The sequence below is a fragment of the Paraburkholderia polaris genome (assembly GCF_012927345.1).
Lineage (GTDB): Bacteria > Pseudomonadota > Gammaproteobacteria > Burkholderiales > Burkholderiaceae > Paraburkholderia > Paraburkholderia polaris.
This window is the reverse complement of record NZ_JABBGJ010000016.1, coordinates 1-57,428: the sequence shown is the minus strand read 5'-3', so window position 1 is coordinate 57,428 and position 57,428 is coordinate 1. Positions and strand designations below refer to the sequence as shown.

General features: G+C 62.9%; 51 protein-coding genes and 1 other RNA gene (1 of these 52 running past the window's edge). 34 read left to right on the top strand and 18 right to left on the bottom strand.

What is annotated here, in order from left to right:
• The 5 genes from HHL24_RS16335 to HHL24_RS16315 all read right to left on the bottom strand — a co-directional run.
• A protein-coding gene (locus HHL24_RS16335; RefSeq protein WP_169486488.1) for a glycosyltransferase crosses the window boundary here: on the bottom strand, window positions 1–694 show its 5' portion. Its footprint begins 350 nt before the window's first position; 694 of the gene's 1,044 nt are visible here — the first part of the coding sequence; the start codon lies at window positions 692–694; its stop codon lies off the left edge, out of view.
• Window positions 695–700: 6 nt separating this feature from the next.
• Window positions 701–1,852 carry a DegT/DnrJ/EryC1/StrS family aminotransferase gene (locus tag HHL24_RS16330; protein WP_169486487.1) on the bottom strand — a complete coding sequence of 384 codons (1,152 nt, stop codon included), beginning with the start codon at window positions 1,850–1,852 and terminating at the stop codon, window positions 701–703.
• A gap of 259 nt (window positions 1,853–2,111) precedes the next feature.
• Window positions 2,112–2,483 (bottom strand): DMT family transporter, encoded by a 372-nt coding sequence (locus tag HHL24_RS16325; RefSeq protein WP_120291601.1) that lies wholly within the window; start codon window positions 2,481–2,483, stop codon window positions 2,112–2,114.
• 25 nt (window positions 2,484–2,508) lie between these two features.
• Window positions 2,509–4,272, bottom strand: a complete 1,764-nt coding sequence (locus HHL24_RS16320) for a glycosyltransferase family 39 protein (protein ID WP_169486486.1) — start codon at window positions 4,270–4,272, stop codon at window positions 2,509–2,511.
• A gap of 222 nt (window positions 4,273–4,494) precedes the next feature.
• A complete protein-coding gene (locus tag HHL24_RS16315) occupies window positions 4,495–4,869 on the bottom strand; it encodes an Mth938-like domain-containing protein (RefSeq protein WP_169486485.1) in 375 nt (124 codons plus the stop codon).
• Window positions 4,870–5,409: 540 nt separating this feature from the next.
• On the opposite strand from HHL24_RS16315, the gene HHL24_RS16310 reads away from it, so the two are divergent.
• The 6 genes from HHL24_RS16310 (at window position 5,410) to moaE (ending at window position 11,831) form a co-directional block, all read left to right on the top strand.
• Window positions 5,410–6,657 (top strand): pyridoxal phosphate-dependent aminotransferase, encoded by a 1,248-nt coding sequence (locus tag HHL24_RS16310; protein ID WP_054034685.1) that lies wholly within the window; start codon window positions 5,410–5,412, stop codon window positions 6,655–6,657.
• Window positions 6,658–6,733: 76 nt separating this feature from the next.
• Window positions 6,734–8,065: a homoserine dehydrogenase gene (locus HHL24_RS16305; protein ID WP_169486484.1), complete on the top strand. Its 1,332-nt coding sequence runs from the start codon at window positions 6,734–6,736 to the stop codon at window positions 8,063–8,065.
• Between the two features lie 8 nt (window positions 8,066–8,073).
• Window positions 8,074–9,525, top strand: a complete 1,452-nt coding sequence (thrC, locus tag HHL24_RS16300) for a threonine synthase (protein WP_169486483.1) — start codon at window positions 8,074–8,076, stop codon at window positions 9,523–9,525.
• Between the two features lie 233 nt (window positions 9,526–9,758).
• Window positions 9,759–10,991, top strand: a complete 1,233-nt coding sequence (locus tag HHL24_RS16295) for a molybdopterin molybdotransferase MoeA (protein WP_169486589.1) — start codon at window positions 9,759–9,761, stop codon at window positions 10,989–10,991.
• A 26-nt stretch (window positions 10,992–11,017) separates the two neighbouring features.
• Window positions 11,018–11,275 carry a molybdopterin converting factor subunit 1 gene (gene moaD, locus HHL24_RS16290; protein WP_169486482.1) on the top strand — a complete coding sequence of 86 codons (258 nt, stop codon included), beginning with the start codon at window positions 11,018–11,020 and terminating at the stop codon, window positions 11,273–11,275.
• A 79-nt stretch (window positions 11,276–11,354) separates the two neighbouring features.
• Window positions 11,355–11,831 (top strand): molybdopterin synthase catalytic subunit MoaE, encoded by a 477-nt coding sequence (moaE, locus tag HHL24_RS16285; RefSeq protein WP_169486481.1) that lies wholly within the window; start codon window positions 11,355–11,357, stop codon window positions 11,829–11,831.
• A 25-nt stretch (window positions 11,832–11,856) separates the two neighbouring features.
• Here the strand turns inward: moaE and HHL24_RS16280 are convergent, their stop codons facing one another.
• Window positions 11,857–12,405 carry a group III truncated hemoglobin gene (locus HHL24_RS16280; protein ID WP_169486480.1) on the bottom strand — a complete coding sequence of 183 codons (549 nt, stop codon included), beginning with the start codon at window positions 12,403–12,405 and terminating at the stop codon, window positions 11,857–11,859.
• A 304-nt stretch (window positions 12,406–12,709) separates the two neighbouring features.
• Between HHL24_RS16280 and HHL24_RS16275 the strand changes: the two genes are divergently transcribed.
• Both HHL24_RS16275 and clpB read left to right on the top strand, forming a co-directional pair.
• A complete protein-coding gene (locus tag HHL24_RS16275; protein WP_169486479.1) occupies window positions 12,710–13,207 on the top strand; it encodes an Rrf2 family transcriptional regulator in 498 nt (165 codons plus the stop codon).
• A gap of 120 nt (window positions 13,208–13,327) precedes the next feature.
• Window positions 13,328–15,925, top strand: a complete 2,598-nt coding sequence (gene clpB / locus HHL24_RS16270) for an ATP-dependent chaperone ClpB (RefSeq protein WP_169486478.1) — start codon at window positions 13,328–13,330, stop codon at window positions 15,923–15,925.
• 140 nt (window positions 15,926–16,065) lie between these two features.
• Here the strand turns inward: clpB and HHL24_RS16265 are convergent, their stop codons facing one another.
• Window positions 16,066–16,494: a YidB family protein gene (locus HHL24_RS16265; protein ID WP_169486477.1), complete on the bottom strand. Its 429-nt coding sequence runs from the start codon at window positions 16,492–16,494 to the stop codon at window positions 16,066–16,068.
• 176 nt (window positions 16,495–16,670) lie between these two features.
• Window positions 16,671–17,267, bottom strand: coding sequence for a ComEA family DNA-binding protein (locus tag HHL24_RS16260; RefSeq protein ID WP_169486476.1), 597 nt, complete (start codon window positions 17,265–17,267; stop codon window positions 16,671–16,673).
• A 312-nt stretch (window positions 17,268–17,579) separates the two neighbouring features.
• Between HHL24_RS16260 and HHL24_RS16255 the strand changes: the two genes are divergently transcribed.
• The gene (locus HHL24_RS16255) at window positions 17,580–18,089 is read left to right on the top strand and encodes a MerR family transcriptional regulator (RefSeq protein ID WP_169486475.1); all 510 of its coding nucleotides are present in this window, start codon (window positions 17,580–17,582) and stop codon (window positions 18,087–18,089) included.
• Entirely contained in the window at window positions 18,041–18,451 is a 411-nt protein-coding gene (locus HHL24_RS16250; RefSeq protein WP_169486474.1) for a carboxymuconolactone decarboxylase family protein, read from the top strand. Before HHL24_RS16255 ends, HHL24_RS16250 begins: the two co-directional genes overlap by 49 nt.
• Before the next feature lie 282 nt (window positions 18,452–18,733).
• Here HHL24_RS16250 and HHL24_RS16245 read toward each other — a convergent pair whose 3' ends face one another.
• The 8 genes from HHL24_RS16245 to trxA all read right to left on the bottom strand — a co-directional run bounded on the left by HHL24_RS16245 (window position 18,734) and on the right by trxA (window position 27,614).
• A complete protein-coding gene (locus HHL24_RS16245) occupies window positions 18,734–20,113 on the bottom strand; it encodes an MATE family efflux transporter (protein ID WP_169486473.1) in 1,380 nt (459 codons plus the stop codon).
• A 2-nt stretch (window positions 20,114–20,115) separates the two neighbouring features.
• A complete protein-coding gene (locus HHL24_RS16240) occupies window positions 20,116–21,873 on the bottom strand; it encodes an ArnT family glycosyltransferase (protein ID WP_169486472.1) in 1,758 nt (585 codons plus the stop codon).
• A 292-nt stretch (window positions 21,874–22,165) separates the two neighbouring features.
• On the bottom strand, window positions 22,166–22,432 hold the full coding sequence (locus tag HHL24_RS16235; RefSeq protein WP_028196650.1) for a type B 50S ribosomal protein L31: 267 nt from the start codon (window positions 22,430–22,432) through the stop codon (window positions 22,166–22,168).
• 244 nt (window positions 22,433–22,676) lie between these two features.
• A complete protein-coding gene (locus HHL24_RS16230; protein ID WP_169486471.1) occupies window positions 22,677–23,510 on the bottom strand; it encodes a M90 family metallopeptidase in 834 nt (277 codons plus the stop codon).
• A 15-nt stretch (window positions 23,511–23,525) separates the two neighbouring features.
• Window positions 23,526–25,082, bottom strand: coding sequence for an MFS transporter (locus tag HHL24_RS16225; protein WP_169486470.1), 1,557 nt, complete (start codon window positions 25,080–25,082; stop codon window positions 23,526–23,528).
• A complete protein-coding gene (locus HHL24_RS16220) occupies window positions 25,079–25,600 on the bottom strand; it encodes a MerR family transcriptional regulator (protein WP_169486469.1) in 522 nt (173 codons plus the stop codon). The genes HHL24_RS16225 and HHL24_RS16220 overlap by 4 nt, the downstream gene beginning before the upstream one ends.
• A gap of 180 nt (window positions 25,601–25,780) precedes the next feature.
• Window positions 25,781–27,049 carry a transcription termination factor Rho gene (rho, locus tag HHL24_RS16215; protein WP_074284282.1) on the bottom strand — a complete coding sequence of 423 codons (1,269 nt, stop codon included), beginning with the start codon at window positions 27,047–27,049 and terminating at the stop codon, window positions 25,781–25,783.
• Window positions 27,050–27,287: 238 nt separating this feature from the next.
• Complete coding sequence (trxA, locus tag HHL24_RS16210; RefSeq protein ID WP_054039468.1) at window positions 27,288–27,614, bottom strand: thioredoxin TrxA; 327 nt, start codon at window positions 27,612–27,614, stop codon at window positions 27,288–27,290.
• A 444-nt stretch (window positions 27,615–28,058) separates the two neighbouring features.
• Between trxA and ffs the strand changes: the two genes are divergently transcribed.
• From ffs to HHL24_RS16170, 8 genes are all read left to right on the top strand, one after another.
• Window positions 28,059–28,157, top strand: an RNA gene (gene ffs, locus HHL24_RS16205) — signal recognition particle sRNA small type.
• 206 nt (window positions 28,158–28,363) lie between these two features.
• Window positions 28,364–31,033 carry a DNA polymerase III subunit gamma/tau gene (locus HHL24_RS16200; RefSeq protein ID WP_169486468.1) on the top strand — a complete coding sequence of 890 codons (2,670 nt, stop codon included), beginning with the start codon at window positions 28,364–28,366 and terminating at the stop codon, window positions 31,031–31,033.
• Between the two features lie 62 nt (window positions 31,034–31,095).
• Entirely contained in the window at window positions 31,096–31,422 is a 327-nt protein-coding gene (locus HHL24_RS16195; RefSeq protein ID WP_007182071.1) for a YbaB/EbfC family nucleoid-associated protein, read from the top strand.
• A 261-nt stretch (window positions 31,423–31,683) separates the two neighbouring features.
• Complete coding sequence (gene recR, locus HHL24_RS16190; protein ID WP_063496327.1) at window positions 31,684–32,280, top strand: recombination mediator RecR; 597 nt, start codon at window positions 31,684–31,686, stop codon at window positions 32,278–32,280.
• A gap of 95 nt (window positions 32,281–32,375) precedes the next feature.
• Window positions 32,376–33,608 (top strand): CaiB/BaiF CoA transferase family protein, encoded by a 1,233-nt coding sequence (locus HHL24_RS16185; RefSeq protein ID WP_169486467.1) that lies wholly within the window; start codon window positions 32,376–32,378, stop codon window positions 33,606–33,608.
• Between the two features lie 46 nt (window positions 33,609–33,654).
• Window positions 33,655–34,692, top strand: a complete 1,038-nt coding sequence (locus HHL24_RS16180) for an ABC transporter substrate-binding protein (RefSeq protein WP_169486466.1) — start codon at window positions 33,655–33,657, stop codon at window positions 34,690–34,692.
• A 111-nt stretch (window positions 34,693–34,803) separates the two neighbouring features.
• Window positions 34,804–35,616, top strand: a complete 813-nt coding sequence (locus HHL24_RS16175) for an ABC transporter ATP-binding protein (protein ID WP_169486465.1) — start codon at window positions 34,804–34,806, stop codon at window positions 35,614–35,616.
• Window positions 35,617–35,760: 144 nt separating this feature from the next.
• Window positions 35,761–36,585, top strand: coding sequence for an ABC transporter permease (locus tag HHL24_RS16170; protein WP_169486464.1), 825 nt, complete (start codon window positions 35,761–35,763; stop codon window positions 36,583–36,585).
• An 89-nt stretch (window positions 36,586–36,674) separates the two neighbouring features.
• Here the strand turns inward: HHL24_RS16170 and HHL24_RS16165 are convergent, their stop codons facing one another.
• Window positions 36,675–37,649, bottom strand: coding sequence for an NADPH:quinone oxidoreductase family protein (locus tag HHL24_RS16165; protein ID WP_169486463.1), 975 nt, complete (start codon window positions 37,647–37,649; stop codon window positions 36,675–36,677).
• Window positions 37,650–37,876: 227 nt separating this feature from the next.
• Here HHL24_RS16165 and surE point away from each other — a divergent pair, with 227 nt between their 5' ends.
• The 6 genes from surE to rlmD all read left to right on the top strand — a co-directional run bounded on the left by surE (window position 37,877) and on the right by rlmD (window position 44,125).
• Entirely contained in the window at window positions 37,877–38,635 is a 759-nt protein-coding gene (gene surE / locus HHL24_RS16160; RefSeq protein WP_169486462.1) for a 5'/3'-nucleotidase SurE, read from the top strand.
• Window positions 38,632–39,735 carry a protein-L-isoaspartate(D-aspartate) O-methyltransferase gene (locus HHL24_RS16155; protein WP_169486461.1) on the top strand — a complete coding sequence of 368 codons (1,104 nt, stop codon included), beginning with the start codon at window positions 38,632–38,634 and terminating at the stop codon, window positions 39,733–39,735. The genes surE and HHL24_RS16155 overlap by 4 nt, the downstream gene beginning before the upstream one ends.
• 5 nt (window positions 39,736–39,740) lie before the next feature.
• Entirely contained in the window at window positions 39,741–40,676 is a 936-nt protein-coding gene (locus HHL24_RS16150) for a peptidoglycan DD-metalloendopeptidase family protein (protein WP_169486460.1), read from the top strand.
• Window positions 40,677–40,687: 11 nt separating this feature from the next.
• A complete protein-coding gene (gene rpoS, locus HHL24_RS16145; RefSeq protein ID WP_169486459.1) occupies window positions 40,688–41,770 on the top strand; it encodes an RNA polymerase sigma factor RpoS in 1,083 nt (360 codons plus the stop codon).
• A 4-nt stretch (window positions 41,771–41,774) separates the two neighbouring features.
• Window positions 41,775–42,551 (top strand): 3'-5' exonuclease, encoded by a 777-nt coding sequence (locus tag HHL24_RS16140; RefSeq protein WP_169486458.1) that lies wholly within the window; start codon window positions 41,775–41,777, stop codon window positions 42,549–42,551.
• 155 nt (window positions 42,552–42,706) lie between these two features.
• The gene (gene rlmD / locus HHL24_RS16135; protein ID WP_169486457.1) at window positions 42,707–44,125 is read left to right on the top strand and encodes a 23S rRNA (uracil(1939)-C(5))-methyltransferase RlmD; all 1,419 of its coding nucleotides are present in this window, start codon (window positions 42,707–42,709) and stop codon (window positions 44,123–44,125) included.
• A 104-nt stretch (window positions 44,126–44,229) separates the two neighbouring features.
• Here rlmD and HHL24_RS16130 read toward each other — a convergent pair whose 3' ends face one another.
• Window positions 44,230–45,090, bottom strand: coding sequence for an outer membrane protein assembly factor BamD (locus HHL24_RS16130; protein WP_169486456.1), 861 nt, complete (start codon window positions 45,088–45,090; stop codon window positions 44,230–44,232).
• 38 nt (window positions 45,091–45,128) lie between these two features.
• Between HHL24_RS16130 and HHL24_RS16125 the strand changes: the two genes are divergently transcribed.
• The 10 genes from HHL24_RS16125 to HHL24_RS16080 form a co-directional block, all read left to right on the top strand.
• Window positions 45,129–46,415, top strand: coding sequence for an RluA family pseudouridine synthase (locus HHL24_RS16125; RefSeq protein WP_169486455.1), 1,287 nt, complete (start codon window positions 45,129–45,131; stop codon window positions 46,413–46,415).
• Window positions 46,412–47,269 carry a peptidoglycan editing factor PgeF gene (gene pgeF / locus HHL24_RS16120; RefSeq protein ID WP_169486454.1) on the top strand — a complete coding sequence of 286 codons (858 nt, stop codon included), beginning with the start codon at window positions 46,412–46,414 and terminating at the stop codon, window positions 47,267–47,269. The genes HHL24_RS16125 and pgeF overlap by 4 nt, the downstream gene beginning before the upstream one ends.
• A gap of 546 nt (window positions 47,270–47,815) precedes the next feature.
• Window positions 47,816–49,630 (top strand): class I poly(R)-hydroxyalkanoic acid synthase, encoded by a 1,815-nt coding sequence (gene phaC / locus HHL24_RS16115; RefSeq protein WP_169486453.1) that lies wholly within the window; start codon window positions 47,816–47,818, stop codon window positions 49,628–49,630.
• 134 nt (window positions 49,631–49,764) lie between these two features.
• The gene (locus HHL24_RS16110) at window positions 49,765–50,946 is read left to right on the top strand and encodes an acetyl-CoA C-acetyltransferase (RefSeq protein WP_169486452.1); all 1,182 of its coding nucleotides are present in this window, start codon (window positions 49,765–49,767) and stop codon (window positions 50,944–50,946) included.
• Between the two features lie 217 nt (window positions 50,947–51,163).
• Entirely contained in the window at window positions 51,164–51,904 is a 741-nt protein-coding gene (locus tag HHL24_RS16105; RefSeq protein ID WP_097392365.1) for a 3-ketoacyl-ACP reductase, read from the top strand.
• Window positions 51,905–52,037: 133 nt separating this feature from the next.
• On the top strand, window positions 52,038–52,655 hold the full coding sequence (gene phaR, locus HHL24_RS16100; protein ID WP_169486451.1) for a polyhydroxyalkanoate synthesis repressor PhaR: 618 nt from the start codon (window positions 52,038–52,040) through the stop codon (window positions 52,653–52,655).
• 370 nt (window positions 52,656–53,025) lie between these two features.
• Window positions 53,026–54,078 carry a tRNA dihydrouridine synthase gene (locus HHL24_RS16095; RefSeq protein ID WP_169486450.1) on the top strand — a complete coding sequence of 351 codons (1,053 nt, stop codon included), beginning with the start codon at window positions 53,026–53,028 and terminating at the stop codon, window positions 54,076–54,078.
• 117 nt (window positions 54,079–54,195) lie between these two features.
• Window positions 54,196–55,587 (top strand): 30S ribosomal protein S12 methylthiotransferase RimO, encoded by a 1,392-nt coding sequence (rimO, locus tag HHL24_RS16090; protein WP_169486449.1) that lies wholly within the window; start codon window positions 54,196–54,198, stop codon window positions 55,585–55,587.
• 123 nt (window positions 55,588–55,710) lie between these two features.
• Window positions 55,711–56,616, top strand: coding sequence for a sugar kinase (locus HHL24_RS16085; RefSeq protein WP_169486588.1), 906 nt, complete (start codon window positions 55,711–55,713; stop codon window positions 56,614–56,616).
• Window positions 56,617–56,681: 65 nt separating this feature from the next.
• The coding region (locus tag HHL24_RS16080) for an acetyl-CoA C-acyltransferase (RefSeq protein ID WP_169486448.1) at window positions 56,682–57,428 on the top strand (747 nt) is incomplete at its 3' end.

Sequence of the window (57,428 nt, the reverse complement as noted above, 5' to 3'; positions counted from 1 at the left end):
AGAAGCCGGTGACCAGATCGAAATTCAAACGGATCAGGCTGTAAAGCGAGTACTTCGATTCGCCGGCAAAACGTTCTTCGTGCGCGACTTCGATCTCGACCGGATTCTGCGCGAAGGTGTACGCGAGCGCTGGAATAAACGTGTTGATCTCGCCGCAGCGATTGATCGTGTCGATGATGTGCCGGCTGTACGCGCGCAGCATGCAGCCCTGGTCGGTCATCTTGATGCGGGTGATGCGCTCGCGCAGACGGTTCATCGCGCGCGACGCCTTGCGGCGCCACAAGCTGTCCTGGCGTTGCAGACGGATCGTGCCGACGTAGTCGTAGCCTTCGCGCATCTTGTTGACCAGCTTGCTGATTTCCTCCGGCGGATTCTGCAAGTCGGCGTCGAGCGTGATGACGATCTCGCCGCGCGATTGCTCGAAGCCCGCCAGAATCGCCATGTGCTGGCCGTAGTTGCCGTTCAGCAGGATCACGCGGGTCGTGTCGGGGCGCGCGCGGAACTGCTCGGCGAGCAGGGCGGCGGATTTGTCGCGGCTGCCGTCGTTGATGAAGATCACTTCATAACCGGTGCCGAGCGCGTCGAGCGCCGGGTAGAGGCGCGCGAACAGCGCGGCCAGCCCGGCTTCCTCGTTGTACACCGGGATGATGATCGACACTTCCGGTGCGACGGCGCGATGTTCCGAATAAATCATTTCCGCTTATTTTCCGTATTGTTCGCAAATTTCATTGACCGCGCGGCAGACCCGCTCCACGTCGCCCTCGTTCATCAGCGTGAACAGCGGCAGCGTGACCGTGCTGGCGCCATAGCGCTCCGCGTGCGGGAACATGCCTTCCTTGAAGCCCTTCGCGCGGTACAGCGAGAATAGGTGAATCGCCGGGTAATGCACGCCCGAGCCGATGCCGCGTTCCTTCAACTGACCCATGAAGCCGGCGCGGTCGATCGACAGCTTTTCGAGCGGCAGCGTGATCAGGAACATGTGCCAGTTGCTGTTTTCAAAGTCCGCCAGCGGTAGACCGACGCCCAGTTTGACCGCTGCGCCGCCTTCGAAGCCGGCGAAGTACGCGCGCGCCAGCTTTTTGCGCTGCGCAATGAAGCGTTCGAGATGCGGCATCTGGCCGAGGCCGACGCGGGCGGCAACGTCCGTCAGGTTGTACTTGCCGCCGAGCAGATCGCAGTCCATGCCGTCGAAGCCCGTGCGGGTGATGCCTTGCAGGCGGTACTTCTGCGCGAGGATCGCTTCTTCCTCGTTGTTCAGCACCAGCGCGCCGCCTTCGATCGAGGTCAGATTCTTGTTCGCGTGGAAGCTGAACGAGACGATATCGCCGAGCTTGCCGATCCGCTCGCCTTTCCACGTCGAACCGAACGCTTGCGCGGCGTCTTCGATCACGCGCAGCTTATGGGCGCGGGCGATTTCGTACAGCCGGTCCATGTCGACCGGCAGGCCCGACAGGTACACCGGAATGATCGCCTTGGTGCGCGGCGTGATGGCCTTTTCCAGCAGATCCAGGTCGATGTTGCGGGTGACCGGATCGATGTCGACGAACACCGGTGTCGCGCCGACTTCGTAGACCACATTGCTGGTCGCGACCCACGATGCGGGGGTCGTGATGACTTCGTCGCCTTCGCCCACGCCGGCGATACGCAGCCCAATTTCGAGCGTCGCGGTGCCGGAATTGAACGTGCGCACCGGGCGGCCGCCGCAGAACTCGGACAACGCCGCCTCGAACTTCTGGTTCTGAGGGCCGGTCGTGATCCAACCGGAGCGGAGCACGTCGGCGACGCCCTGAATCGTTTCTTCATCGATCTCAGGTTTGACAAACGGCAAAAACGGGACTGTTGACTGGCTCATGAATGCTTCGCTCGATTGAAAGGGGCGCAACCCGAAGGGCGCGAAGTAGATCACAAACTACCCGCAAACCCCAAGGGTACGACTAAAAAAGGGCGCAACCGCCAAGCTTACCGCGGCCAACCTTACGTTTTACTTATCCGGCAACGGTGCCCAGTATTCCGCACCTTTTGCAGCCGGCATTTTCGCAGCGCTTGCACCGGCGGCGGCAATAAACGGTAATAAATTGTGCCCGGCACAGCGCGGCCGGGGGCGTGGCAGCCTAGCTGCGCGCCAGCACGACAACGCCGATCAGGATGACGCCGATCCCTACCAGCTTCTGTACTGACATCACTTCGCCGAACAGATACCACGCCGCGAACGCGTTGACGACGTATCCGAGCGACAACATCGGATATGCAATCGACACGTCCACCCGAGAAAGTCCGACCACCCATACGCCCACGCTGATTACGTAGCAGGCCAGCCCACCGATGATCGGCGGTTGTGTCGCGAGCCGAAAGGCGATGGGCAGGATGTTCGCACGGGTGAATTCGAAGTGTCCAACAGCATTCGTACCGGCTTTGAGCAGCAACTGCGCGCCGGCGTTCAACGTGACGCCGGCGAGGATACAAAAGAGGGAAATCGGGTTCATCGAACGGTCAGATCCTGAGATGGGGTCATTGTTGTGGTTTTTCTACTGGCGCGGGCGCGTTCTGCGCGGGTGCACCCAGTGCCGCTGCGTCGGATGCGGGCGCGGGCACCGCCGCGGGCTTCATCACCACCACCCGGCGCGGGTCGCGCGCGATCACCTGCATCGGCAGCCCCTCTTTGAGCAGCCTGTCGTAAGTCGGCGGCGGGATCAGCGCGAGCGCGTAGCGCTCGGCCTTCCAGCGCTCGATCCACGCGTCGACCGACGGCACCCATTTCTGCGGTTCGACGGACACGCCGAACGCCAGCTCGTCAGGATGTTCGACCATGATCATCGTGTGGTCGACGTAGAACGGCAGTGTGTGGTCGAGCACGCCGACCGAGTAGAACGGCGTATCGGCCGGCAACTTTGCGATCTCGGCCTTGATCGCGGGCGCGAGCGGCGCGCCGGAGCTCAGGCGGCCGAACACGTCATGACCTGTGCCGGCAATCGTACCGAGCAGCAGCCACGCCGCGCCAAAGCTCGCGACGGCGCCAAGCGTGCCGGCGCGGCTGCGACGGTTCAGCCACAGCGCCGCCAGCGTGAGCACGAAGGCGACGCCGAGTGCCGCCAGCACCCAGGTGCGGTATTCGACATACAGCTCAGTCGGGTTGCGCGCATTGCCGAAGCGCGACATGAACAGCGCGGCAAACGCGGCCACGACGAGAAACAGCGCATAGCCGGCCAGATGGCGGCGCAACTGGTTGCGTGTGACGAGCGGCAGGTACATGCCGATGATAAGGGCGATCGGCGGGGCGATCGGCAGCGTGTAGGACAGCAGCTTCGAGTGGGACGCGCTGAAGAACAGGAAGATGAACGCGGTCCACACCAGGAGCAGCGTGACCGGCGCAAAGCCGTTCGGCTGGCGCGGCAGGCGCCACGCGTGGCGCACGCTCTGGAAGGTCACCGACAACCACGGCAGGAAGCCGACCAGCAGCACCGGCACGAAGTAGTAGAACGGCCCCGGGCGGTTCTGTTCAGGCGTCAGATAGCGCTTGAACTGTTGAACGATGAAGAAGAAGTTCAGGAATTCCGGGTTGCGCTGTTGCACCAGCACGAACCATGGCGTGACGATCGCGAAGAACACGATCAGGCCGCCGATCAGATGCAGACGCTTCCACACGGCCCAGTCGCGTGCGGCCAGGGTGTACAGCACCAGCACCGCACCCGGCAGGATCAAGCCGACGAGGCCCTTGGACAGCACCGCCAGCGCCATCGCCCCCCAGCACACCCACATCCATGCCCGTACGTTGGCCGTCGGCAGGTTGGGGCGTTGCGCCAGCAGCAGCGCGCAGAGCGTCAACTCCATCCAGAACGACAGGCCCATGTCGAGCGTGTTGAAGTGGCCCATCAGGTTCCAGTACGGCGACGTGGCCAGCACGATTGCCGCGAACACGCCGGTCGCTGCGTTGAACACGCGCGCGCCGGTGAAGCCGATCAACAGCACGCCGGCAAAGCCCGTCAGCGCGGTATAGAGCCGCGCCTGCCATTCGCCGATGCCGAACCACGCGAACGTGAGCGCGTTCAGCCAGGTTTGCAGCGGCGGTTTCTCGAAATATTTGTAGCCGTTGTAGCGCGGCGTGATCCAGTCGCCGGTGACGAACATTTCGCGCGCCATTTCGGCGTAGCGGCCTTCGTCGCTCGGCAGCAGATGGCGCCAGCCGAGCGGCACGAACCAGATCACGGCGAGGGCCAGCACCAGCAGCAGGATCGTGGTGCGATTGAGCGGTAGCCTCGTCGGCGTATCGTTCATGGGTTTAACCTTTTTGGCGACGCCGCGTAGGCGGCGAGGCGGTGTTATTTGGGAAGGGCGATCGCCGGCGTGGCGCCAATGGCGCGCAGTGTACGTTATCGGCCGTGACGCAGCCAGGGCGCGCAGCCGGTCCGGCGCCACGCACGCCACGGATGCCGTGCGTGGCGGTTCGCGCCCGCCGGCCAACTAAACGCCAACTTCGCGGGCGCTTGCGCGGCGCCACTACGCTTCGATCAGCAACGCGGCCGCGACCTTGCGGCCCTCGGCCATCAGAATGTTGTAGGTGCGGCAGGCGGCCTTGAAGTCCATTGTTTCGACGCCGATGCGTTTCGCGGTGAGCGCGGCGATCAGGCGCGGATGCGGGAAGCGTAGCCGTTCACCGCTGCCGAACACGACTACTTCGGGCGCATAGTCCACCAGCATGGCGAAGTGCTCGGCGCTCAGGTCGTCGAAAGAGGAGACGGGCCAAGGGATGACGGGCGTTTCCGGCAGCAGGAGAATGCTGCCCGAATGGCGCACCAGGTTGATTTCGACATAGTCGGGGCCGTAACCGGTGACGGTGTTGAGGGCGCCGCTGGAATCCTGATGTAATTTCAAATTCGTTTTCCGAAGTCGTCGTGAGACATCATGCGTGTTGGCGGCCTGACCGGGCAGAACGGAAGCAGGGCGGTTTGACGCGAGTGGGACACGCGAATGGCACAGAAGCGACCGAAAAGGCTTCCCGTTGCGGGTGGTGCATTGCGGAAGTCGGCCAAAATCCGCTAAATTATAACTTTTTAGCCGCCTTGCGGCGCCCCTCGCTCAAGTGCCGACTCATGTGCTGCCATAAGCCGCGCCGAGGGCACGGGCGCGGCCCATCGGCTACCTGCCTTGGTTTTGCCCGCATTTCGTCGGTTTTTCGACTGTTTTTTGCCTGCTTTGGGCCTGCTTCGGGCCTGTCTGGCTGCTGCACCGGCGCAATCCGCCGGACGCGCGCCCGACCAGCCCGACCAGCCCGGGAAGCCGGCCCAATCCGCGTCTGGCGGCCCGATCCGTGTCTGGCGGGCGTGCCGCGTCATAATTCCCCGTATCGACGGACTTGTTTGGGTCCCGTTTTTTTCACCCCGCTTGTTCGTCCAAGCCTATCAACAGGATGAAGTGCCCGCCGTGAAACCGATTCTCAAATCCAACAAGTTGTTGAATGTCTGCTACGACATTCGCGGGCCTGTCCTCGAACATGCGAAGCGGCTCGAAGAAGAGGGCCACCGCATCATCAAGCTGAACATCGGCAATCTCGCGCCGTTCGGCTTCGACGCGCCGGATGAAATTATTCAGGACATGATCCTGAACCTGCCGGGCTCGTCCGGCTACTCGGATTCCAAGGGTGTGTTCGCCGCGCGCAAGGCGATCATGCATTACACGCAGCAAAAGGGCGTGCACGGCGTCGAACTGGACGACATCTACATCGGCAACGGCGCTTCCGAGCTGATCGTGATGGCACTGCAGGGCCTCCTGAACGACGGCGACGAAGTGCTGCTGCCCGCGCCGGACTACCCGCTGTGGACCGCCGGCGTAAGCCTCTCGGGCGGCACGCCGGTGCATTACATCTGCGATGAATCGAACAGCTGGATGCCGGATCTGGACGACATCCGCGCGAAAATCACGCCGAATACGCGCGCGCTCGTCGTCATCAATCCGAACAACCCCACCGGCGCGCTGTACTCGGACGAACTGCTGCTCGGCCTGATCGAGATCGCCCGCCAGCACGGCCTTGTGATCTTCGCCGACGAGGTCTACGACAAGATCGTCTACGACGGCAAGAAGCACACGTCGATGGCCGCGCTCTCCGAAGATGTGCTCACCGTCACATTCAACAGCCTCTCGAAGAGCTACCGTTCTTGCGGCTACCGCGCCGGCTGGATGTTCATCTCGGGCCTGACCGGCGAGAACCGCCGCAATGCCAAAGACTATTTCGAAGGGCTCGGCATTCTGGCGTCGATGCGCCTGTGCCCGAACGTGCCCGGCCAGTACGCGATCCAGACCGCGCTTGGCGGCTACCAGAGCATTAACGACCTGATCGTGCCGAGCGGGCGCCTGTACAAACAGCGCGAACTCGCGTATGACATGCTGACGGCCATCCCCGGTGTGAGCTGCGTGAAACCCGAGGCGGCGCTGTACATGTTCCCGCGCCTCGATCCGAAGATTTATCCGATCCAGGACGACCAGCAGTTCATCCTCGACCTTCTGCTGGAAGAGCGCGTGCTGCTGGTTCAAGGCACCGGTTTCAACTGGAAGACGCCGGATCACTTCCGCGTCGTGTTCCTGCCGAATGTGGACGACCTCGCGGATTCGATCAACCGGATCGCGCGCTTCCTCGACGGCTACCGCAAACGCCACACGGCTTGAGATGGACGGCGCGCCTCGCGCGCGCCGCGGCCAGCCCCAGTTTCCTTTTAATCACTTACACGAAAACACACGCTGCATGGAACCGATCAAAGTTGGACTGCTGGGCTTCGGCACGGTAGGCAGCGGCACCTTCACGGTACTGCGCCGCAATCAGGAAGAAATCAAACGTCGCGCGGGCCGTGGCATCGAGATTACGCGCATTGCCGTGCGTAATCCCGCCAAGGCGACCGCGGCGCTCGGCAGTGAAGCCGGCACCGTGGCGCTGACCGATGACTTCAACGCGGTGGTCGACGATCCGTCGATCGATATCGTGGCGGAAATGATCGGCGGCACAGGCGTGGCACGCGATCTCGTCCTGCGCGCGATCAAAAACCGCAAGCACGTGGTCACCGCCAACAAGGCGCTGCTCGCGGTGCACGGCACGGAGATTTTCGAAGCGGCGCGCGCCAACGGCGTGATGGTGTCGTTTGAAGCGGCGGTGGCGGGTGGCATCCCGATCATCAAGGCGCTGCGCGAGGGGCTCACGGCCAATCGCATCCAGTACATTGCCGGCATCATCAACGGCACGACGAACTACATCCTCTCGGAGATGCGCGACCGTGGGCTCGATTTCGCGACCGCGTTGAAAGCTGCGCAGGAACTGGGCTACGCCGAAGCCGATCCGACCTTCGACATCGAAGGTGTGGACGCCGCCCACAAGGCGACGATCATGAGCGCGATCGCGTTCGGCGTGCCGGTGCAATTCGACAAGGCCTACGTCGAAGGCATCAGCAAACTGGCGGCAATCGACATCAAATACGCCGAAGAACTCGGCTATCGCATCAAGCTGCTCGGCATCGCGCGCCGCACGGACAAGGGCATCGAACTGCGCGTGCATCCCACGCTGATTCCCGAGAAGCGACTGCTGGCGAACGTGGAAGGCGCGATGAATGCGGTCGTCGTGCATGGCGACGCAGTCGGCTCAACGCTGTACTACGGCAAGGGCGCGGGCGCGGAGCCGACGGCATCCGCGGTGATCGCCGATCTGGTCGACGTGACGCGTCTGCACACGGCGGACCCGGAGCATCGCGTGCCGCATCTGGCGTTCCAGCCGGACAGCCTGTCGAGCACACCGATCCTGCCGATCGACGAAGTGACGAGCGGTTACTACCTGCGTCTGCGCGTGGCTGACGTGACGGGCGTACTGGCGGACATCACGCGCATTCTGGCGGATACCGGCATCTCGATCGACGCGCTGCTGCAAAAGGAATCGGAGCAGGTCGACGCGAACGGCAAGGGCGAAACCGACATCATCCTGATTACGCACGAAACGGTTGAAAAGAACGTCAACGCGGCGATCAAGACGATCGAAGCGCTGAAGACCGTTGTCTCGCAAGTCACGAAGCTGCGCATGGAAGCGCTGAACTAGGCCGAACTATGAACTACCTCTCTACGCGCGGCGCCGGAGTCGGCGAGCGCCATACGTTTTCCGACATTCTGCTGGGCGGTCTCGCGAAAGATGGCGGGCTGTACCTGCCGGCGGAATATCCGCGCGTCACGGCTGACGAACTGGCGCGCTGGCGCACGCTGCCGTACGCGGATCTCGCGTTCGAAATCCTGTCGAAATTCAGCGACGACATTCCCGCCGAAGACCTGCGCGCACTGACGCGCAAGACCTATACGGCCGAGACGTACTGCAACGTCCGCGACGACGAAAGCGCCGCGCAGATCACGCCGTTGAAGACGCTGGGCATCGAGAACGGCGCGCCGTTGTCGCTGCTGGAACTGTCGAATGGTCCGACGCTTGCGTTCAAGGACATGGCGATGCAGTTGATCGGCAACCTGTTCGAATACGCGCTGGCCAAGCACGGCGAGACGCTGAACATTCTGGGCGCGACCTCGGGCGACACCGGCAGCGCAGCGGAATATGCAATGCGCGGCAAAAAGGGCATTAGCGTGTTCATGCTCTCGCCGCACAAGAAGATGAGCGTGTTTCAGACCGCGCAGATGTACAGCCTGCAGGACCCGAATATTTTCAACCTTGCGGTCGAGGGCGTGTTCGACGACGCCCAGGACATCGTGAAGGCGGTCTCGAACGACCACGCGTTCAAGGCGAAGTACAAGATCGGCACGGTCAACTCGATCAACTGGGCGCGCGTCGTGGCGCAGGTCGTGTACTACTTCAAGGGCTACTTTGCCGCGACGAAGTCGAACGACGAGCGCGTTTCGTTCACGGTGCCGTCGGGCAATTTCGGCAACGTGTGTGCGGGCCACATCGCGCGCATGATGGGTCTGCCGATCGAGAAGCTGGTGGTCGCCACGAACGAAAACGACGTGCTGGACGAGTTCTTCCGCACCGGTATTTACCGCGTGCGCAAGGCGGCTGAGACATACCACACGAGCAGCCCGAGCATGGACATTTCGAAGGCGTCGAACTTCGAGCGTTTCGTGTTCGATCTGCTGGGCCGCGATCCGGCGCGCGTACTGCAATTGTTCCGCGACGTCGAAGAGAAGGGCGGTTTTGACCTCGCGGCGAGCGGCGATTTTGCGCGCGTGAAGGAATTCGGTTTCGTGTCGGGCCGCAGCAGCCACGAGGACCGCGTGGACGCGATTCGCGATGTGTTCGAGCGCTACGACACGATGATCGACACGCACACGGCTGACGGCCTGAAGGTGGCGCGCGAGCACTTGCAGGCGGGCATCCCGATGATCGTGCTGGAGACGGCTCAACCGATCAAGTTTGGCGAGACGATCCGCGAAGCGCTGCTGCGCGAACCGGAGCGCCCGGCCGCGTTTTCGGGTCTGGAGTCGCTGCCGCAGCGGTTCGAAGTGCTGCCGGCGGACGTGCAGCGCGTGAAGGACTTTATCGTCGCCAATACGGGCGAGTAAAACCGTGAGCATCGAGCGCGACAGAGTCGCGCTCGATGCGGCGGGCGAGATTGATTTTAGAAGTACCGCCGCGGCGCGTGCAGCGCCTCCGGAAGAGTGACGCCCTTGTCCCAAAAGGCAAAAACCCCGCCATAAGTCCCGGCCTCCACCGGCCATCCCCATCGACCGCTACAATATTCTTTTAACCTGCGGCTTCGAGACCAGAGATGTCCACACCAACGCCCCGCGCTCCGATGCTCTCCACCGCCGAAGCGTTGTCGACCCTGCTCAGCGCAGCGAGCCCGATCAACGGCACGGAATCGATCCCCACGCTAGACGCGCTCAACCGCGTGCTTTCGGCAGACGTCATTTCGCCGCTCGACGTTCCCCCCATGAACACCAGTTCAATGGACGGCTACGCGATCCGCACTGAAGATCTGACAACGGATAGCAATCGCCGCCTGCCGGTGTCCCAGCGCATTCCTGCCGGCCACGCGCCCGAACCGTTGAAGCCCGGCACAGCAGCGCGCATCTTCACAGGCGCAACGGTGCCGCCAGGCGCCGACGCCATCGTGATGCAGGAGCAAACCGAGGCCGCCGGCAACGAAGTCACGATCCTCCACAGCCCGGCACCCGGCGAATGGATCACGGCCCAAGGCGCGGACATCCGCAGCGGCTCGATCATCCTTCCGGCGGGCACGCGGCTTACGCCGCAAGCATTGGGGCTCGCCGCCTCGGTCGGCTGCGCTGAGCTTCAGGTGCGCCGCCGCGTAAAAGTCGCCGTGTTCTTCACCGGCGACGAACTGACCATGCCAGGCGAGCCGCTGAAACCTGGCGCGATCTACAACTCGAACCGTTTCACGCTGCGCGGGCTGCTGGAAAAACTAGGTTGCGATGTCACCGACTACGGCATCGTGCCGGATAGGCTCGACGCTACCCGCACTACGCTGCGCGAAGCCGCGCAAGCGCACGATCTGATCCTCACCTGCGGCGGCGTGTCGGTGGGCGAGGAAGATCACGTCAAGCCGGCAGTCGAGGCGGAAGGGCGCCTGTCGATGTGGCAGATCGCGATGAAACCGGGCAAGCCGCTCGCGTTCGGCGCCGTGCGCCGTGCTGCGCAGCAGACAGATGCGGCTACGTCAGCAGAAACCTTCTTCATTGGCCTGCCAGGCAATCCGGTCTCCAGCTTCGCGACCTTTTTGCTGTTCGTACGCCCGTTCGTCCTGCTTCTGGCCGGCATGCGGACGGTGGCGCCGCGCGCGCTGTCCCTGCGCGCCGATTTCACGCAGAAGAAGGCCGACCGTCGCAACGAATTCCTGCGCGCGCGCATCAATGCGGCCGGCGGCCTTGATCTGTTTCCGAATCAGAGCTCGGCTGTACTGACATCGACCGTATGGGGCGACGGCCTGATCGACAATCCGCCGAACCACGCAATCAGCGCCGGCGAGACCGTGCGTTTCATCCCCTTTTCCGAATTGCTGAACTGAGGCCGGCAACAGCCGGCGGCTTCCCGATGAAGATTCAACTCCGATATTTTGCAAGCGTGCGCGAAGCGCTCGAAACCGCCGACGAAACGGTCGATCTGCCCGACGGCGTCGCGACCGTCGGCGACGTGCGCGCCTGGTTGCGCGTGCGCGGCGGCATTTGGGCCGACACCCTTGCCGAGGGCCGCGCGCTGCGCATGGCCTGCAACCACGTGATGACCGATGCCGGCACGTGCGTCACCGAAGATTGCGAAGTCGCATTCTTTCCGCCCGTCACCGGCGGGTGAGCCGCGCTGATGGCCGCTAAAAACCACGCTCAACCACGCTCAACCCGCTAAGCCTCACTAAGCCGCACAGGAGCCAGAGATGCCCGTTCGTGTCCAGACGGAAGACTTCGACCTCACCGCCGAGGTCGCCGCGTTGCGCGCGCGCAATCCCAAGATCGGCGCGGTGGCCTGTTTTGTCGGTACCGTGCGCGATCTGAACGACGGCAGCGCGGTCGAAACCATGGAGCTCGAACACTATCCGGGCATGACGGAGAAGTCGCTGGAAGCGATCGTCGTGAGCGCGCGCGAGCGTTGGCCAGGGATCGAGGTGCTGATTGTGCACCGGGTCGGCAAGCTTTATCCGCTCGACCAGATCGTGCTGGTGGCGACCACCGCCGCCCATCGGGGCGACGCCTTCGCGTCGTGTGAGTTCGTGATGGACTACCTGAAGACCCAGGCGCCGTTCTGGAAGAAAGAGAAGACCGAACAAGGGGAGCGCTGGGTCGACGCCCGCGTCACCGACGACGCGGCGCTGGCCAGATGGGGCATCGAATCGGGTAACCAGGAAGCGGATTAGGGCGCGCGCTTCTCAAGCGCCCGCGTCAATCGTCTTTCGCTTTTCCGATGATCCGCGTCGGAAACGGTTCGCCAGGCGGCCGCATCGGGGCGGCCCCGGCATGCGCGTCGCCGCGCGGACGACGCTTCGGCGTGACGCGTTCCAGCAACGCCTGTTGTTCCTCCGGAATCTTGTAATCCCAGCCGAAGCGGCTCAACTGCAAACTCTGCGCGATACGCAGCGCCGGTTCCATGAAGCGGACCGCTGCGGCTGGCTGATAGCGCGACTCCACCGTATCCAGAAACAGATATAGCCAGCGGCTGAAATGCTGCGGCTCGACGCCCTCGAGCGGCTGGTGTGCCTGCTGCACATTGCCGCGGTATTGCTTCGCGCCCAGCACCAGACTGCCCCAGAACGTGCACATTTTGGGCAAGTGGTCGTCCCAACGGCCCGCCAGCGTCGCGTCAAACACGGGACCAAGCAGCGGATCGGCACGCACGCGGTCGTAAAAGCCGTACACGAGCTCGCGAATATTCGCCTCAGTAGGCTCGGCGGCGCGCTCGACAACCGGTGCGGCAGGAAAAGACGGATTCATGCAAATTCCAGATAATGCAGTTACTCATTGTGAATCGCCACGCGGCACAACACACCGTCAGTAATGACCTCAAACTGTACCCAAATGAAAGGAAGTAGGCCTTGAATAGCCCGCTTTTCGTATGAATGGCCTAGGCGGGAAACGTTACCATTACTGCCGAAAGACAAACACTGACTGTCAGCGCAGAATAACAAAATATGCGTAGCGCCTGCATCTTAGGGCGAAGTGACAGCCCCCGGCAACCCTTGCATCGACGCGGTTATCCCCCGGATCGCGGCTTGCGCTCATCGTGGCACCTGCACTTATGAGACTGACCGACTATACGGATTACTCACTACGCGTTCTCTTGTACCTCGCCGTCCGTGGCGAAGGTTTATCGACCATCCAGGACATCTCGGACGCGTACGGCATATCCAAGAACCATTTGATGAAGGTGGTGCAGCAGCTCGGCGAGCTCGGCTGGGTTGAGACCGTGCGCGGGCGGAACGGCGGGCTGCGGCTCGCCGAACAAACCAGCGCGTTGACCGTGGGCGAGATTGTGCGGGCCACGGAAAGCGACTTTGCGCTGGTTGGCTGCTTCCCGGACCAGCAAGGCGAGCGCCGTGCCTGTGTCATTACGCCGCACTGCCGGCTGCGCGGCGCGCTCGACGCGGCGCGTCGCGCGTTCCTCGCCGAACTCGACCGTCACACGATCGGCGAGGTTGCCGAGCCGCGCGGCCCGCTGGCTGCACTGCTTGGATTGGGCACCGTCATCCCGATCGTGCCGGTCGCACCTGCTGGCGGTGCCGCGCCGGTCGCCTGAGGGCCGCCGGCAAGTTCTCGCGCGTCAAATGTTAAATAGTTGTTGCTGATTGCAAAAAAGCGCTTGAAACCTGCGTAAAACGCCTCAATTTGGTGGTAATCGAAAATTGGAGGTCTCTTGATGAGAATCGACAAACTTACCACCAAATTCCAGGAAGCACTGGCCGACGCGCAGAGTCTGGCCGTCGGTCATGACAATCAATACATCGAACCGGTTCACGTCCTGTCCGCGCTCGTCGCCCAGCAGGATGGTTCGGCGCGTTCGCTGCTCTCGCGTGCCGGCGTGCATGTCCAGGCGCTACAAACCGCGCTGAACGATGCCATCACGCGCCTGCCGCAAGTGCAGGGCACCGACGGCAACGTGCAGATCGGCCGCGAACTGACCGGCTTGCTGAACCAGGCGGACAAGGAAGCACAAAAACTCGACGACACGTTCATCGCGAGCGAGATGTTCCTGCTCGCGGTCGCCGACGATAAAGGCGAGGCCGGCCGTCTCGCGCGTCAGCACGGTCTGTCGCGTAAGTCGCTGGAAAGCGCGATCGCGGCGGTGCGCGGCGGTTCGCAAGTGCATAGCCAGGACGCCGAAAGCCAGCGCGAGGCGCTGAAAAAGTACACCGTCGATCTGACCGAGCGCGCGCGGGCGGGCAAGCTCGACCCCGTGATCGGCCGCGACGACGAAATCCGCCGTTCGATCCAGATCCTGCAGCGTCGCACCAAGAACAATCCGGTGCTGATCGGCGAGCCGGGCGTGGGTAAGACCGCGATCGTCGAAGGCCTTGCGCAGCGTATCGTCAACGGCGAAGTGCCGGAAACGCTCAAAGGTAAGCGCGTGCTGTCTTTGGACATGGCGGCGTTGCTGGCCGGCGCGAAATACCGCGGCGAGTTCGAAGAACGCCTGAAGGCCGTGCTGAACGATATCGCGAAAGACGAAGGCCAGACCATCGTCTTCATCGACGAAATTCATACGATGGTTGGCGCGGGCAAGGCTGAAGGCGCAATGGATGCGGGCAATATGCTCAAGCCCGCGCTCTCGCGCGGCGAACTGCACTGCGTCGGCGCCACCACGCTCGACGAATATCGCAAGTACATCGAAAAGGACGCCGCGCTCGAACGCCGCTTCCAGAAGGTGCTGGTCGACGAACCGTCGGTCGAGGCAACCATCGCGATCCTGCGCGGTTTGCAGGAGAAGTACGAATTGCATCACGGCGTCGATATCACCGACCCGGCGATCGTCGCCGCGGCCGAACTGTCGCATCGCTACATCACGGATCGTTTCCTGCCGGACAAGGCCATCGATCTGATCGACGAAGCCGCTTCGAAGATCAAGATGGAAATCGACTCGAAGCCGGAAGAGATGGACCGGCTCGACCGTCGATTGATCCAGTTGAAGATCGAGCGCGAAGCCGTCAAGAAGGAAAAGGACGAAGCGTCGCAAAAGCGTCTGCAACTGATCGAGGAAGAAATCGAGCGGCTGGATCGCGAATATTCGGACCTCGAAGAAATCTGGACCGCGGAGAAAGCGGCGGTGCAGGGCAGCGCGCAGTTGAAGGAAGACATCGAAAAAACGCGTGCGGAAATCATCCGTTTGCAGCGTGAGGGCAAGCTGGAGAAGGTCGCCGAGTTGCAGTACGGCAAGCTGCCAGGTCTCGAAGCGCAGTTGAAGGAAGTGACTCAGGCCGAGGCGAAGGAGCAGAATAATCCGACGCGGCCGCGTTTGTTGCGCACGCAGGTGGGTGCGGAAGAAATCGCTGAAGTCGTGTCGCGTTCCACCGGTATTCCAGTGTCGCGCATGATGCAGGGCGAGCGCGAAAAGCTGCTGCAGATCGAAGAGAAACTGCACGACCGCGTGGTCGGTCAGGACGAAGCGATCACCGCGGTGGCCGATGCGATTCGCCGTTCGCGGGCGGGTCTGGCGGATCCTAACCGGCCATATGGTTCGTTCCTGTTCCTCGGGCCGACCGGTGTGGGTAAGACCGAGTTGTGCAAGGCGCTGGCGTCGTTCCTGTTCGATTCGGAAGATCATCTGATCCGTATCGACATGAGCGAATTCATGGAGAAGCATAGTGTCGCGCGTTTGATCGGCGCGCCGCCGGGCTATGTCGGCTACGAAGAAGGCGGTTACCTGACGGAAGCCGTGCGCCGCAAGCCGTACAGCGTGATCCTGCTCGACGAAATCGAGAAGGCACATCCGGACGTGTTCAACGTGCTGCTGCAAGTGCTCGACGACGGCCGTATGACCGACGGCCAGGGCCGTACCGTGGACTTCAAGAACACGGTAATCGTGATGACGTCGAACCTCGGTTCGCATGTGATCCAGGCGATGGTCGGCGAGCCGCAGGAGGCGGTCAAGGACGCGGTCTGGGAAGAAGTGAAGCTGCACTTCCGGCCCGAGTTCCTGAACCGGATCGACGACGTCGTGGTGTTCCATGCGCTCGACCGCTCGAATATCCAGTCGATCGCGCGGATTCAACTGCAGCGTCTGCATGAACGGCTTGCCAAACTCGACATGCAACTGGAGGTGTCGGACGCGGCGCTCGAGCACGTCGGCAAGGTCGGCTACGATCCGCTGTTCGGTGCACGGCCATTGAAGCGTGCGATCCAGCAGGAGATCGAGAACCCGGTCGCCAAGCTGATTCTGGCCGGCAAGTTCGGTCCGAAGGATGTGATCCCGGTCGAACTGGAAGACGGCAAGTTGGTGTTCGATCGCGTCGTGCATTAAGCGAAACGCGTTCGGCTACTCACGGGACGGCAGTGGTTGGGCCGTTCCTGCCAACGTAAAAAAGCGGCAACGAAGGTGACTTCGTTGCCGCTTTTTTTGCCTGCTTTTGCCCGCTACAGGACGGTGACGGGTGACGCTGCTTACGCGTTGCCCTTGCCGAGCAGCGCCGCCAAGCCGCCGAGCGTGCCCAGCACGGTCGTCGAATTCAATTGGCCCTCCGCGGGGACTTCGCCTTCGGGCGTCGCCGCATTGACGACGTGCGGCAGAATCTGCGACAGGAGGCCGGTGACCTGATCCGGCTGTACGCCGGCTTTGGCTGCGAGGTTGGTGACGGCGTCCGAGCCGAGCACGCTATGCAGCGCGTCCGGCGTGATCGCCTGGTTCTCACCGTTGCTGACCCACGACGACACGACGTCGCCGAGGCCCTTTTCCTTGAAGCGGTCGATCAGGCCGTTCAGGCCGCCCGGCTGGTTATTGACGAATTCCAGTGCGGCTGAAACGAGGGCTTGCTGGCCGCCACCTTCAGGCGATTTGCCAACCAGGGAACCGATAGTGTCGAGTAGGCTCATGACGGTCTCTCTTGAATGCCGACCCGTGTTTTACGAGTCAGCGGGTGAAAACGCCGCGCGGTCGCGCGGCGCCGGTGGATGGGAGGCGGACGGGAGCGGGGTGGCGCTTATGTGTGCGTCATGCGCGCATCACACGTGAGCAACTCGGCCGCCATGCTGCCGGCGCTCAACCCGGTTTACGCCCCGCCAGAGGCTGCGGTAGCCGATGCTGCCTTGCTCTTCTTCGCCTTCTTCTTCGAAGCCTTGGTGCCGGATGCGTCGGCCGGCGCGCTGGCAGCGGCCGCCGTGGCCGGCGCGGAAGCAGCCGCGGCGTCGGACGCTGTGGTCTTGCTCTTCTTCTTCGACTTCGAAGCCTTGGTGCCGGATGCCTCGGCAGGCGCAGCCGGTGCCGCTGGTGCCGTTGTTGCGGCCGCGGTCGTCGCTGCAGGAGCGGCCGCCGGCGCCGCCTTGGTGCTAGCGGTGCTGCTGGACTTCGAGGAAGCCTTGGCGCCCGTAGGCGGCGTGGACGAGCCGTTGATCGTCAGACCGGCCGCCTCGAGATTAGTTACCGATTTGGTGCCGATGCCTTTGACGCGGGTGGCGAGATCATCGGCATCTTTGAACGGGCCGTTCTTGGTGCGTTCGTCGATGATTGCTTTCGCATGCACCGGGCCGATACCCTTGACCGATTCGAGCGCCGCCTGATCGGCGGAATTCACTTCGACGGCCACCGCAAATCCGGCCGACAGCGACAAAGCCAAAGCAACGCAAAGCATCAAAAGCTTCTTCAGCATGGCAAGCACTCCATTGAGGGCAAAAAAGTTAGCCGCAAAGGGAAAACTCGGGACGACGCATCCTGTCAGCAGCGCGCTGCGCTTAAGCATAGAACAAATTGCGCGCCCTTATTTGCGACCGCCGACGATTTATACCGATCGATTCATGACAAGTAAATCAGGCTGGACAATATTTGAAGCTTTTGCCTAGCGATTAAGCCGTTGTGAGTTTATCGATCAAGGTGACCCACCATAAATAATCGCAGCGCCGACAAATGACAGCGTCTTCCACTTGACTTAGAGTGCACTCGAAGTCCTAACCTGAGTTCCGTCATGTCGAAAATGTCAAAAGCACTCACCATCGGCGAGGTCGCCGGGATGATCGGCGTCACCACCCACACGCTGCGCTACTACGAACAGGCCGGCCTGATTCGGCCGGTCGGGCGCACGCAGGCGGGGCATCGCCTGTATTCGCCGGCCGATCTCGACTGGCTGCAGTTCGTGATGCGTCTGAAGGCGACCGGCATGCCGATCGCCGGGATGCAGGCGTTCGCGGCGCTGCGGGCAGAAGGTCAATCTACGGTGGGCGAGCGTCGCGACATGCTGGTGGCGCATCGGGATGCGGTTTTGTCGCGGATCGCCGAGTTGCAGAGCAATCTCGGCACGATCATCGACAAAATCGCCTATTACGAAGACGCTGGGCGGCAACCCGCTGGGCGGCAACCCGCCGCGAGTACTCCGACACGACAGATCGACGAAACCCAATCGCTTTCGCATTCGGAAAAGGACTCACCATGGAACACGCACAAAACGATCGCTACGCCCGAGGCTGGAACAAACTGAAGGAAATCGACGGCTCGACCGGCGAGCAGGTGATCGCCGCGCTTGCGTCGATCGCGCCGGATTTCGGACGCCTGCTGATTGAATTCGGTTTCGGCGATATTTACAGCAGGCCGCAACTCGATCTGCGCGCGAGAGAGATCGCGACGATTGCATCACTGGCGACGCTCGGCTGCGCGCAACCGCAGTTGAAGGTGCATATCGAGGCGGCCTTGAACGTCGGCTGCACGCGTGAGGAGATAATCGAGGTGTTCATGCAGATGGCGCTCTACGCGGGTTTCCCGGCGGCGCTGAACGCGCTGTTCGCGGCGCGGGAGATTTTCGAGCGGCGTGATCAGGCGTTGGAGGAGGCGCAGGCGGCTTGAAATGACGGAGCGGGGCGGGCGGTTGCCGAGGACAGCCGTTTTCTTTCGGTGCTAGACGCAACTAACGGTCTGCTGCTGCCGGCCACTTCGTCAATGCGTCGGCGGCACAACCTGAAAACCCGGCTTCTAATGAGCGAGCCATCCGCCGACAGTGTTGCACGCCGATTCTTTCCGGCCCGACGAGCCAACAGCCAACAGCTCATAGCTCATAGCCCATAGCCCATAGCCGGAAAGTCCAGCAAGCCCCAGCACCAGCAAGCCCAGCAAGCCCCAGCCGTCCCGTCAAGCCGCCGAATCCACCCTGACCACCGTCTCGGCGCGCAAATACCGCTTGCTCACGCCACGCCAGTACAACAGCAAACCGATGCCGGCAATCGCGAGGCTCACCGTATTGGCTACCCAGAAGCCGCGCGCGCCGGTCAGCCATTCCGGCGTGGTGCCGGAGACATTGAAGCCGAGCACGTACCCGCCGCCGAGCCCCACGCCCCACAGCGCAACCGCATAGATAACGGTCGGCACGACTGCCACCTTGTACGCGCGCAACACGAACGCGGTGGTGATCTGCAACGCATCGAACAGGTGATAGCACACGACGATCAACACCAGTGGCATCGCCGCCGCAGCGACCTGCGCATTCGGCGTATAGCCTTCGATCACGTACGGCCGCAGCACCAGCACGATCACGCCATAACAGCAGGCGATCGCCACGGCCATCATGATGCCGTGCCGCGACAGCGTGCGCGCGGCTTCCGGGCGATGCGCACCCAGCGCCTGAGCGACCAGCGTCGACGAAGCGATCCCGATCGACAGCGGCGTCATATAGAGCACCGCGCCGATGTTGCCGGCGATCTGGTGTCCGGCGAGCGTCGTCGTACCGAAGCGCGCAATGAAGAGCGCCATGAACGTGTACGAGGTGACTTCGATCAGGTACGACAGGCCCATCGGAATGCCCAGGCGCAGCTGCGCTGCCTGCCGGCGCCAGACCGGCCAGCAGAAGTGCGCAAAGATCGCGAACGGCTTGAACACGTGGACGCGCGTCAACAGCAGCATCCCAACCACGGCCAGCCCCCAGTTGATCGCGGTGCTGGCAAGCGCGCAACCCGGCCCGCCGAGCGCCGGCACGCCGAGCCCGCCAAAGATAAACCACGTGTTGAGCGGAAACTTGAGCAGCAGCGCGCCGATCTGCAGGATCATCACGAGCCGCGGTTTGCCGACCGCATTGGTGATCGAGCTGTAGACGCGAAAGGCGAGGCCGGCCGGCAAGCCGAACGCCAGAATCTGCAGATAGGCGACCGTGCGCTCATGCAGCGCTTTGGGCACACGCGCCAGCTGCAGTACGGGCCCTGGAAAATAGAGGATCAGAAAGCCGATCACGGTCAACGCCAGCGCGAGCCACAACGCCTGGCGCACTTCTTCGCCGATCTCAATGTGCTGGCGCGCGCCGTAGAGTTGCGCGGTAATCGGTTGCAGCGCGGTCAGGATGCCGGTCAGACCGATGTAGACGGAAATATAGATCGACGAGCCGAGGCCGAGCGCGGCGAGATCGACGGCCGAATAGCGGCCGACCATCGCCGTGTCGATCACGCCGAAGGCGATGATCGCCAGTTGGCCGATCAGCACGGGCCATGCGAGCCCGGCGATTTTCCGTACGTCGGCGAACATGATCAGTTCGGCTTCTTATGCCAGCTGCGGCGTTTGACGACCGGCGGCTTCGGACGGTCGATCCGCACGTACAGGCGGAAGCGTTCGTCGCGGTCGGCCACGCGGCGGCCTTCCCACACCAGCTTCCACATGAAGTCCGACATCGCGCTCGGATCGCCGAAGTCCTGGGTGTCCTGACGCAGGATCACGTCGCAGTCCTCGTTGAACGAGAAATGCATATCGCCGAAATAGGCGAAAGTCGCGATCTGCGCGTTACCGAGGCGCACCGGTGAGATGCAGGTGTAGTCGTCCGGCAGATGGCTTGCGATCTGCTCGGCGACGTCCTTATAGGTCCGGCTGTAGTTGACGACCGGCAGCCACAGTGTCATCAGCAGCACCCACATCAGCGTCGTGCCGGCGCTCGAGAGCACCACGCTGCGCCACAGGACTTTCGGATGACGGGCCAGACGCCATTGCACCAGCACGAACCAACAGATCGTCACGGCGACCGCGCACACGAACGACAGAATCTTGAACTGCGGCGCAAAACCCGGAGCGAGACGCGCGAGGTTGCGCGCGAGTGGATGCGGGAAGCCGGTCAGCCCGGCCACGTACACCAGCCAGACGAAGCTGCCGAGGATCGTGAAGCTCAGCAGCGCGAACCAGTCGATCGCATTGATCGCGCCGCGTTTGAGCGTGGGCAGCGCGAAGGCGGCCAGCACCGCGAGCGGCGGCAGCAACAACATGTAAAGCCGGTTCGACTGATGGCTCTGCAACACGACCAGAACAAGCAGCGGCCCGATCACCGACAACGGAATCGCGACGTGCGGTGCGCGCCGCAGGCCCGACCAGCTGAACCATGCCCAGAGCGCCAGCGGCCAGGCCGGCCACGTGAAGAGCGGCAGATTCTTGAGCGCGTAGGCGGCCACCGAACCGGGCGGCCCGGCGAACGACGACAGGCTGACATGCACCCACTGGTTCAGGTACCAGACAGCGTCGTCGGGAAACGCGGCGAGTGCGGCGATCGGCCACGCGACCGACAGCACTAGCGCCACGGGCAAACCGGCCAGCAGCAGCCAGCGCGATCGCGCCTCGCGCACAATCAGCGCCATCGCCAGGGTACCGAGCAACAGCGCGCCGACCAGCACCGGGCTGCTTGCCAGGGCGACGAGGCCGAGCGCCAGGCCCCAGATCAGCGCACCCTGGATCGGCTTGTCGATCATCCGCACGAGCCCATAGACGAGCATGGCGATGCCGAAGAATTGCGCCAACTGCGGCGTGGTTTCGTGGCCGCGTTCGGCGAGGCCGAAACAGGCGAGCAGGATCAGCAGCGCGCCGTCGGCGAGGGTGCGGCCGTAGTCGCGCGGCTCCGGCTCGCCGCCGAACGCGTACTTGAAGGGCTGCACTTCGGCGCGCCGGCCGAGCAGATAAGCCGCATACCAGACGAACGCGCAGGCCGCGCAAAACAGCAGGCCCGTAAACACGCGTGAGGCATTGCTCGCGTCGACCCACGGCGCGAGCGCGCGGATCGCGCTGGCGCCCAGCCAATAACCGAGCGGGCCGTCTTCCGTCATGTACTTGCCGACCAGATTCGGCAGCAGCCAGTCATGCGCGCTGCCGTTGGCCATCGTCCACATGACGCCGAAGCCGGCTGCGTCCTCGTTCTTCCACGGATCCCGGCCGAACAGGCCGAAGAATGCGTAGACGATGCAGATGGTCAGCAGCAGCCAGCGCGGCAACGCACTGGTCGCGGAGGCAGTGAGGCGAACGACAGGTCTCATGCAGTGTGTGGATATCGGATAGGCGGTGCAGCCGGGACCGGACGGAATGTCCGGCGGGAATGGCCAATTTGGAGCATCCGGCATTGTAGTCGTGCCGTGCGATGCGCGTCACGGCCGGTAACGGCTCGCAACGTGAATGGGATGCCTGTAACACGGCGCCGCAACGGGCGACGATTCGCCGGGCGACGATTCGCATCCGGGCGTCCGGAATAGGGTGACAAAAAAGGGCAGCTTGCGCTGCCCTTTTTTGCTGCTGCTTCGTTGCGGGCCAAGGCCGGCGACGAAGCGGGTATTACTTCGCTGCTGCCTTGCCGGTAGCGCGCGTGCCGAACTTCTTGTTGAACTTCTCGACGCGGCCTGCCGTGTCCATGATCTTTTGTTGGCCGGTGTAGAACGGATGCGATTCCGACGACACTTCGATCTTGGCGAGCGGGTAGGTCTTGCCGTTGAATTCGGCGGTTTCACGCGTCTGGATGGTCGAGCGCGTTACAAACTTGAAGTCGATCGACATGTCGACGAACAGGACTTCGCGGTAATCCGGGTGAATGCCTTCTTTCATGGTCTTTCCTTTAATCTGGCGGTAGCCAACCCGCGTGCAGCCGCTATAAATGCGGACAGCATCTAGGCGCGAGCCACTTGCCTATGGTCGAAAAACGGCGATTATGCCAGAAAATCAGTCGCTTGACGACCTTTCTACGACCTTTTTGCCAGCGTTTTCTGTCGTTTTCTCCGCTGCTTCGCCAGTTCATTTCCCGTGCGCGTGCCGCGCGGTGGCCCGGCTGTGGACTCCTGCGCGGCGGGCGTCAGGCCGGAGCAAATGCCAACCCGACCCGCGCGGGATCCTGGCGGTAATACCGTGCCAGCAAGCGATATAGCTCGGGATACTCCGCCTCGAACGCCTGCGGCTGGACGAACAACGCTTCGCTGCAAACGGCAAAAAATTCCGATGGATGGTCCGCCGCGTACGGATCGATCAGCGAATCGCGCTCGAAACGTGCCCAGCGTCTATCCGGCACCGCGTCCACTTTGGCGCAGAAATGGTCGTAGGCATGGTCGAAAATATCGGCCCATGCCTGTGAATCGAGCGGTGCATGCCAGCGGCGCATGAGCGGTGGATGGCCGTCCGCCTCGCCGGTCAGCATGTCGATCTTGTGGGCGAATTCGTGAATCACGACGTTATACGCGTCCGTGCCGCCGGTCATCTGCGCGTCTTCCCACGACAGCACCACCGGGCCGCCTTCCCACGCTTCGCCGCTCGCGTCGTGCTCGACCTCGTGCACCACGCCGTCTTCATCCTCGACCGTCTTGCGGATCACGAACTCGCCCGGATAGACGATCACGCCGACCCAGCCGCGATACAGGTCGAGGCTCAGGTTTAGCACCGGCAAACACGCTTGCGCGGCAATCGCCACGGTCATGGCGTCGGTCAGCTCGAGTTCGTGCGCGGTCGAAAATTCCTTTTGCGCGATGAAAAGGCTGGTCAGCTCGCGCAGACGCATGCGATCCGGCGCCTCGAGGTGGGCGAGGAACGGCAGGCCGTCGAGCGTGGCCTGCCAGAGGGCGTCCGCGATCGCGTAGTCGCGCAGCGCGCGGTCGCGGCGGCGCGTGCCGAACCATTGGGTGAGTTTCGAGAGCATGGCCTGATGAAACCCTTAGTCGATCTGTTTTTGCCACGCGGCGAAAATGCCGCCGCATATCGCAATGCCGATCAGAAAGTAGAAGCCGTCCAGCGATGTCAGGAAGCTAGCCTGCTGCGTAACCATGCGGCTGATTTCCACGATCGCAAGCGAATGCGCCTCGGACGGCGAGCGACCTGCGGCGCTGAAGCCGCTGGTCAGCGCCGCGAGCGAATTCTGGAACAACGGATTGTACGGATTCACGAACTCCGCGAGGCGAGCCTGATGCAGCGCCTGCCGATGCTGTTCGACGATGATCACCGAGGCCGTCGCGAACGAGATTGTCAGTTGCCGCACGATGTTTTTCAGCCGGTAGCCGTGCGTGAATTCCTCAATGGCGAAGATTCTAAACGTCAGATTGGCGACCGGCAGCACGATGAACAGCAACAGCAAGCCACGCAGCAGCATTGGCACGATCAGCGCGGCTTGGCCCGCGTCCGGCGACATGCGCGTCATCCACGCCGCAGCGAACGCGGCTACCGCGAAGCCCGGCACGATGATCCACTTCTTGCGCGGCAGAAGCTTCGCGTAACGCAGGTAGACGAACAGCGCGGTCGCCGAAATCAGCGACGTCACGCCGACCAGTCGCCCGGTATTCTCGACCGGATAGCCGAGGCCGCTCTCGAGAAAGCGCGACGTCAGATAGCTGAATACGGTCGAGATGTAGTAGTAGAACATGTACAGCACGAGACCGACCTGAAACACCTTTTCGCGCAGCGCATGCAGGCGCACCAGCGGCGCCGGATGGTGCCATTGCTGGTACGCGAACCAGCCGAGCGCGACGATGCCGGCGAACGTCAGCAGAATCAGCCCAGGCGAGGCGCTGAACAGCTGGAACCGCACTTGTTGCATGACGATTTGCAGCGCGCCTTGCGCGAACGCGAAGATCAGATAAGGCCAGAAGTGCGCCGCGCCGCGCTCTTCTGGCAAGCGGTTGCCGGTGTCGGGCAGCGCGAGCAGGGCCAGAATGGCAAACAGCACACCGGCCGGCGCGGTGCAGGCGAACAGCGCACGCCAATCGAAATGCGCGACCAGTTGTCCGCCGATCAGCGGCGCAAGCGCACTGCTCAACACGATCAGCACCAGAAAAGCGCGGGTTGCCGCGGGCCGCTGCTGCGGCGTAAAGCTCATCTGAATCAGGATGCGGCAGGTGCCCATCATCGGGCCGATGAAGTAGCCCTGAAAGCCGCGTGCGAACGCGAGCTCGATTGACGACTCGCACAATGTGGCGGCGATAGCGCCAACTGAATAGAGCAGCATGCAGCCGGCCACGTAGCGCCGGTAACCGACGCGTTCGACCCACCATTGCTGTTGCAGGATGCCGAGCACGGCCGCCACCGCATAGGCGCTCGACGCCCACACCAGTTCATCTGGCGACGCGTTGATGCCGCCCGCGATGTAGGTGGTGAAAAACGAGAAGATCGAGTTGTCGAAGTAGTCGAGGCCGGTTACGACGGCCAGCACCCATGGGAAAAAATCGCCGCGCAGTTTTGCGGCGCTAAACAACGGTACGCGGGGCGAGGTCGTGCTCATGTGGGTTCGCCCGGCTTTTTCGTGCGCTTCGCGAACGGCATGCTCTCAGCTTTGGCGAGTGCGTTGCGGCGCTGCTCGAGCAGTGCGTCCGCATTCTCGCCGGCGAGGCGCCGTTCGAGATAGTCGAGGTCGGGACTCAGTTCGGCTCGCAGTTTCTGCGCTTCCTTGAGTTCGCGACGCATCGTTTCGATGCGGGCATCGAGCGCTTCGACCTGGTCTGCGATGGCGTCGCGAATCTGCTGTAACGATTCGGTGGAGTAGCGATGGCCGCCTTCGACCGGCTCGAGCGGCCGCTTGAGCATTTCGGTGATGCCGTGCAGCGAAAAGCCGAGCGAGCGCAGGCGCAGAATACGGCCGAAGCGCTTCAGGTCTTCCTCGTCGTAAAGGCGGTAGCGGCCTTCGCTGCGGGTAGGCGAGACGAGGCCGCGTTCCTCGTAGTATTTCAGCGTGCGCGGCGTGACGCCGAGGCGTTCGGCGGCATCGCGTACGGTAAGCAGAGTGGGTGAGTCCTTCGACATAAGGTAGGGCAAGCATGACGGACTGAACGCATTGTACTGCAACGTGTACGTTCACGTACATGTTGTCACGGCAGCATGCGCTTTTTCGGGCAAAACCTTACGGACGAAAAAAAGCCGCTCGTTTCTGGCGAGCGGCTTTCTTATACGGTACAGCTAGTGCGGCTGTTTCGGAGCGAGGCCTTAGCTGCCGCCGCCACGACGCATCATGTCGAAGAACTCGGAGTTGCTCTTCGTCTGGCGAATCTTGTCGAGCAGGAATTCCATCGACTCGACTTCGTCCATGTCGTGAATGAACTTGCGCAGCACCCAGATCTTTTGAAGCACTTCGGGCTTGATCAGCAGCTCTTCACGGCGCGTGCCGGACTTGTTCAGGTTGATCGACGGATAGACGCGCTTTTCAGCCAGGCGGCGTTCCAAGTGCACTTCCATATTGCCGGTGCCCTTGAACTCTTCGTAGATCACGTCGTCCATGCGGCTGCCGGTTTCGATCAGCGCCGTGCCGATGATGGTCAGCGAGCCGCCTTCCTCGATATTGCGCGCAGCACCAAAGAAGCGCTTCGGGCGTTGCAGCGCATTCGCGTCGACACCACCCGTCAGCACCTTGCCCGAGGCCGGCACAACGGTGTTGTACGCACGCGCGAGACGCGTGATCGAGTCGAGCAGAATCACCACGTCGTTCTTCATTTCGACGAGGCGCTTGGCTTTTTCGATCACCATTTCGGCGACTTGCACGTGACGCGCAGCCGGTTCGTCGAACGTGGAGGCGATCACTTCGCCGGCCACCGAACGCTGCATTTCGGTCACTTCTTCCGGGCGTTCGTCGATCAGCAGCACGAACAGCACGACATCCGGGTGGTTTTGCTTAATGGCGTGCGCGATGTGCTGCAGCATCACGGTCTTACCGGACTTCGGCGATGCAACCAGCAGACCGCGCTGGCCCTTACCGATCGGCGCGATCATGTCGATGATGCGGCCGGTGACGTTTTCTTCGCCACGCATTTCACGTTCGAGCAACAGCACCTTGTTCGGGTGCAGCGGCGTCAGGTTTTCGAACATGATCTTGTGCTTCGAGGCTTCCGGCGGCTGGCCGTTGACCTTGTCCACCTTGACCAGCGCGAAATAGCGTTCACCGTCTTTCGGCGTACGCACTTCGCCTTCGATCGTGTCGCCCGTGTGCAGGTTGAAGCGGCGGATTTGCGACGGGCTGATGTAAATATCGTCCGTGCTGGCCAGATACGAGGTTTCCGGCGAACGCAGGAAGCCGAAGCCGTCCGGCAGCACTTCGAGCGTGCCGTCGCCGAAGATCGTGTCGCCCGCTTTGGCTCGTTTTTTTAGAATGGCAAACATCAATTCCTGCTTGCGCAGGCGGTTTGCACTTTCGATCTCGAGGCCATTGGCCATCTCGATCAATTCGGACACGTGCTGAGTCTTAAGCTCGGATAAATGCATACGGAGAACCCGCAGGAGAAGGTGCGACGAAATGAAATCTGGGAGGAGGGTGAGCGGAACCGCTCAAGGACTTACACGTCTTTTCGACGTTTTGCGGATTCTAGCATAGCACAGGCCAATTTCCGCCAGTGCGACGGCATGGCATCTTTCTTATGAGGCGTGTTGTCGCTGGACAACACGCCTAAGACAGCGCACCTAAATGTCTCAAGAGACTTGAGGCGCCGATGCGACGACCGCTTTACAGGTTGCCGTCGAGGAACGCGGTGAGTTGCGACTTCGACAATGCGCCGACCTTCTGCGCGGCGACAGCGCCGTTCTTGAAGAGGATCAGCGTGGGGATGCCGCGTACGCCGAACTTGACCGGCGTCGATTGATGTTCGTCGACGTTGATCTTGGCGATTTGTAGGCGATCGGCGTAATCCTTGGCGACTTCGTCGAGGATCGGCGCGATCATCTTGCACGGACCGCACCATTCAGCCCAGAAATCGAGCAGCACGGGTTTATCGGATTTCACGACGTCCTGTTCGAACGATGCGTCGCTAATATGCTTGATTGATTCGCTCATTGTATGAATACCTCTATCGGTTCGAGGCCCGCCTGAATTGCTCGCCACGATACGTCAAAATCTAGGGAAACTTCCGTTCGCTTTGCCGCAATCGGAGTCTTGCCAGCGCACACCTGAAAAAGTCGAAAGACCATGTCCGGAATGCGCGGAAAGCTCGCGTTTGCGGGTCATCCGTATGGCAGTTTAGCTTAATTCGCTATGCGTTGCCGGTGGTGATAGTACTCATCAAGGGCAGTGGGGCCAATGGCTGCCGGTGAAGCGCCACCACGTTTTAACAACCGCGACGCAGCTTATCTGGTGGCGGGCGGCGCAAACGCAAGTGCCCCGGACGCGTACTTCCAGCGCGCTGCCTATATGGTGCCAAGCTCCTGATTCGGCGCGTCGATGTCGGTTTGGTCGTATTAAGAGTCGCGCGACGGCCCAAGCGGTGATAGAATGTTTCGTGACGGGCCTCCTCGCATGGAGGGATGGTCAACCTGGTCAGGTCGGGAACGAAGCAGCCACAGCCGTTTTCCACCAGTGCCGAGGGTCAGGCTCGTCACCTTCCTTTTCCTTGTTTTACTCTGCCGTACTTCCCATCTCCTGTTTTTCCCCAAGCGCTGTCACGTAGGCACTGCGTTGACGTTTCTCGCGCGCATCATCTATTTTTTTCTATCGGTCCCTGAGCCAGTTTCAATGAAGCGGCAACCCGCGTTCGCGCGCCGTCTCGATTCGGTTTTGCGCGCCATCGTTACTGATACAATTTCCGGATGACCTATCAAGTTCTCGCACGCAAATGGCGGCCGAAGGATTTCGCTTCGCTCGTCGGACAGGAGCACGTGGTGCGCGCGCTCACGCACGCGCTCGACGGCGGCCGTCTGCATCATGCCTATCTGTTTACCGGCACCCGCGGCGTCGGTAAAACCACGCTGTCGCGCATCTTCGCCAAGGCCCTGAATTGCGAAACCGGCGTGACCTCCACGCCGTGCGGCGTATGCCGCGCGTGCCGCGAGATCGATGAAGGCCGCTTTGTCGATTATGTCGAGATGGACGCGGCGAGTAACCGCGGTGTCGATGAAATGGCGGCGCTGCTGGAGCGCGCAGTTTACGCGCCGGTCGACGCGCGCTTCAAGGTCTACATGATCGACGAAGTGCACATGCTGACCAACCACGCTTTCAACGCGATGTTGAAGACGCTGGAAGAGCCGCCTTCGCACGTCAAATTCATTCTTGCTACCACCGATCCGCAGAAGATTCCGGTCACGGTGCTGTCGCGCTGTCTGCAGTTCAATCTGAAGCAGATGCCGGCCGGGCACATCGTGTCGCATCTCGAGCATATTCTCGGTGAAGAGAAGGTGCCGTACGACGCCCAGGCATTGCGTCTGCTCGCGCGCGCGGCCGACGGCTCGATGCGCGACGCGCTTTCGCTGACCGATCAGGCGATCGCCTATTCGGCCAATCAGGTGAATGAAGAAGCGGTGCGCGGCATGCTCGGCGCGCTCGATCAAAGCTATCTGATTCGCCTGCTCGACGCGCTTGCCGATGGTGACGGCGCCGCCGTGCTCGCTGTCGCGGACGAGATGGCGTTGCGCAGCCTGTCGTTTTCGACGGCGTTGCAGGATCTGGCGAGCTTGTTGCACCGAGTCGCGTGGGCGCAGTTCGCGCCGTCGTCGGTGTTGGAAGAGTGGCCGGAAGCGGCTGATCTGCGTCGCTTTGCCGACGCGTTGAGCGCCGAGCACGTGCAGTTGTTCTATCAGATTGCAACCATCGGCCGAAGCGAACTGGGTCTCGCACCTGACGAATACGCTGGTTTTACGATGACGCTGCTGCGCATGCTGGCTTTCGAGCCGGCGCCCATCGGCGGTGGCGGCGGTGCGGCAGCGGCGCGTCCGGCAGGACCGGCGGGGGCGGGTGGCGCGAGGCGCGCCGGCGCGCCGGCGGTCGCCGCGCAACAGGCCGTGGCGCCGTCGCGTGCGGTTGACGCAGCCGCCGCCGTGCCGGTGCGCTCGGCAAATCCAGTGGCAGAAGCGAAGCCCACGAGGCCGGGTTTGCAGCACTTGGCGTCCGCGGGGTCTGCTGAAAATGCTCACACGCCGAAGCCAACTATGGGTGAAGCGGCCATCGTTTCCACGTCCGCAGCTGCATCGGCATCGACCTCTGGCGAAGCGAACGTGGCGCCTGCGCCCACGGCGGCCGACGTCACTGACGTACCGGCTTTAGCGCCGTGGCAGGAAGAGACGTCCATCGAACCGATTCTGAGCGATCCGGTGCCAGCGGCTACGGACACGAACGCGCTCCGTGCGGCCCCGACGCCCGAAGCGACGCCTCCGGCGCCGGCGACCGAAGCGGCCGAAGCAACGAAAGTTGCGGCAGCGCCGGCCTTGGCACCGTGGGACGATGCGCCCACCGAGCCAGCCCCGAACGAATCACCCGCTGCGGCCGCTTCTCAGGAATCGGCGCCCGCGTCTTCGCCCACTGCTGCGGCCACAGCCGCGTTTGCACGGGCAGAAGAGGCCGCGCCCGCGACGGCATCGCAAGAGCCGCCACCCGCAGCTGACATCCCGCCGCGTCGTGCAGGCGGCGCGAGCGACGCGCTCAATGTATTGCGCAGCGCCGGCCTGAAAGTGTCGTCGGATCGTGGCCGTGCCACGTCGGCAGCCGCCGCCAGGCCCGCGGTAGCCCCGGCCGCCCCGAAGCCCGCCGCACCGCGCGTTGTCGTCAATGTGCCGACGCCAGGGGCCCCGCGCCGTGCGCCGCAACAGGACGCCGCACCGGCCGCGCGTGCGCCGTCGCCGCAGGGCCAGGAGCAGAACGGCTCGTCGAGCGCACCGTGGGACGACATGCCGCCCGATGAATACATGCCGCTCACGGCAGCTGACGAGGGCTATTACGGCCTGCCGGACGACAACTACATGCCGGTGTTCGACAGTGGGCCCGACGACGTCCGCGTGAACGCCGCGCCTGCGTCGACATCCGCGCCGGCGGTCGACAAGCAACCGTTGCCGCCCGCGGTGCCGCTCGATCCGCTGGGTTTTCAGGGTGACTGGCCCGCGCTCGCCGTCGACCTGCCGCTCAAGGGCATTTCGTATCAACTCGCGTTCAACAGTGAACTGATGGCACTCGAAGGCAGTACGCTCAAACTGAGCGTGCCGGTGCCCCAGTACGCGGAAGCTTCGCAGGTCGCTAAACTGAAAGCCGCGCTCGCTGACAAGCTCGGCCAGAACGTCGACGTATTGGTCGAAGTCGGCCCGGCGCGCCGCACGGCAGCCGCGCACGACGCCGCCATGCGTGCCCAGCGCCAGCAGGAAGCGGAGCGCGAAATCGGCGCCGATCCGTTCGTGCAGTCGCTAATCCGCGAGTTCGGTGCGAGCATCGTGCCCGGCTCGATTCGCCCGATTACGCAGGATGCCGGCCCGAACGGTGCGCCGTCCATCCACTGATTCGCCGCGCCCTGTGGCGCACCCGATTTCCGGATTTCACGCTATCAAGAAGGAGCATGTCCATGATGAAAGGCCAACTCGCCGGGCTGATGAAGCAGGCCCAGCAGATGCAGGAAAACATGAAGAAGATGCAGGAGCAGCTTGCATTGATCGAAGTCGAAGGGCAGTCGGGCGCCGGTCTCGTCAAGGTGACGATGACCTGCAAGAACGACGTGCGCCGCGTGTCGATCGATCCGAGTCTGCTCGCCGACGACAAGGACATGCTGGAAGACCTGGTCGCCGCTGCGTTCAACGACGCCGTGCGCAAGGCAGAAGCCACCGCTCAGGAAAAGATGGGCGGTATGACTTCGGGTCTGCCGCTGCCGCCGGGCTTCAAGCTGCCGTTCTGAGCGACGTCGCTGCAAGAAGGGACTCACGCCGCTGCTTTGACCGCGGCGTGAGTTGAATACGCGAGCCGGGCTCGTTTCAATGCCGGTCCGGCTCGTGCAAGTTCGCGCCAGTGCGCTTCAGTTCGTTCATCAGGCGCACTTGCCCGATCCGCTGTCTAGCTGATAGAAGCAGAAGCGCTGTCTGGCTGATAGAAGCAACCGCATCGCCACCCGCGTACCGGACCATCCCAGGCAACACCCACTTCGACACCGCCGATCCGCATGAAACAACCTTCCGCCTTGTCGGCGCTCGTCGAAGCGCTGCGCGTGCTGCCCGGTGTCGGGCCTAAATCCGCGCAACGCATGGCGTACCACCTGATGCAGCACGATCGCGACGGCGCCGAAAAACTCGGCCGCTCGTTGCTGTTCGCGACTGAACATCTGCAGCACTGCGAGAAGTGCAACACCTTTACCGAAGCGCAGATCTGCGAGGTCTGCCTCGATGAGGAGCGCGATCCGGCGTTGTTGTGCGTCGTCGAGACGCCCGCCGACCAGATCATGCTCGAACAGACGATGACTTATCGCGGCCTCTATTTCGTGCTGATGGGGCGGCTCAGTCCGCTCGACGGCATTGGCCCGAAGGAGATCCATTTCGACCGGCTGGTCAAGCGCGCGTCGGATGGCATCGTCAAGGAAGTCGTGCTCGCAACCAATTTCACCAATGAAGGCGAGGCCACCGCGCATTACCTCGGGCAGACGCTCAAGGCGCGCGGTCTTGCCGTGACGCGTCTCGCGCGCGGCGTGCCGGTGGGCGGCGAACTCGAGTATGTCGACGCCGGCACCATTGCCCGTGCGATGCTCGACCGGCGCTCGATGTAGCGCGACGTAGCGCAACGCCGCGGCGTCACCACGTCACTGCGTCCGCAACGCTCGAGCGAGGCGCGTGGGCAAGAACAGCAACACAGAGGAGACACATGAGCGCCACCCCAGACCCTAGCGCCACCGGCACACCTAAAGGCCCGCTTGCCGGCGTCAAGGTGCTCGAGCTCGGCACGCTGATCGCCGGCCCGTTCGCCGCTCGCTTTCTCGGCGAGTTCGGCGCCGACGTCATCAAGATCGAAGATCCCAAAGGCGGCGATCCGCTGCGCAAATGGCGCAAGCTTTATCCGGAAGTCGGTGGCACGTCGCTATGGTGGGCCGTTCAGGCGCGTAACAAGAAATCCGTCACGATCAATCTGAAAGCCGAAGAGGGCAAGGAGATCGTGCGGCGTCTGGCGAAAGAAGCCGACATCGTCGTCGAAAATTTCCGGCCGGGTTTGCTGGAGAAGCTCGGGCTCGGTTATGACGTCTTGTCGGCGGAGAACCCTGGGCTCGTGATGGTGCGTCTGTCCGGCTACGGCCAGACCGGGCCGTATCGCGACCGGCCTGGATTCGGCGCGATCGCCGAGTCGATGGGCGGTTTGCGCCACATCACCGGCTATCCGGATTTGCCGCCGCCGCGCATCGGCATTTCGATCGGCGATTCGATTGCCGCGCTGCACGGCGTGATCGGCGCCTTGATGGCGCTGCATCACAAGCAGGTGAACGGCGGCAAAGGGCAGGTCGTCGACGTCGCGCTGTACGAGGCAGTCTTCAACATGATGGAGAGCGTGGTGCCGGAGTACGGCGTGTACGGCATGGTGCGCGAGCGCACCGGCGCGTCGCTGCCGGGCATCGTGCCGTCGAACACCTATCCTTGCCGCGACGGCAGCATCGTCATCGGTGGCAATAGCGACCCGATCTTCAAGCGCCTGATGATCGCTATCGAACGCGAAGACCTGGCGAACGATCCAGCCTTGGCGCACAACGACGGCCGCGTGCCGCGCACCCAGGAAATCGACGGCGCGATCGCCGCGTGGCTCGCCACGCGCACCATCGACGAAGCGCTCGCCGTGCTGAACGCCGCCGACGTGCCGGTCGGCCGTATTTACAGCGTCGCGGACATGTTCACCGATCCGCAATTCATGGCGCGCCAGATGATCCAGCGCTTCAAATGGCAGGACGGTCAGGAAATCACGCTGCCGTCGGTGACACCGAAGCTCTCGGAAACCCCCGGCGAAACGCGCTGGTTAGGCCCGGAACTGGGTGAACATACCGATGAAGTCCTGCAATCGCTAGGTTATGATTCTGACCACATTGCAAGGTTGCATGCGCAACAGATTGTGTGAGTGAGCGCGCGGCAAAAAGATAACAAAAGTTTGGAGACGACAGACCATGCAACGCAGAACCTTCCTCGCCGGTACCGCCGCCCTCGCGGGCGCCACGTTCGCTGCCACGCCGTTCGCTTTCGCGCAGGGCAAACCTGAAACCACCAAGGTGGCGATCGCCGTCGGCGGCAAGAATCTGTTCTATTACTTGCCGCTCACGATTGCCGAGCGCCGCAATTACTTCAAGGACGAAGGGCTTGACGTCGAAATCTCGGATTTCGCCGGCGGCTCGCAAGCGCTGAAGGCTGCGGTCGGTGGCAGCGCGGATGTGGTCTCCGGCGCGTTCGAGCACACCTTGTTGTTGCAGGCGCAAAAGCAGTCGTTTCGCGAATTCGTGCTGCAAGGGCGCGCGCCGCAGATCGTACTCGCGGTGTCGAAGAAGGCGATGCCGAACTACAAGTCGATCGCCGATCTGAAGGGCAAGAAAATCGGTGTGACCGCGCCGGGTTCGTCGACCTCGATCATGGCGAGTTTCGTGCTGGCGAAAGCCGGGCTGACCGCGAAAGACGTCGCGTTCATCGGCGTGGGTGCAGGGGCGGGGGCGATCGCGGCGCTGCAGTCGGGCCAGATCGACGCCATCGCCAATCTCGACCCGGTGATGACCAAGCTCGAACGCACCGGCGAGATTCGCGTCGTATCGGACACGCGCACGCTTGCCGACACGCGCAGCGTGTTTGGCGGCGACATGCCGGCGGGCTGCCTGTACGCGTCGCAGAGCTTCATCACGAAGAATCCGAACACCACCCAGGCGCTGACCAATGCGATGGTGCGCGCACTCAAGTGGTTGCAAACGGCGACCGGTAGCGAGCTGATCAACACGGTGCCGGAGGGCTATCTGCTCGGCGACCGCGCGGTGTATCTGGACGCATGGCAGCACGTGAAGGAGGCGATGTCACCGGATGGCCTGATGCCCGCCGATGGCCCGGCTACGTCGCTGAAGACCTTGCAGGCATTCGACCCGAACGTGCAGGGCAAGCCGATCGATTTGTCGAAAACCTGGACCAACGACTTCGTCAAGAAAGCACTGGCGACGGTCAAGGCCTGAGCATCGTCAATGTGGAGCCGGGGGGAGCGCGTGCCGCGTTTGCCTCGACTACTGCCGTCATGACGACATGACAAACCGAAACCGAACCCGATTTTCGAAGCGAGTCGAACGATGACCGTTGCCGCCTTGGCGCTCGACAACATCACCTGCACGTTCGCCGCGCGGGACAACCGCGCGCAGCGCTATACGGCGGTTAAGGACACAACCTTGCGCATCGCGCCGGGCGAATTTGTCTCGGTGGTCGGCCCGACCGGTTGCGGCAAATCCACTTTGCTGAACGTCGGCGCGGGTTTGCTGGGGCCGTCGTCGGGCACGGTCAGTGTGTTCGGCGAGCCGCTCAAGGGGATTAACCGGCGCGCCGGCTACATGTTCCAGGCCGACGCACTGATGCCGTGGCGCTCGGCCATCGACAACGTGATGGCCGGCCTTGCATTCCGCGGCGTGCCACCGGCCGAAGCGCGCAGCAAAGCTGACGAGTGGTTAAAGCGCGTGGGCCTCGGCGGTTTCGGCGACCGCTATCCGCATCAATTGTCGGGCGGCATGCGTAAGCGCGTCGCGATGGCGCAGACGTTGATCCTCGATCCGGACATCATCCTGATGGACGAGCCGTTTTCCGCGCTCGATATCCAGACGCGTCAGCTGATGGAAAACGAGTTGCTCGACCTGTGGGCGGCCAAGCGCAAAGCGGTGCTGTTTATCACCCACGATCTCGACGAAGCGATCTCGATGTCCGACCGCGTGGTGGTGCTGTCAGCGGGGCCGGGCACGCATCCGATCGGCGAATTCACGATCGATCTACCGCGTCCGCGCGACGTCGCCGAGATTCGCGCGCATCCGCGTTTCGTCGAGTTGCATGCGCAGATCTGGAGCGTGCTGCGCGATGAGGTGCTCAAGGGCTACCAGCAGCAACTCACGGCCGTTTAAGCGCGGCTCGCGGCTTGGGGTACTAAGCGCGGCTCACGGACGGGCGCGTAGTCCGTAGTCGAGTGACACCTTTGTGTCTCGTTGTGGCGCTCGCTAGTTTTGTTCAGTAGTTGCGTCGATCAATCGTCTAAGGCAAATCGAGTCATGTGGAAGACGTTGCGCCCGAACCGGGCGAACCTGGTGATCTGGCAGTGGCTGCTGCTCGTGCTGTGCTTTGTGCTCTGGTACGTGCTGACGAGCCCGACGCTGCTGCCGCCGTTCTATTTCGACGACCCGAACAAGGCCGCGTTCTTCTTCGGCGAGCCGCAGAAGGTGCTTCTGCGCATCTGGGAGTGGTTCACGGGCGGCGAAATCTATCTGCACCTGTGGATCACACTGGTCGAAACGGTGCTCGCTTTCGTGCTCGGCACCGCGCTCGGGCTCGGCGTAGGTCTGTGGCTCGCCCTGTCGCCCCTCGCAAGCGCGCTATTCGACCCGTATATCAAGGCTGCCAACTCGATGCCGCGCGTGATTCTCGCGCCGATCTTCGGCGTGTGGTTTGGCCTCGGCATCTGGTCGAAGGTGGCGCTAGGCGTCACGCTAGTGTTCTTTATCGTGTTCTTCAACGTCTACCAGGGTGTGAAGGAGGTGAGCCCGGTTGTGCTCGCCAACGCGCGCATGCTCGGCGCAAACCGCAAGCAGTTGCTGCGTTTTGTCTATCTGCCGAGCGCGATGAGCTGGGTGTTTTCGAGCCTGCATACGGCGGTGGGCCTGGCGTTCGTCGGCTCGGTGGTGGGGGAATATCTCGGCTCGGCGCGCGGCGTCGGCTATCTGATTCTGCAAGCCGAGGGCACCTTCGATATCAATACTGTGTTCGCCGGGATTCTGGTGCTGACGGCGTTCGCGCTGATTCTCGATGCCGTTGTCGGGCTTGGCGAGCGGCGGCTGATGAAGTGGCAGCCAAAGTCGGGCGAAACGGAAAAGCTGTAGTCAAAAAACGGCGTGCGGTTTTCAAACCGCACGCCGCTTGCTTTCCAGCTTTTCCCGTACGAAGGAGCGGCTGCGTCAGCGCACTGCGCCTAAGGCGTAATCACCACCTTCCCGATCACCCGGCGCTCCGCCATATCGCGCAACGCGCGGCCGGTGTCGTCGAGCGAATAACGTTGCGACACATAGGGCTTGAGCTTGCCTTCGCCGATCCAGCCGGTCATCTGCTGGAAGGCGGCGTGGTTGTGTTGTGGCTCGCGTTTTGCAAAGTCACCCCAGAACACGCCGACCAGACTTGCGCCTTTGAGCAGCGTGAGGTTGAGTGGCAATTTCGGGATCTCGCCGTTTGCAAAACCGACCACCAGATAGCGCCCGCGCCAGCCGATGCTGCGAAACGCCGGTTCCGCATACACACCGCCGACCGGATCGTAGATCACGTCCGGACCCTTGCCGTCGGTCAGCGCCTTGATGCGCTCGCGCAGGTCTTCGGTGCTGTAGTTGATGGTGGCGTCCGCGCCGTGCTTCACACAGGTGGCGAGCTTCTCGTCGCTCGACGCCGCCGCGATCACCCGCGCGCCGAGCGCCTTGCCGATCTCAACCGCGGCGAGCCCGACGCCGCCTGCCGCGCCCAACACCAGCATCGTCTCACCGGCCTGCAACTGGCCGCGATCGACCATCGCATGATGCGAAGTGCCGTAGGCGAGTGTGAACGCGGCGGCCAGCTCGAATTCGACGCCATCCGCCAGCGGCACGCACGCCGAGACCGGCGCCAGCGCCTGCTCGGCAAATCCACCCGAGCCGGTGAACGCCACCACTCGCGCGCCCACTTTGAACTGCGTCACACCGGCGCCGACCGCGCGCACGACGCCCGCGACTTCCGAGCCGGGCGTAAAGGGCAGGGGTGGTTTGAACTGGTATTTGTTCTCGATGATCAACACATCGGGAAAGTTGACGGCCGCCGCTTTGACGTCGATCACGACGTGGCCGGGCGGCGGCTCGAGGTCCGGCAGATTTTCGACGACCAGGCTCTCCGGCGGCCCATATTGATTGCAGCGAATCGCGCGCATCGTGTCTCCATATCGATCAAGGTCCCCCGAGAGGACTTCCTTCGGGGCATCGCAACTATTCTGAGTGTAAAACAATCCGCACGACCGTGCGTTTTTATTGCTCAAAGCCGGGTGCTCGCGCGGTCGGCGCGCGTCGGCGCGGGGCCCGACGTGTGCGCTTTGCATGTGATGCGCGCACCGCCTGCCGTGTCGTTCGCGTGCCTTCTTTCCTCGGTTACAATCGCCGCATGCGAATCCTACTCAGCAATGACGACGGCTATCTGGCGCCCGGCCTTGCCGCGCTTTACGAAGCGCTCAAGCCGATCGCGGACGTCACCGTGATGGCCCCGGAGCAGAACTGCAGCGGCGCCTCCAATTCCTTGACGCTGTCGCGTCCGCTTTCGGTGCTGCGCTCGGCGAACGGTTTCTACTACGTCAACGGCACGCCAACCGATTCGGTGCACATCGCGCTGACCGGCATGCTGGACCACACGCCGGACCTCGTCGTGTCAGGCATCAACAACGGCCAGAACATGGGCGAGGACACGCTCTATTCGGGCACCGTCGCCGCCGCCACCGAGGGCATCATGTTCGGTGTGCCGGCCATCGCTTTCTCGCTGGTCGACAAAGACTGGGTGCATCTCGAAGATGCTGCGCGCGTGGCCGCGGAGATCGTCGCGCACTACCTCGAGCAACCGTTGCCGGGACATCCGCTCCTGAACGTCAATATCCCGAACCTGCCGTATGAGCAACTCGGCGGCTGGCATATCACGCGTCTGGGCAAGCGGCATCCGTCGCAGCCGGTGATCCGCCAGACCAACCCGCGCGGCGAACCGATCTATTGGATCGGCCCATCGGGCAGCGCGCGCGATGCGAGCGAAGGCACCGATTTCCATGCTGTCGCCAACGGCCAGGTGTCGATCACGCCATTGCAGCTCGACCTGACCCACACGCAAATGCTGCCCGCAGCGCGCGACTGGGCGCGCGCCGGCAGCGGCGCTTCATGACCAGCGAGCGCGCAAAGCGCTTTCCGCTCGGCCTCGAGGACCTGGTGCGCGAACCGCGCCGGACTGAAGGTCGTCCGGGCGAAGTGCGCGCGGCGGCAATCGCCGCGACCGCGGCGCTGAACGCACGCCAGCAACCGGCGAAGAACTCGCCGCCCGGTTCCGCGGGGAAGACCCAGGCGAAGCCGCCGGCGAGGGCACAGACCCAACCGCAGGCGACGTCGCAAGCAAAGCCGCACGTAAAGCCGCAAGCAAAGCCGCAAGCAAAGCCGCAAGCGAAGGGGCCGGTGAGCTCACCGAGCAATGCCCAGGCCAAACCGCAAGCCAAACCACACGCAACAGCCATCGCGCAAGGTGCGGCTGCGCGCGTCGCGGCAAAACTGGCACCGGTGAACAAGGCCGCCGCCAAACTCAACGAGCGACCCGCCGTGCCGAATGTCGCGTTGAACGGCGCTTTGGCGCTGACTTCGGAACGGGTTCGCGAACGGATGGTCGAACGCCTGCGTGCGAACGGTGTGACCGATCAGCGCGTGTTGAACGCGATGTCGGTGGTGCCGCGCCACATGTTCGTCGATCCGGGCCTCGCGGCCCAGGCCTATGAAGATGCCGCGCTGCCGATCGGCCATCATCAGACGATTTCCAAGCCCTCTGTGGTCGCGCGGATGATCGAACTGGCGGCTGCCGGCCGCGCGTTGAACAACGTGCTCGAAATCGGCACAGGTTGCGGCTATCAGGCAGCGGTACTGAGCCAGGTCGCGCGGGACGTTTATTCGATCGAACGCATCAAGCCGCTGTCCGAACGCGCGAAGACAAACTTGCGTCCGCTGCGCATTCCGAACATCCGGCTGCACTACGGCGATGGCCGCCTGGGGTTGCCGTCGGCGGCGCCGTTCGATGCGATCGTGATCGCTGCGGCCGGGCTCGACGTACCGCAAGCATTACTTGAACAACTCGCGATCGGCGGCCGTCTGGTCGCGCCGGTCGGCTCGCAGGAAGGCCAGAACCAGGTGCTGACTCTGGTCGAGCGCCTCGGACCCGCGCAGTGGCGCGAGTCGCGGCTTGATCGCGTTTTCTTTGTACCCTTAAAATCCGGAGTGATTTGACACCGATGAGTATGTTGCGCGCGATGCAAAGAACCAGACTGAATATCCCCATGACCGTAACCCAGCGTAGCGTGTGCGTGCTCGCCTTGTCCCTGTTGATGTCGGCCTGTGCGACCCGCCTCGATCAGGCACCCGTCGTCGACCGCTCCGGCAGCGGTGCGCTCGGCACGCAAGCCGCGCAGCAGCCGGCCGTGCCGCTCGGACCGCCGCCGCCTGGCTACTATCGCGTGAAGCCGGGCGATACGCTGTACCGGATCGCGTTGGAGAACGGCCAGAACTACCGCGATATTTCGACGTGGAACAATCTCACCAACCCGAATCAGATTGAAGTCGACCAGTTGCTGCGCGTCGTGCCGCCGGGTGCGAACACCGCCGCGCTGACGCCGGGCGTGTCGACGGCGCCGATCGGCAGCGGTGGCACGGTGCAGAGCGCGCCGCTTGGCAGCACGCCGCCGTCGGCTGGCGCCGCAGGCGTCGCAGCGCCGCCGATCTATGGCTCGGGTGCGAGCAACGCTTCGCTGACGCCACCGGCGAACCCGGGTGCCGCGAACGACTCGGGCGCCGGCGCATCCGGCAACGTCGCGTTTGCATGGCCTGTGCGGGGGCCGATGCTCGGCACGTTCAACGATTCGACCAACAAGGGCATCAATATCGGTGGTGCGGCTGGCGATCCGGTCAAGGCTTCGGCGGATGGTCGCGTAGTTTATGCAGGAAATGGGCTGCGTGGTTACGGCAATCTCATTATCATCAAGCATGATGCAACTTATCTCACGGCGTATGCACACAACCGCGCTTTGATGGTAAAAGAAGGGGATGCGGTGACCAAAGGGCAGAAGATCGCTGAGATGGGCAATAGCGATTCCGACCGCGTGATGTTGCATTTCGAAGTTCGCCGGCAGGGTAAACCTGTCGACCCACTGAAGTATTTGCCGCCGCAATAAGCGATACGACCATGCCGAAATCGAAGCGCCGCCTGCCGCAAGCCGAGTCTGAGACGATTAGCCGTGTCACGTCCGCTTCGGTGGAGGACGGCGGCGCTTCGGAAGCGGAAGAAGAGATCGTAGAGGAGCGCGATCTCGACGAACGCCAGGGCGGCGCGGAAGAAGCCGGCGAGGCCCGCGAAGGCGCGAGCGAAGCCGCGCCCGACGTGGACGATTTCCGCGCCCTGCTGCAAGCCGAGCTGACGGCCGACACGATTCAGCACTATCTGAACCGCATCAGCGTCAAGCCGCTTCTGACTGTCGAAGAAGAGCAGAAGTATTCGCGTCTGGCGAAGGCGGGCGAGTTCGACGCGCGGCAAGTGATGATCGAGCGTAATTTGCGGCTCGTCGTCAGCATCGCGAAGGGTTACCTGAACCGCGGCGTGCCTCTGCTCGATCTGATCGAAGAGGGCAACCTCGGTCTGATGCACGCCATCGAGAAATTCGATCCCACGCGCGGCTTTCGTTTCTCGACGTATGCCACCTGGTGGATTCGCCAGAGCATCGAGCGCGCGATCATGAACCAGGCGCGCACGGTGCGTTTGCCGGTGCACGTGATCCGTGAGCTCAACCAGGTGCTGCGCGCGAAGCGCCATCTGGAAAAGAATTCAATGAATTCCGGCGAAGCAGCCGAGCGCCGCGACGCCAGCATCGACGACATTGCCTATCTGACCGGCAAGACCACCGACGAAGTCACCGACATTCTCGCGCTGAACGAACACACCGCATCGCTCGACGCGCCGCTCGATCTCGACCCGGCGAGCAGCCTGCTCGATCTGCTGTCCGACGACCAAAGCCAGTCGCCGGACGCCGAAGTGCAGCATCGCGAGCTGGAAACGCTTACGCGTGCGTGGCTCGCGCGCCTGTCGGACAAGCATCGTCATGTGATCGAGCGCCGCTTCGGGCTGAACCACATCGAGCCCGCCACGCTCGAAGAGCTGGCCGACGAAATGGGCCTCACGCGCGAGCGTGTGCGCCAGATCCAACAGGAAGCGCTGGTGCGGTTGAAGCGCTTCTTTGCCTCCAACGGTGTTCGGAAGGACGCCGTTCTATAACCTGATGACACCGATTCTTGTTTTCGACATCGAGACGATTCCCGATGTCGCCGGCATTCGCCGCCTCGAAGATTTGCCCGCCACGCTGAGCGACGCCGAAGTCGCCGAGCACGCTTTTGCGGCGCGCCGCGAAAAGACCGGCAGCGATTTCCTGCCGCACCACCTGCAACGGATCGCGGCGATTTCCTGTGTGTTCCGCGACAACAACGGTTTCCGTGTGCGCTCGCTCGGCACGCTCGAAGACGGCGAGGCGGCGCTCGTGCAGTCGTTTTACCGCGTGATCGAAAAGTACACGCCGCAGCTCGTGTCGTGGAACGGCGGCGGGTTCGACCTGCCGGTGCTGAACTACCGTGCGCTGGTCAACGGCATCCCGGCGTCCCGTTTCTGGGACCTCGGCGAGGACGACCGCGAGTTCAAGTGGAACAACTACATCAGCCGCTATCACGCGCGTCACACCGATCTGATGGACGTGCTGGCGATGTATCAGGCGCGCGCCAACGCGCCGCTCGACGCGCTCGCGAAGATGTGCGGCTTCCCCGGCAAGATGGGCATGGACGGCAGCCAAGTGTGGCACGCATACCAGGAAGGGCGCATCGAGGAAATCCGCAATTATTGCGAGACCGACGTCGTCAATACGTACCTGCTGTATTGCCGCTTCCAGCTGATCCGCGGCGCGTTTTCGGCCGGCGAGTATGCTGACGAGATCAACCTGGTCAAGAATGCCTTAGCGCTCGAAGCGGCGCCACAATGGGCTGAGTATCTGGCTGCATTCGATCAATAGACCGCACTATGCCGATAGCGAAGCAGTTCGCAGCACGCGAATCGGCCATGGCGCGAGTAGGCAGGCGCTAGCCGCCGCAGCCGCGCTAAATCGTTGGCAACGGCGGCGCTTCGTCTACAATCTCGCCTTCCCCCAAGTTTGTCAGGAAGTCGCAGGTGTCCCGAACTGCCCCCCAGCGTCGCTCGCCCAAGCGCCAGAAGGCGCCCGCTCCGGTCAAAGCGCACGTCATCACCGGCAATGAGCCGATCATCGAAATCGTTTCGCTCGATATGGAAGCGCGCGGCGTAGGCCGTATCGAGAGCGAAGACGGCACGCCCGGCAAGGTCATTTTTGTCGAAGGCGCGTTGCCCGGCGAGCGTGTCAGCTACTCGACGCATCGCAGTAAGCCGAAATTCGAGCAGGCTGAGGTCGTCCAGGTGTTCCGCGAAAGCGTGCTTCGCACCAAACCGAAATGCACTTACTTCGATGTCTGCGGCGGTTGTTCGATGCAGCATCTCGACATCCGTGCCCAGATTGCCGTCAAGCAGCGCGTGCTCGAAGACAATTTCCAGCATCTGGCGAAGCTGCGCCCGGAGACGGTGTACCGGCCAATTCACGGCCCAGCGTGGGGATATCGTTACCGCGCGCGTCTGGCTGTGCGTTATCTGCCGGAAAAGGGCGGCATGCGGATCGGCTTCTACGAGAAGAACAGCAGCAATATCGCCGATATGAAGACCTGCGAGGTGCTGCCGCCGCATGTGTCGGCGATGCTGATGCCGCTGCGTTTCATGGTCCGCAAGCTGTCGATTTACGATCGTATGCCGCAGATCGAACTCGCGGTCGGCTCGTCGGTCACCGCGCTGGTGCTGCGCAATCTCGCGCCGATCACCGCGGCCGACGAGCAGGTGCTGCGCGATTTCGCCGACGAACACAAGATCCAGTGGTGGTTGCAGCCGGGTGGCCCTGACACGGTTACGCCGTTTTATCCGCTCGCCGTGCAACTCGACTACACGCTGCCGGAATTCAACATCCGGATGCCGTTCAAGCCGACCGATTTCACCCAGGTGAATCACGCGATCAATCGCGTGCTGGTGAGCCGCGCGCTGCGTCTGCTGGCCCCGGCCAGCACGGACCGCGTGCTCGATCTGTTCTGCGGAATCGGCAATTTCACGCTGCCGCTCGCCCGGATTTCGAAGGAAGTGGTGGGTATTGAAGGTAGTGACGTGCTGACATCGCGCGCGCTTGCCAATGCCGAGCTGAACGGTGTGGCGGGCCATACGTCGTTTGCCTGCCGCAACCTGTTCGAAGTCACCGCCGACGACATGCGCGCGCTCGGCCATTTCGACAAATTCCTCATCGACCCGCCGCGCGAAGGCGCGCTGGCCGTCGCCAGGGCACTTGTGGAGATCGCGCAGAGCGGCAATGGGCCGCTGCCCAAGCGTATCGTCTACGTATCGTGCAACCCGGCGACGCTCGCACGCGATTCAGGCCTGCTGGTGCATGAGGCCGGCTACCGGCTGGTGGGCGCGGGCGTGGTGAACATGTTCCCGCATACGTCGCATGTGGAGTCGATTGCGATGTTCGAGCGGGACTGAGGGCACCTGATGCCAGCTTGTGGGGCACAGGCTGGCGGCGCTGCACAAACAAAAACGCCACGACTTCGGTCGTGGCGTTTTTGTTTAAAGCAGCTAGTCGAGGCTTAGAACTGCCACCACGATTTTTCCTTGCCGGGCCTTGCATGGCCCGTGACGTACGGGCTGTCGGGGAAGGTGCCGGCCAGGATGCGCTTCGTGTCGTCGGCCAGTTGCGGCTGATTCAGCTTTTCGTACGACAGCATCATGATGTGCAGTGCGTCTTCGATAGCCGGCGCATTCTTGTATTCCTTCAACGCCAGTTGCGCGCGGTTGATCGCGGCGACGTACGCGCCACGGCGGTAGTAATAATCCGCCGCGTGCACTTCGTGCGACGCCAGAGCATTCACGATATAGCGCATGCGTTGCGCGGCGTCCGGCGCATACTTGCTGTTCGGGTACTTGTCGACCACGACCTTGAACGCGTCATACGACTCGCGCAGCGACTTCGGATCGCGCTCGCTCATGTCCTGGCCGGAGAAGCGGCCGAACAGACCGAGGTCGTCGTTGAAGTGGATCATGCCCTTCAGGTAGTACGCGTACGCGATGTCCGGGTGATCCGGGTGCAGCTGGATGAAGCGGTCGATCGCCTGGTCGGCGGCGGCGTTTTCGTTATCTTTCCAGTTGCAATACGCGACGTTGATCTGCGCTTGCTGGGCAAAGTGGCCGAACGGATCGCGGCCTTCGAGCATCTCGAAATACTTGGCGCACTTGCCGTAATCACCACCGGTCAGAGCGTCGTTCGCCTCCGTATATAATTTGTTGTTGTTCCACGTAGCCGTCTCGTCGGTCTTTTCCGGCAGGCCGTGACAAGCCGCAACAACGGCGACGGCTGCGGCACACGCAATGTATCCGGCCACTTTCCGGGCCGCCTTCTTGATGGCCGCCAAATTGATCGCCGCTTTAGTGATGGTGTTCAAGGCTCGCATTTTCCAGTCTAGCTTTACGTCCAGGTGACCCAGACTCAATGACCCGCTCAAATACTCCAGGCGCCGCAACCGGTGCCGGGAATAGCAACAAAGATTATAGCGTAAGCGCTGACCCCTCCGACGCGTTGGGCGTCGATTCACTCGACGACGATCTCGGCAGCGACGCGCTCGCCTGCGCCGGCCCGCAAAGCAGGGTGCCGACGGTGGCGAGCCCGGTGGCGGACGAGTCGCCGCGCAGCGTCGTCGTGCCCGACGAACTGGCCGGCGAGCGCCTCGACAAGGTGATCGCCCGACTCTTTCCTGAGTTTTCACGTAACCGGCTGCAAAGCTGGATCGAGTCGGAGCGGGTGCGCATCGACGGCAAGCCGGCGAAGATTCGTCAGCCGGTGCCGCTTGGCGCGACCATCGAGCTCGTGCCCGATCTGCTGCCGGAGCAACTCGCGTTCACGCCCGAGCCGGTGCCGCTCGACATCGTCTACGAGGACGACACGCTGGTGGTCATCAACAAGCCGGCCGGCATGGTCGTGCATCCAGCGGCCGGCAATTGGAGCGGCACGGTCCTGAACGGTCTGCTGTACCGCTATGGCGACGCTGCAGCGGGCCTGCCGCGTGCCGGTATCGTCCATCGGCTCGACAAGGAAACGTCCGGCCTGATGGTGGTGGCGCGCACGCTCGAGGCGCAGACCGATCTGGTGCGCCAGCTCCAGGCACGCACGGTGAAGCGTCGTTATCTCGCGCTGGTGTGGGGCAACATGCCCGAAGAAGGCACGATCGACGCGCCAATCGGCCGCGATCCGCGCGAACGCACGCGCATGGCGGTGGTGACGAGCGCATCGGGCAAGGCGGCGCGCACGCATTTCCGGCGCGTGGACACCGCGATCTGGCAGCGTCAGCCGGTCACGGCGATTCATTGCGATCTGGAAACCGGCCGTACCCATCAGATTCGCGTGCATTGCGCGCACATCGGCCATCCGCTGCTCGGCGATCCGGTTTATGGGCGCGCGCGCGGCAAGCGCTCGGTGACGCCGCTGCCGGACGGTTTCGCGCGTCAGGCGCTGCATGCATGGCGCCTCGGCCTGATCCATCCGCAAACCGGCCGGACCATGCAATGGCGCGCCGATGCACCGGAAGACATGCAGGTGCTGTCGGCGGCGCTCGGTCTTGGGCGTGACGATGCGGGCGAGTTCGACGAGACGTACTATGAGGAAGACGACTACGACGTCTCGCCGGACGACTATGCCGACGAGGACGAAGCACGCGGTGACGGCGATCAGGACGAAGGCGACGAACACGACGACGAACACGACGAGGACGGTCACGCATGAGCTTGCCCGAGCTGAGCTTTGCTGATGTTGTGCAACCGGCATGGAACGTATCGCCGCGGGTGCGTGCGCTCGTCACCACGCGCAACGGCGGCGTGAGCGAGCCGCCGTTCGGCCGCTGGCAGGATGGCGTGGACCAGCCCGGCGGCCTGAATTTGGGAATGAAAGCCGGTGACGATCCCGCCGCGGTCGCAACCAATCGCGCGCGGCTGCTGAGTCTGGCAGGCGCAAGCGAGGCCGCGTGGCTCGAACAGATTCACGGCGCCGGCATCGTGCGCGCCGAAGATGCGCTCGCGCAGACTCACGCAAGCGGCACGCCGACACGAGCCGATGCCAGCGTCACCGATCGGCCCGGCACGGTGTGTGTCGTGATGGTCGCCGATTGCATGCCGGTGCTGTTGTGCGACGAAGCGGGGCGCGCGGTCGGGGCAGCCCATGCCGGCTGGCGTGGCCTGGCAGCGGGCATCGTCGAACAGACCGCGCAGCACGTTGCCGATCTCGCCGGTGTGGAGGCCGCGTCGTTGCACGCCTATCTCGGCCCGGCGATCGGACCCGGCGCATTCGAGGTGGGTGCAGATGTGCGTGACGCCTTCATGAAGGGCGTGGACGGCGCGCAACGCGAGGCTACCGCGAATGCATTCGTTACGCATCCGCAAAACCCCGGCAAATATCTCGCCGATCTCGCGGCGCTGGCGCGCTTGCGCCTGCAGCGGCTCGGCGTGACGCGCATTGTCGGCGGCGATCTGTGTACGGTCACGCAACGTGAGCGTTTCTATTCCTATCGCCGCGATCGCGAGACCGGCCGCATGGCCGCGCTGATCTGGCTGGACGATCAGGCGCAGACGATCGCGGAATGAGTTAGCTCCGCTATCGCGCCCGGTACGTCGGGCGCGACGCCTTCCTGCGAACACGCGTATGAGGGTTTATTCGGAGGCGCGGCACGCTTTTATGCTGCGCTGCCGGAATTCGCCGCGCGTGCGTAAATCCGCCGCCAACAATGTTCGCGTCCGAACGGATAAATGCACATAAACCCACGCAATATGGGCGTTTTTTTCGCTTACGTCGGCACTGATCAACCGATGTTCCAAAAGCGCGATCTGCTACACAGGGAAAACGATAATTAAAAAACTATCGCACTGCGGCAAAATCGGGAACAAGCATTGACATGCCTTGCGATGGGGAGCAAGAATGTTCCTCACAGCTCCTCGTACATGGGACAGGGCGTGACGAGGTCGCGAGCAATCGCCCACGTGCGCATAAACCTGCCTCTCAACCCGTCCGCAAGGACTTACCGGTCAAAAGCAGGTATGGCAGCTTCACATTCCTCAGCTTCCCCCAGCACGGACTCCTCGACGGAGCATACGCAGCAGCCCGGTACGAGCGGCGCAACGCCGGCCGCAGGCATGCAGCAGTTATTGGACGCCTGGACGAATGCGTGGCGTTCGCTCGGCACGCCGCCCGGCGGCAATGGCACACCTTTCCCGATGCCGCAAATGCCTCAGATACCGCAAATGGGTCTGCCGCAGATGCCGTCGTTCCCCGGCATGCCTGATTTCAGCAAACTGGCTGCAGGGTCGCTGCCGTCAATGCCTTCATTCGCCGGACTCAATGTTCCGAGCGCCGCGATTCCATCGGAGCGTCTGCAAAAACTGCAAGCCGATTATTCGCACGAAGCCATGGAGCTGATCCAGCAGGCCGCCAGTTCCACGACCAAGGCACCCGAACTCAAAGACCGCCGCTTCAGTTCCGACGCGTGGAGTTCAGCGCCGGCCTACGCATTTACTGCCGCCTGGTATCTGCTGAACGCGCGCTATCTGCAGGAAATGGTCGATGCGCTCGAAACGGAACCGAAGATGCGCGAGCGCATCCGTTTCGCCGTTCAGCAATGGACCGCGGCGGCATCGCCGAGCAACTTCTTTGCGTTGAATCCGGAAGCGCAAAAGACCTTGCTCGATAGCAAGGGTGAGAGCTTGCGCCAGGGCGTGATGAATCTGCTGGGCGACATGCAGCGCGGCAAGATCTCGCAGACCGACGAATCGCGTTTCGTGGTCGGCGAAAATCTCGCGAACACCGAAGGCTCGGTGGTGTTCGAGAACGACCTGATGCAGTTGATCCAGTACAAGCCACGCACGGCCACTGTGCGTGAGCGTCCGCTGCTGATCGTGCCGCCTTGCATCAACAAGTTCTACATTCTCGATCTGCAACCGGAGAACTCGCTGGTTGCGCACGGGCTCGATTCGGGCCATCAGGTGTTTCTGATTTCGTGGCGCAATGCGGATGCATCGATCGCGGGCAAGACGTGGGACGACTACATCGGCGAGGGCGTCCTCAAAGCGATCGAAACGGTCAGCAAGATTAGCGGCCGCGAGCAGATCAACACGCTGGGTTTCTGCGTGGGCGGCACCATGCTTGCCACGGCGCTGGCGGTGGCGGCCGCGCGCGGGGAGCATCCGGCTGCGTCGATGACCTTGCTCACCGCGATGCTCGACTTCTCGGACACGGGCGTGCTCGACGTGTTCGTCGACGAGGCGCACGTGCAGATGCGCGAGCAGACCATCGGCGGCAAGAACGGCAGCGCGCCAGGATTGATGCGCGGCATCGAATTCGCCAACACCTTCTCGTTCCTGCGGCCGAACGATCTGGTGTGGAACTACGTCGTCGACAATTACCTCAAAGGGCGCACGCCGGTGCCGTTCGATCTGCTGTACTGGAACAGCGATTCGACCAGTCTGCCGGGCCCGATGTATGTCTGGTATCTGCGTAACACGTATCTCGAGAACCGTCTGCGCGAGCCCGGTGCGTTGACCACCTGTGGCGAGCCGGTCGACCTCTCGAAGATCGATGTGCCCACCTTCATCTACGGTTCACGCGAAGACCATATCGTGCCGTGGCAAACCGCCTATGCGTCGGTGCCGCTGCTCTCCGGGCCACTGAAGTTCGTGCTCGGCGCGTCGGGTCATATCGCGGGGGTGATCAATCCGCCGGCGAAGAAAAAGCGCAACTACTGGACGCTGGAAGGCGACGTCAAGACATTGCCGGAAAGTCCGGACGAATGGCTCGATCAGGCGGCCGATGTGCCTGGCAGCTGGTGGCCCGAATGGACCACGTGGCTCGACCAGTATGGCGGCAAGAAAGTGAAGCCGCGCGCCGTAGCCGGCTCCGCTGAATTCCCGGTTATCGAGCCGGCGCCGGGGCGTTATGTGCGGCAACGTGAGTAGGTTGTAGCGCGCCTGAAGGCGCGGTTGTTTGGCGGTATGAATGCGCGTCCGGATAGGCACGGGCGCATGAGCAACAAGATTTTTAACTTGACGGGCTACGGCGTATTCGGCCGATGTGCCCGGAGGATATGGAAATGACTGATGTTGTGATCGTATCGGCCGCCCGTACGGCAGTAGGTAAATTCGGTGGGTCGCTGGCGAAGATCGCCGCGCCCGAACTCGGCGCGACGGTGATTCGCGCCGTGCTCGAACGGGCTGGTCTGAAGCCTGAGCAGGTTAGCGAAGTCATCCTGGGGCAGGTGCTGACGGCAGGCTCGGGCCAGAACCCGGCGCGTCAGTCGCTGATCAAGGCGGGACTGCCCACGGCCGTGCCCGGCATGACGATCAACGTGGTGTGCGGCTCCGGCCTGAAGGCTGTGATGCTGGCGGCCAATGCGATCATCGCCGGCGACGCCGACATCGTGATCGCTGGCGGTCAGGAAAACATGAGTGCCGCGCCGCACGTGCTGCCGGGCTCGCGCGACGGTTTCCGCATGGGCGACGCGAAGCTGATCGACTCGATGATCGTCGACGGCCTGTGGGACGTGTACAACCAGTACCACATGGGCGTGACGGCGGAAAACGTCGCCAAGGAATACGGCATCACGCGCGAGCAGCAGGACGCATTCGCGGCGCTGTCGCAGAACAAGGCGGAAGCCGCGCAGAAGTCGGGCCGTTTCAACGACGAAATCGTGCCGGTCGACATTCCGCAACGCAAGGGCGAGCCGCTGCGCTTCGCTACGGACGAGTTCGTGCGTCACGGCGTGACGGCTGAATCGCTGGGGAGTCTGAAGCCGGCTTTCTCGAAGGAAGGCACGGTCACGGCGGCCAACGCGTCGGGTCTGAACGACGGCGCGGCGGCGGTGCTGGTGATGTCGGCGAAGAAGGCCGAAGCGCTTGGCCTCACGCCGCTCGCCCGCATCAAGGCTTACGCCACCTCGGGTCTGGATCCGAAGGTGATGGGCATGGGCCCGGTGCCCGCGTCGCGCCGCTGTCTCGAGCGCGCGGGCTGGACGCCGGCCGATCTCGACCTGATGGAAATCAACGAAGCGTTTGCCGCGCAGGCGCTGGCTGTGAATCAGCAGATGGGCTGGGACACGTCGAAGATCAACGTGAACGGCGGTGCGATTGCGATCGGCCATCCGATCGGCGCGTCCGGTTGCCGGGTTCTCGTCACGCTGCTGCACGAAATGCAGAAGCGCGATGCGAAGAAGGGTCTGGCGTCGCTGTGTATCGGCGGCGGCATGGGTGTGGCGCTGGCGCTCGAGCGCGCTTGAAGGATCTTCAGCGGACTCAAGCCGGCTTTGATGGGCTTAGGTGCGTTTTGGCAGGCGGTAAGCAGGGTTGCCGCGCGTCACAGTCACAGGGCAGCACGTGGCGCGCGGTGAGCAATGGCCTCGTCGGCCGGTCGCCCGGCGGCAGTGGAGATGAAGCACCAGGCGAGGGAAGAGGCAGCCGGTCGGCGCCTCGAAAACGAAAAACGGAGTGTGGTTTATGACACAGCGAATTGCGTACGTAACGGGCGGGATGGGCGGCATCGGCACGAGCATTTGCCAAAGGCTGCACAAAGAGGGCTTCAAGGTCGTTGCAGGTTGTGGCCCGAACTCGCCGCGCCGCGTGAAGTGGCTCGAAGAGCAGAAGGCGCTCGGCTACGATTTCATCGCGTCCGAAGGTAACGTCGGCGATTGGGAATCGACCAAGGTGGCGTTCGACAAGGTCAAGGCCGAAGTCGGTGAGATTGATGTGCTGGTGAACAACGCCGGCATTACGCGCGACGTCGTGTTCCGCAAGATGACGCACGAAGACTGGACGGCGGTGATCGACACCAACCTGACCAGCCTGTTCAACGTCACCAAGCAGGTAATCGACGGCATGGTCGAGCGCGGCTTTGGGCGAGTCATCAACATTTCGTCGGTGAACGGCCAGAAGGGGCAGTTTGGCCAGACCAACTACTCGACCGCGAAGGCCGGCATTCACGGCTTCACGATGTCGCTGGCGCAGGAAGTGGCCACTAAAGGCGTGACGGTTAACACCGTATCGCCAGGCTACATCGGCACGGATATGGTCAAGTCGATCCGCCCGGACGTGCTGGAAAAGATCGTCGCGACGATTCCGGTGCGCCGTCTCGGCCAGCCGCAGGAAATCGGCTCGATCGTGGCATGGCTTGCCTCGGACGAATCGGGTTTCTCCACGGGTGCGGATTTTTCGCTGAACGGCGGTTTGCATATGGGCTGAGTCTCCGGCGCGCCGCTCACAAGGCAGCGTGCTTCGGCTCAGATGGTTCCGGCGGCGTCCCGGTTGCACAATTGCCCGATTGTGCGCCGGCATGACGCCGTTTCCGCGCTCAACTTGCGCTCAAAGGCGTTACATGACTACTACTACAAAGAAAACAGCCGAACGATTGATCAAGAAGTATCCGAATCGTCGACTCTACGATACCGAGACAAGCACGTACATCACGCTGACGGACGTTAAGCAGCTCGTGTTGGATCAGGAGGATTTCAAGGTCATCGATGCGAAGAGCAACGAGGACCTGACGCGCGCCATCCTGTTGCAGATCATTCTCGAAGAGGAAAGCGGCGGCTTGCCGATGTTCTCGTCGTCGATGCTGTCGCAAATCATCCGTTTCTACGGCCACGCGATGCAGGGCATGATGGGCACGTATCTGGAGAAGAACATCCAGGCCTTCATCGACATTCAGGCGAAACTCGCTGATCAGTCGAAGAACCTGTACGAAGGCAAGGCGATGAACCCCGAAGTCTGGTCGCAGTTCATGAACATGCAGGCGCCGATGATGCAGGGCATGATGACCAGCTATATCGAGCAGTCGAAGAACATGTTCGTGCAGATGCAGGAGCAGATGCAGAACCAGGCGAAATCGATGTTCGCCACCTTCCCGTTCACACCGGGTGGACCAACGAATGCGGCCGGAGCGCCGGTCACGCCGGCTAATCCGCAAAGCAATCCGGAGCCGGAGAAGAAGTAATCGCGCAGCGCGGCGCCGACGCGACGAATGCGTCTTGGCGCGTCCGCCCCACGGCCCTGGTGGCCGGGTGTGCACGTCGCGCGCCAATGGGTGCCGGGCGCGACCGGCGGCCCGAGCGCCGAGCGGACGGCCGTGGGCGCGGTACAATCGTGGGTTGCGTGCGCTGGCGCGGGGTATGGTCCTTGTGATCCTGTCCCCTCAGCTCTTGTCGCGCCATCCCATTTGTCGCCGTCGCCACCGCTGTAAGCCCACCCCATCTATGTCACAAAACCGTTTCCCTACCACGCCCATGCCTTCGATTCCGAGGGTCGGATGTGTCAGCCTTGGCTGACCGCAAGATTCGCAAAAGCAGCTTAGGCGCCGTTCTCGCATGAGCCAGCTGTTTCTTGCGCCCATGGAAGGGCTTGCGGACTACGTGCTGCGCGACGTATTGACCAGCACGGGCGGATTCGACGGGTGCGTGTCCGAGTTCGTCAGGGTGACGGGCTCGGTGCTTCCCGAGCGTGTCTACGAGAGGGATACGCCCGAAGTCCTCCACGGAGGCCGTACCCCCGGCGGCACACCGATGGTGATCCAACTGCTCGGCAGCGATCCCGAATGGATGGCGCTGAATGCGGCCCAGGCGGCCAGTTTGTCGCCGCATGGACTCGATCTGAACTTCGGTTGTCCCGCCAAAGTCGTCAACCGGCACGGCGGCGGCGCGATGCTGCTGGCGCACCCTGACCAGCTGAACCGGATCGTTTCGTCCGTTCGCGCCGCGGTGCCCGCCGGCATCGCCGTGACAGCAAAAATGCGGCTCGGCGTGTCCGATACTTCGCTTGCGATCGACTGCGCCACGGCGCTGGCGGAAGGCGGTGCCGCCTCTCTCGTTGTGCATGCCAGAACGCGTGACCATGGCTACCGGCCGCCGGCCCACTGGGAGTGGATCGCGCGTATCGACGACGCCGTGGACGTGCCGGTCATTGCCAATGGAGAAGTCTGGACGGTGGCCGACTGGGAGCGGTGCCGGGCGGTCAGCGGCTGCGCGGACGTGATGATCGGGCGGGGCGCCGTGTCGGATCCTTTCCTGGTCTTGCGCATACGCGGACTGATGGATCAGAGGCCTTCCGGTGAAGAATGGCCGGCCGTGCTGGGTCTGCTCGCCGACTACCTGAAAAAACTGCAAGCCCGCGTCGCGGCCCGCCATGAGCACGGACGCGTCAAAATGTGGCTCAGCTATCTGAAGCGGACCTGGCCGCAGGCCGCCGAGCTGCATGCAGCCATCCGGCGCCTGCATGATTCGCGCGAAATTCTCGAGGTGATCGAGCGCGCTCTGGAATTCAACGACTCGATACCGGCGTATCAACGCGCGGCCCTCGGCCTGCTCGATCCGGCAGCGCCTCCCCACTTGACCGGCTGCACGGTCGCCGGCGCGGTACAATAAAGGGTTGCGTGCGCGGGACACTGTCCGGGCTGTGGCCTTCATGGCCGTCGGGCTCCTTAGCCTTGCCGCACCGTCCCCTTTTGTCGCCATCGTCACCGCTATACGCCGGACCCACCTATGTCGCAGACCATTTCCCCCGCCGTGCCGACCCCTTCGACTCCGAAGGTCGGTTTCGTCAGCCTCGGCTGTCCTAAAGCGCTAGTCGATTCCGAGCAAATCATCACGCAGCTGCGCGCCGAGGGCTACGAGATCTCCGGCACGTACGACGGCGCGGACCTCGTCGTCGTCAACACCTGCGGCTTCATCGACGAAGCGGTGCAGGAAAGCCTCGACGCGATCGGCGAAGCGCTCAGCGAAAACGGCAAGGTGATCGTCACGGGTTGCCTCGGTGCCAAGCAGAGTGCGAGTGGCGCAAACCTGATCGAAGAAGTGCATCCGAAGGTGCTGGCCGTGACCGGCCCGCACGCGCTCGGCGAAGTGATGCAGGCGGTGCACAATCACCTGCCGAAGCCGCACGATCCGTTCATCGATCTGGTGCCGGCTGCCGGCGTGAAGCTCACGCCGCGCCACTACGCGTACCTGAAAATTTCCGAAGGCTGTAATCACCGCTGCACGTTCTGCATCATCCCGTCGATGCGCGGCGACCTCGTGTCGCGCCCGGTTGCCGAAGTGATGCTCGAAGCCGAGAACCTGTTCAAGTCCGGCGTGAAGGAACTGCTGGTGATTTCGCAGGACACGAGCGCATACGGCGTCGACGTCAAGTACCGTACCGGTTTCTGGAACGGCAAGCCGATCAAGACGCGCATGACCGATCTGGTTGGCGCGCTCGGCGAACTCGCGGCGCAATACGGCGCATGGGTGCGTTTGCATTACGTGTATCCGTATCCGAGCGTCGATGAAGTCATTCCGCTGATGGCCGAAGGTCCGTTCAAGGGGCACGTGCTGCCGTATCTGGATGTGCCGTTCCAGCACGCGCATCCGGAAGTGTTGAAGCGCATGAAGCGTCCGGCCAACGCCGAGAAGGTGATGGAGCGCGTGAAGGCGTGGCGCGAAATGTGCCCCGATCTGACGATCCGCAGCACGTTCATCGCCGGTTTCCCGGGCGAGACCGAAGAGCAATTCCAGACGCTGCTCGATTTCATTCGCGAGGCGGAGCTGGATCGGGTTGGCTGCTTTGCGTACTCGCCGGTCGAAGGCGCGAGCGCCAACGAACTCGACGGCGCATTGCCGGACGAAGTGCGCGAAGAACGCCGTGCGCGTTTCATGGAAGTCGCCGAAGAAGTGTCGGCCAAACGGATCGCCAAGAAAGTCGGCAAGACGCTGAAAGTGCTGGTCGACGAGATCAATGCCGATGGCGGCATCGGCCGCACGGCGGCAGATGCGCCCGAGATCGACGGCGTTGTGTATATCGCACCGGCCACCAAGGCGTCGAAGCGTTACAAGGTCGGTGATTTCGTCTCGGTGAAGATTACCGGCGCCGATGGTCACGACCTGTGGGGCGAGGTTTAAGCGATGACGGTGAGCATGGCCGGCACGCCGGCTTCCCGAACTCCGGAAAGCCGGCCTCCGGTAGCCCGGCGCCCGGAAAGCCGGCCTCCGGTAGCCCGGCGCCCGGCAGGCCGGCCCCCCGAAATCCTCGCGCTCGGTGAGGCGATGATCGAATTCAACCAGTCGGCCAAAGATCAGCCGAACTATCTGCAAGGTTTCGGCGGCGATACGTCGAACTTCTGCATCGCGGCAGCACGGCAGGGCGCGAAGACGGGTTTCGTGTCGGCCGTCGGCAGCGACCATTTCGGGCGTTTGTTGATCGATCTGTGGGAACGCGAGCAGGTTGAGACGTCGCTTGTGCGCGTCGATCTGCACGCGTCCACCGGGGTCTATTTCGTCTCGCACGGTCCCGCAGGTCACACGTTCGACTATCTGCGCGCGGGGTCGGCCGCGAGCCGCTACGCGCCGCACGATGTGCCGCTCGACGCGATCGCCGCAGCCAAAGTCATCCACCTGTCCGGCATCAGTCTCGCGATTAGCATGAGCGCCTGCGACGCCGCGTTGGCGGCGATCGAGCATGCGCGAGCGAATGGCGTGCGCGTGAGCTTCGACACCAACCTGCGCCTGAAGCTGTGGCCGCTCGCAAGAGCACGCGCGGTGATGCTCGAAGCCATTCGTCAAACCGACATTTGCCTGCCGAGCTGGGACGACGTCACCGAACTCACCGGCTTGACCGGCCGCGACGAGATCGTCGATTTTCTGCTGTCACACGGCCCGCGTGTCGTGGCGCTCAAGCTCGGCAAGGAAGGCTCGTACATCGCCACGCCTGACGAGCGACGTCTCGTGCCGGGCCACGTCGTCAACGCGGTCGATGCGACCGGCGCGGGGGACTGCTTCGGCGGCGCGTTCATCGCGCGCATCGTTGCCGGTGACGATCCTTTTCAAGCGGCGCGTTATGCGAACGTCGCCGCGGCCCTGTCCACGCAAGGTTACGGCGCGGTCGCGCCGATCCCTTCGCGGGCAACGGTCGAACACATCCTGGCCGGCTGACGGCAACGCGCTGCGCAGCCCGTCAGGGCAAGATCATCTTGAGACACTAAAGAGAGGAGCGAGCGATGGAACGGGACGTAGTGGTGGTAAGCGGTGTACGTACGGCAATCGGCGGTTTTGGCGGCAGTCTGAAAGATTTTCCGCCGACCGATCTTGGCGCACGCGTCGTGCGTGAAGCGCTGGCGCGCGCGAACGTGTCGGGCGACGAGGTCGGCCATGTAGTGTTCGGCAACGTCGTGCACACCGAACCGAAAGACATGTATCTGGCCCGCGTGGCGGCGATCAACGGCGGCGTCGCGCAACATGCGCCAGCGTTGACTGTCAACCGCCTGTGTGGCTCGGGCTTGCAGGCCATCGTCTCGGCCGCGCAAAGCGTGCTGCTCGGCGACGCCGACATCGCGATCGGCGGCGGCGCGGAAAACATGAGCCGCGCGCCGTATTCCATGCCGGCTGCGCGCTTCGGTCAGCGCATGGGCGATGCGCGCCTCGTCGACATGATGGTCGGCGCACTGAACGACCCGTTCCAGTCGATCCATATGGGCGTGACTGCCGAGAACGTCGCGCGCAAATACGAGATCTCGCGTGAAACGCAGGATGCACTCGCGCTCGAATCGCATCGCCGCGCGGCCAACGCGATCACGAGCGGCTACTTCAAGGACCAGATCCTGCCGATCACGATTCCGTCGAAGAAGGGCGACGTCGTGTTCGATACGGATGAGCACGCACGCATGAACGCAACGGCAGAAGACTTCTCCAAGTTGAAGCCGGTGTTCGCGAAGGAAAACGGCACGGTGACGGCCGGCAACGCGTCG

Coding starts and splice junctions, on each gene's coding strand:
- HHL24_RS16330 (WP_169486487.1), bottom strand. CDS start 1,852: ATGAGCCAGTCAACAGTCCCGTTTTTGCCGTTTGTCAAACCTGAGATC.
- HHL24_RS16325 (WP_120291601.1), bottom strand. CDS start 2,483: ATGAACCCGATTTCCCTCTTTTGTATCCTCGCCGGCGTCACGTTGAAC.
- HHL24_RS16320 (WP_169486486.1), bottom strand. CDS start 4,272: ATGAACGATACGCCGACGAGGCTACCGCTCAATCGCACCACGATCCTG.
- HHL24_RS16305 (WP_169486484.1), top strand. CDS start 6,734: ATGGAACCGATCAAAGTTGGACTGCTGGGCTTCGGCACGGTAGGCAGC.
- thrC (WP_169486483.1), top strand. CDS start 8,074: ATGAACTACCTCTCTACGCGCGGCGCCGGAGTCGGCGAGCGCCATACG.
- HHL24_RS16295 (WP_169486589.1), top strand. CDS start 9,759: ATGCTCTCCACCGCCGAAGCGTTGTCGACCCTGCTCAGCGCAGCGAGC.
- moaD (WP_169486482.1), top strand. CDS start 11,018: ATGAAGATTCAACTCCGATATTTTGCAAGCGTGCGCGAAGCGCTCGAA.
- moaE (WP_169486481.1), top strand. CDS start 11,355: ATGCCCGTTCGTGTCCAGACGGAAGACTTCGACCTCACCGCCGAGGTC.
- HHL24_RS16280 (WP_169486480.1), bottom strand. CDS start 12,405: ATGAATCCGTCTTTTCCTGCCGCACCGGTTGTCGAGCGCGCCGCCGAG.
- HHL24_RS16275 (WP_169486479.1), top strand. CDS start 12,710: ATGAGACTGACCGACTATACGGATTACTCACTACGCGTTCTCTTGTAC.
- clpB (WP_169486478.1), top strand. CDS start 13,328: ATGAGAATCGACAAACTTACCACCAAATTCCAGGAAGCACTGGCCGAC.
- HHL24_RS16265 (WP_169486477.1), bottom strand. CDS start 16,494: ATGAGCCTACTCGACACTATCGGTTCCCTGGTTGGCAAATCGCCTGAA.
- HHL24_RS16260 (WP_169486476.1), bottom strand. CDS start 17,267: ATGCTGAAGAAGCTTTTGATGCTTTGCGTTGCTTTGGCTTTGTCGCTG.
- HHL24_RS16255 (WP_169486475.1), top strand. CDS start 17,580: ATGTCGAAAATGTCAAAAGCACTCACCATCGGCGAGGTCGCCGGGATG.
- HHL24_RS16250 (WP_169486474.1), top strand. CDS start 18,041: ATGGAACACGCACAAAACGATCGCTACGCCCGAGGCTGGAACAAACTG.
- HHL24_RS16245 (WP_169486473.1), bottom strand. CDS start 20,113: ATGTTCGCCGACGTACGGAAAATCGCCGGGCTCGCATGGCCCGTGCTG.
- HHL24_RS16240 (WP_169486472.1), bottom strand. CDS start 21,873: ATGAGACCTGTCGTTCGCCTCACTGCCTCCGCGACCAGTGCGTTGCCG.
- HHL24_RS16235 (WP_028196650.1), bottom strand. CDS start 22,432: ATGAAAGAAGGCATTCACCCGGATTACCGCGAAGTCCTGTTCGTCGAC.
- HHL24_RS16230 (WP_169486471.1), bottom strand. CDS start 23,510: ATGCTCTCGAAACTCACCCAATGGTTCGGCACGCGCCGCCGCGACCGC.
- HHL24_RS16225 (WP_169486470.1), bottom strand. CDS start 25,082: ATGAGCACGACCTCGCCCCGCGTACCGTTGTTTAGCGCCGCAAAACTG.
- HHL24_RS16220 (WP_169486469.1), bottom strand. CDS start 25,600: ATGTCGAAGGACTCACCCACTCTGCTTACCGTACGCGATGCCGCCGAA.
- rho (WP_074284282.1), bottom strand. CDS start 27,049: ATGCATTTATCCGAGCTTAAGACTCAGCACGTGTCCGAATTGATCGAG.
- trxA (WP_054039468.1), bottom strand. CDS start 27,614: ATGAGCGAATCAATCAAGCATATTAGCGACGCATCGTTCGAACAGGAC.
- HHL24_RS16200 (WP_169486468.1), top strand. CDS start 28,364: ATGACCTATCAAGTTCTCGCACGCAAATGGCGGCCGAAGGATTTCGCT.
- HHL24_RS16195 (WP_007182071.1), top strand. CDS start 31,096: ATGATGAAAGGCCAACTCGCCGGGCTGATGAAGCAGGCCCAGCAGATG.
- recR (WP_063496327.1), top strand. CDS start 31,684: ATGAAACAACCTTCCGCCTTGTCGGCGCTCGTCGAAGCGCTGCGCGTG.
- HHL24_RS16185 (WP_169486467.1), top strand. CDS start 32,376: ATGAGCGCCACCCCAGACCCTAGCGCCACCGGCACACCTAAAGGCCCG.
- HHL24_RS16180 (WP_169486466.1), top strand. CDS start 33,655: ATGCAACGCAGAACCTTCCTCGCCGGTACCGCCGCCCTCGCGGGCGCC.
- HHL24_RS16175 (WP_169486465.1), top strand. CDS start 34,804: ATGACCGTTGCCGCCTTGGCGCTCGACAACATCACCTGCACGTTCGCC.
- HHL24_RS16170 (WP_169486464.1), top strand. CDS start 35,761: ATGTGGAAGACGTTGCGCCCGAACCGGGCGAACCTGGTGATCTGGCAG.
- HHL24_RS16165 (WP_169486463.1), bottom strand. CDS start 37,649: ATGCGCGCGATTCGCTGCAATCAATATGGGCCGCCGGAGAGCCTGGTC.
- surE (WP_169486462.1), top strand. CDS start 37,877: ATGCGAATCCTACTCAGCAATGACGACGGCTATCTGGCGCCCGGCCTT.
- HHL24_RS16155 (WP_169486461.1), top strand. CDS start 38,632: ATGACCAGCGAGCGCGCAAAGCGCTTTCCGCTCGGCCTCGAGGACCTG.
- HHL24_RS16150 (WP_169486460.1), top strand. CDS start 39,741: ATGAGTATGTTGCGCGCGATGCAAAGAACCAGACTGAATATCCCCATG.
- rpoS (WP_169486459.1), top strand. CDS start 40,688: ATGCCGAAATCGAAGCGCCGCCTGCCGCAAGCCGAGTCTGAGACGATT.
- HHL24_RS16140 (WP_169486458.1), top strand. CDS start 41,775: ATGACACCGATTCTTGTTTTCGACATCGAGACGATTCCCGATGTCGCC.
- HHL24_RS16130 (WP_169486456.1), bottom strand. CDS start 45,090: ATGCGAGCCTTGAACACCATCACTAAAGCGGCGATCAATTTGGCGGCC.
- HHL24_RS16125 (WP_169486455.1), top strand. CDS start 45,129: ATGACCCGCTCAAATACTCCAGGCGCCGCAACCGGTGCCGGGAATAGC.
- pgeF (WP_169486454.1), top strand. CDS start 46,412: ATGAGCTTGCCCGAGCTGAGCTTTGCTGATGTTGTGCAACCGGCATGG.
- phaC (WP_169486453.1), top strand. CDS start 47,816: ATGCAGCAGTTATTGGACGCCTGGACGAATGCGTGGCGTTCGCTCGGC.
- HHL24_RS16110 (WP_169486452.1), top strand. CDS start 49,765: ATGACTGATGTTGTGATCGTATCGGCCGCCCGTACGGCAGTAGGTAAA.
- HHL24_RS16105 (WP_097392365.1), top strand. CDS start 51,164: ATGACACAGCGAATTGCGTACGTAACGGGCGGGATGGGCGGCATCGGC.
- phaR (WP_169486451.1), top strand. CDS start 52,038: ATGACTACTACTACAAAGAAAACAGCCGAACGATTGATCAAGAAGTAT.
- HHL24_RS16095 (WP_169486450.1), top strand. CDS start 53,026: ATGAGCCAGCTGTTTCTTGCGCCCATGGAAGGGCTTGCGGACTACGTG.
- rimO (WP_169486449.1), top strand. CDS start 54,196: ATGTCGCAGACCATTTCCCCCGCCGTGCCGACCCCTTCGACTCCGAAG.